Origin of the sequence: Winogradskyella arenosi (assembly GCF_003337305.1) — a bacterium.
In the GTDB taxonomy this organism is placed as follows: domain Bacteria; phylum Bacteroidota; class Bacteroidia; order Flavobacteriales; family Flavobacteriaceae; genus Winogradskyella; species Winogradskyella arenosi.
Map to the genome: position 1 here is coordinate 1 of NZ_QPJO01000005.1, position 57,671 is coordinate 57,671.

Consider the following 57,671-nt stretch of genomic DNA (forward strand, 5'->3'; position numbering starts at 1 on the left):
TGACTATTTGCTGATAGAAGTTTAGCGAAGTTTTTAAAGCCTGATATCGTGTTTTTAAACTGGTAATAATTACCTTCAGAATCGGTGACATCAAAAACCAAATGGCTAATGTCTATTTATTCATATTTTATTATTTTATTAATTAGGTATTCATGATGTGCTTCGCAGTTCAAAATATTTAATATCTTTATTCATAAGAAAATGATTTTTGAAAGGACGACTACCCAAGTTTCAATGACTTAAAATCGAGGTCTAAAAGCCTCATAGAACTGTACGAAATCTGTGTAGTAAAAGAGAGGGGATTTTCAATGTTGACGAGATCTGTAGTCTCTGCGTATATAATAACCTTATTCCTCTCTTTTGTTCTTTCTAATTTATAGATCTTAATTTAGTGTTTTTATTAAAATGCTAACTTAAGACGTGTATATTTTATTACTGCCTTCTCGTCTACTTACAAAATCACTCTCGGGTTCTCTATTTGATATGTATTTGCTAAATTAGTTGCTGAAATACGTAACAAATTATATAAGATATTCTTCTAGCACACGATAGAAAAAGAATTTACTCCTGATGGATATAATATCGGGATGAATTGTGGTAAAGTAGCAGGACAATCAGTAATGCATTTTCACTGCCATATTATTCCAAGATATCAAGGAAATATGAAAAACCCTAAAGGAGGAATAAGACATTGTGTAGAAGGAAAAGGTACTTATTAAAACCCTATTTTAAGCTTGGCACAATTAATTAGCTGTATTTTAAAATTAAAAATTATCACTATCTACAAACTGCCTACGGATTGACCGGGTTTATAAGCTTAGTACAACTACCATTTTCAGAGAGGTCTTTTTTATTCATACATAACAGGTACTATTCAATGAAGTAAAATCATTATCTAACTGATTAATAATCTTTGTAAATAAAATCTACCAAATCATCTCCATCACATAAATCTACACGCTCTAAGAAGTCACTAGAGATTATATTAAAGCCTTCTTTATTTAATATTTTAGATTTATGCTCCCAATCTTCAAAACATGACTTATCAGGAAATGCAATTACTTTTCTATTCTTTAATGGTTTGAGCATCTTTTCTTTAAATCCGGCCTTAGAACCTGTTGCCATCCATATATAATTTGGAGATAAAATATCCATTACAAGTGCTGTTTTTTCAGCCTCTACCACCGCAATGATCTTATCCTCATCTTCATGTAAAAGGTGTAAACCAAACAAACATTGCTGTAACACAAATGACGAATTTTGTATTACATTTGTATTACATTTTGAATTTGACGTTAATATTTGACTACAATCACTGTCAAAATCCTTCTTTTCTAGTATTTTGTGCATCCATGTAATATGGGAATAAGGCTTTTTTACTCTGCTTCCTGTAACACCATTATAAAGCATAATTTTTCCTGCCTTTATTCTCATAAATTCATCAATCTGCCAAAATACAGTTCCACCCTCCCAATAATTTGAAGACCCCAAACGGTATCGTTTTATCAACTTTTCTATTTGAACTTTTGAAAACCTTGTTTTTAAATATTTTACAAAATTGTTGTTTTCATAATTGTTACAATATGTTTTTATAACGCTGTCGTCATGGAAACTAGGCGTTATAATCGGTTTTGATAGCTCAGATACATCAACTAAAGTTAAGTTGCCTTTAGGACCTTTGTGGTAACCGCATTTAGACTCTCTGTCACATCTTCCAATGTGTGAATCTAAATAGTTATTAGACATATTATCTATATATTTCACAAAAGTCCTTTTAGAGCAACTAGGGCATAGAAATTTTTTACTTGAACGATCTAAAGAAAATTTAAATTTATTCATACTCTACTAATTATCGTAATTCGTAATATTCGTAATTCGTAATATTCGTAATACTTATGTTCCCTACGAGGCTACGATTATTACGAATTGGGAATCTATGATTTAGGTTAAAAAAGGTTCTGCATTAGGAACTCCAATGCATCTTTATCTGAAAACATCACATGACCTTCAGAAGATGAGTCAGGGATTTTAATTTCAAAATCTTGCTTCAACATATTATACAGTCTCGTCCTTTCCTCAACGGTAAGTGATTGACTAACGGTATATACTGTTTCAGCATTCATTAAAAATCGTTATGCTATTTTCTTTAAACGATTTCTAATGGTTCCCTCACTTACACCCAGCTCCATGGCTATTTTTGTATTTGTAAGTCCTTCATTTTTTAATTCCAAAATTTGAGAGTCTCTTTCCTTAAAAGTATTAGCCTCAAATGTTCTTAAATGCTCCTGTTCTGTAGAATAACCAAGAAACTCAAATTTTAAAAAATTATAAGGTTGAGATATTCGACACATTACTACGTTATTCTCATGATATATTTTTTCCGTATTGCGCTGTTTTATTTGCTTAACATAACGAATATCAGGCTCAGTAGCACTTTCACCAATAGCAAACGCACTATCACAAAAATTCATAAGCATTTTACTACCCGCAAGATCATTTTTTGTTATTGGGTTGATAGCATTACGCTTTGGAGTATGCGCTAGAACGATAATTGTAATACCGTAATTACGGTTTAGCTTTTTAAGATGCTTCATAATCAAAAGAGCGTCCTTAGCACGTTCATTATCACTCTTTAGGAATGTGATATTGTCTATAATCAACACTTCTGCTTGATGCTTTTCAACTACGGTAGAAAACGAATGGTTTAAATAATCTTCTATACAATCAAAATTCTTAGGTAGTTCCAAATCTGGATCAATTTCCGCTCTCAAAAAGTTATTATGAAACATATAATGATTCTGATAATTTTGTGAATAACGTTTTTCAAATTGTTTATCAGACAACTCAAAGTCTAAGTAAGCTACTTTTTTAGGAGCAGTCTCTATTTCAAATCCTTCAATAGAAATTCCTGAACTAATACTGTCAGCTATTTGAACGGCTAGAATAGATTTTCCTACATTAGTATCTGCAAAGAGTACAGATACTTCACCTTCATAAATAAACTCTGAAAACAGCATTTTAGGAATAGGTCTGGATTTTGCTTCATCCACCCAAGTATTTGCAGGTTTTACTATGAGACAGCCAGTAACTTCCTCACGTTCGACAAATTGTTTTTCGGTTGCTTTACAAGAAGTTGAAAATTCTTCTATTTTGTTATAAAAATCTCGCATTACAATAAAATAAATTTTGGAATTGATTTTTCTCTAATGTATTCTGAAATTGACAGCTCTAATTTTTGAGCAGCAGCTTCTAATTCTAAATAATCTACCTCGGAAATTCGAAGCGTAATTGTTTTACTTTTTTTATTCATATTATTAAATTTTTAAATCTTTTATAATTGATTATAAAACAAACATATAACTCTTATTTTTAACGGTTGACGGTTCTCTACGGTTCCCGACGGTTTCCGACGGTTTCCGACGAATTTAGTCGGATTTAGTCTGTTTTTTTTTTAGATAAGTGAGCCAATTTCAAAATAAAATGGATAAAAAAGAGAAAACCTTAGCTGGAAGCTAAGGTTGAATTAGGAATAGATGGTTAATAAAAAACTAGTTAATTATTAAAATATTTTGAAAAATCTTCAGGTAGTTCTGCATCAATATCTCTTAAATACTTTTCAAGAGCCTCCATGGTATTATGACCAGTAATTTGCATTAATGCACTTTTTGCTTCGTAAGGCGTTTTTTCCTCTCTTAAAGAACGATACAGTTTAGTCACAAATGTATGCCTAAAGCTATATAAACCATAATCAGACCCAAGATTGAAATGATCCTTAATTTTTTTATATCTCTTAGAAAAGTGATCCCTCTTATAGTCATCTGAAATATCCCACACTCCTCCAATGCCTTGAGGCGTAAACAAACTCAATGAAGGATCTTTAAATGATAAATCAGGGAGACTTTCTATGAGTATATTAGGAATAATTTTGATTTTAACTGGTTTATTCTTTGCCCGAATATACATTTTAGAATCCTTTACATCTATATCTCCTACTTTCAGCCTACATATCTCTATAGGGCGCAGAAAACCATAAGCAATAAAGTGGACAAAGGTGAGTAAAATTTGATCCTTTTCTTCCAAGTAATTCAATATCTTATCCAGTTCACTAGATTTATAGGTTTTATTTCGTTCTGGATTTGATTTTAAAACATTGATCTGCTTGACAAAATTGACATCAATAAGATCATTATCAAATAAAACCTGAAATAGAGATGAAATATCAGTCCTGGAATTATTTCTATTTCTCGCACTTGTTTTAATAAGAACCTCGTTTAAATATTCAACAACCACTTTTTTAGTGATCACTTTAATATCTTGAGTTTCCTTAATATTATTTGCCTTCAACCATTTTCTAAATTGATTGATACGGCTCTTATAACGTGAATACGAATTAGCCTTTAAAGTTTGTACTTTAATCGACATCGCTTTATCAAATGCCTCTTGGATAGAGTGTATAACCACATCATTAACATGAACCTCTTTCGTCACTTCTTTTACAACCCCTTGATCAACCTTAGTTTCTCTATGATTTATTTCATTGGACTTAAAAGAAAGCTTATCTCCGCGCTCTAAAAGAATTAAAAGGTCATCCTTTAGGTCTTTATTGTCTGCATACGGGTTATACCCACGATCTAAAACGAAGACTAATGCTTTTTTTATTTGTTTGAGAATTAAAAGACGTTCTTTTTTCGTAGTAAGAAGGTTGGCTCCAGCCTTAATATTAGGTTGTCTTTTTAATTTTTGAGTTTGAGGATCACGATAAGAATAATACACATACCAAGCTTTAGAAAGCGCTGCTTTTTGTTCAGACTTTTTTAGTGAAGACCATTTAGAGACGTCAACACCACCTGTGTATATTTTAGGTTCTGTGTAGGTTAATTTCATCGGGTAATCGTGTACTGTATCGTGTACTGCACGCAAAAATACGGAAAACGAAGACATAAAAAAACGGATTGTGAGACACAATCCGTTGATTTTAATGGCTTTCGCCTTGTAGCGGGAACTGGACTCGAACCAGTGACCTTCGGGTTATGAGCCCGACGAGCTACCTACTGCTCTATCCCGCGATGTTAATCAAAAAACTATATTCTTAGCTTTTAACTTTCGGTTCATAATGCCGACATATCGTTTAGCGAATGCAAAGATAACACTTATTTTCAATTACCAAAGCATAAATCAAAAAAAATGCTCAATTATTTTTATTGAGCATTTTTAAAGATAGTTATCATGGCGAATAATTAATCTTCGTCGTCTTCAGTATCTAAGGTGGCTAATGCCCCTTTACTGTTTATTTCATCTAGATCAAAGTGTACAATATTAGGAAGTTGCGACTTCAATGCGGCAAAGTTTCCTTTAAATTGATTTTGACCTAATAGCAAGGTTTTTAAGTTCGTAAGCTGTGCCAATTCATTTGGTATTTCACCATAAAAGGCATTATTAGAAAGTACTAATTCTTCTAAAGCGGCTAAACCACCTATTGATGAAGGAATAGTTCCTAGTAAGCGATTGTCAAAAACACTTAAAACCTTAAGCGATTTTAAACCCGAAAGGCTCGCTGGTAATTTTCCTTGTAATTGATTACTGCTCAATAATAAATTTTCAAGTTGAGTAAGGTTCCCTAAACTTTCAGGAATCTCCCCATTGAAATCATTATTGTACAACTCTAGAGATTTCAACTGCAATAAACGTCCTAAGTCTTCTGGAATTTCACCACTAAAACGATTCGAAAATAATTTGATTTCCTCTAACGTCGTCATACTTGATAAGGACTTTGGCAATTCGCCTTCTAATTGATTAAAGGCTAAATTTAAAATTCTTAGGCTGTTTAAATTTGAAATGGATTCTGGCAACTCTCCTTTTAAGTTATTAAAACTTAAATTAATGGCCACTACAGCATCTCGCTCTAAAGTAATGCCATGCCAAGTGCTTACCGGCTGATCTAAGTCCCACGATTGGTTCCAAGCCTCACCTTGCGTTGCTTTGTATAAATCTATCAGTGCTGATTTTTGACTTGGACTGACCTCTGCGAAGCAAAATACTGACATTAAACAGAATAACAGCGTGATCTTTAATGTTTTCATAAGTGTTGATTTTTTGCGTGGAGGGACACAAATACACAACGAATATAGACGCAAATACTTTAAACGGCAAATTTTTTCGACGAACGGTAATCTGTTTAATAATATTTTACGCGTTTGTACAAAGTCATAAGCGCATTTACTGCTCTATATTATCGGCTTGAAAACTTAAGATATTTTGATTTTCGGTATGAACCGAAATTTGAATGGGATTACAACAGATTTCACAGTCTTCAATATACTGCTGCGTTGTTTGGGACACATCAATAAGCATGGAGATGGTTTCCCAACAATACGGACATTGAAAAAAATGTTCGTGCATTGCGGTATTTTAAAATTGAATGTTTAAGAGCTCTCCACTAAGCTTGAGGACTTCTAACTCGGATAATTTGGCTTCAAATTTTGCCGCATTTCTACTCAACTCTACACTTAATAAATTAAGTTGGGCTTGTCTGAACTCAATAGAATTAACTTGCCCGATTTTAAATTTCTCTTCGGTACGTTTAAAATTATTTTCAGCCGTTATAATATTCTTCTCCTGAATATTATAAATTTCTAATTTGTTCATATAATTATCCCAAGCATTATTGAAATCGCGCTCAATACTTAAAAGAATGCTTTCCTTTTCTAATTTCTGAGTTTCTAAATTCACCTTAGCATTTCTAACCGCTATCATTGTAGAACCGCCATCAAACAAATCCCAACTTAAATTTAAACCTCCAGAAAGCCCTGTATTGGTGGACACCCCCACAAAGGACGCGGCGTTATTGTTACTCTTATTCCAGCCGTAAGTCCCCGTCAATCCAATGGTAGGCAAATAACCCGATTTGCCTGAACGAATATCTAACTCGCTAATGGCAATATTGGTTTCGGTTTGCAATAAGGCCGTATTGCGTGCCTTTGCTTTTTCAAACAAACTATCTTTTTGTAATTGTATTAAAAAGTCTACCTCGGTTTCAACGTCGTAATCCAAGGTATAGTTAGCACCTAGAACCAGTTTTAAGTCGCGCTTTGCATTTTTAATATCTTGCTTAATATTAATGATGTTAATACTATCGTTATTGATATCAACTTCAGCATTTAAAACCTCCAACTTGGTGTTTTGACCGTACTCAAACTGATATTCCGCACGTACCAACCTATCTTTAGTAATCCTTAACGTCTCCTTTAAAGTGTTTAAGTTATCTGTAAGTTGTGCCACATTATAATAAACCGAAAAGAGTTGTAATATGGTATTCTCAATAGTTTCTCGGGCTTGAAGTTCCGATAATTTATAGGCTTCCTTTAATCGCTTATAGTTATAATGTCTGCCTAAACCATCAAACAAAGTGTAGTTAACATTAATACTAGCGTTGTAATTAGAACTCTCGGCGCCATCTAAAATCGTACTGGTCCCATCGGAAAATTCGGCCTCAGTATTATTAATATTATAGGTGGCCCCTGCATTACCTGTAACGGTAGGTAAAAACCCCGTATTTAAAATACTGGTATTATTCTCAGCAACTGTTACGGCATTTTTGGCAATTTTAACCCCATAATTGTGCTCTAAAGCTAAAGCTACAGCCTCGTCTTTTGTTAAAACCTCTTGTGCATGGATACTAAAACCATAGCACAGACATAGCGTAATAAATTTAAATTTAGTGCTCATTTTCTTCTTGTTGTTCTTTTATTGCACGCTCTACCTCTTCTTTAGTCACCGAATTTCCTGTAGCTAACCATTTTACATTCTTTTTTATTGTGTTACTAAAAGAGAGAAATAATGGTAAAACTAATAGGGTTAGTATGGTGGCGTAAGCAATTCCGAAGGAAATAGAAATCGCCATCGGTTTTAAAAATTGGGCTTGTCTACTTTTTTCTAATAATAAGGGTGCTAATCCTGCTATTGTGGTTAACGATGTTAAAAAGATTGCTCTAAATCTCGATTTCCCTGCTTCAGATATAGCCAAATCAAACGCCATACCTTCTTTTAGATTACTGTTGAATTTACCAATTAAAACTAAACCGTCATTAACCATAATCCCAATTAAAGCAATTATACCTAATAGACTCAACACATTAACCTGAAAATCTAATAACCAATGTCCCCAAGCCACAGCCGTCATACTAAACGGAATAAGCAGTAATAATAAGAAGGGTTGTGAATAACTTCTAAACGTAAAGGCAATAGTAATATAAATTAAGATTAGTATAATTGGCCCGGCCACACTCAGCGAACTTGTAAGCTTAGTAGCCTCCCTATTCTGGCCTTCGTACGAAGTATTTACAGTCGGATATTTGGATTGCAATTGGGGAATAAAATCTGTTTTAATATCTTCAATGATATCTGTTGCACTAGAACTAGGATCTTTTAAATCGGCATACACCTGAATTTCACGTTTTCCTTCTAAATGATTAATAGCCACATCTCCCCTAACGATTGAATACTGGGCTATGTCGTTTAAGGTCACGCGCTCTCCTGTTGGCGTTACAATACGCATGGCATCTAAATCGTTAATAGAACTACGATTATTTTTATCGTAACGGACCCAAACTTTAATTTCGTCTTGTCCTCTTTGAAAACGTTGGGCTTGAGCTCCAAAAAATCCTGAACGTATCTGAGCCATTACGGTTTGTAAATCTAAACCTAGTAAATACGCACTTTCTTTTAGTTCTAAACGAATTTCTTTAATCCCCGCCGGATCATTATCTCCAATATCCTTTAATAAAGGATTGGTTTCCATATATTTTTTAAGCTCTAATTTTGATGCTTTTAATTCTTCAATATTATTACTCAATAAGGATACGGACACCGGACTTCCCCCAAAATTTCCTCCTGATCCATAAATAAGACGTTCTGTACCAATCACCGGCCCTACTAATTCTTCTAAACGGTCTGTAATTAAATTGGCTTTAATTTCATCTGGACGCTCTTCTCCGGGTAGTAAATTAATTCGTAATCGTGCACTAGAACTACTGTTGATCTCTACAATCGTGTTTTCAAACAATTCTTTTCCTGTGCCTTTAAGGTATTTTTCCGTAAGCTCTTTATTAACAATAAAGGACTTCTCTTCAATCATAGAAATGATAGAATCTGTAATCTGTACATTAGTCCCTGCTGGCATTACGAGTTCAATATTAGCGGCATCACTAGCAATTCTAGGAAAAATGGTAATACCAATAATTCCTCCTAATAAAGAACCAAAGGTTAAAACCAACAAGGCCACAAATACCCCTAATGAAAATATTTTAAATCTTAAAACCAGATCTAAAAGTGGCGTATACACTTTGTCTCTTAAAAAAGACATTAGCTTATCGCCTCCTTTATTAATAAACCTCATAAAGGAGAAGAATCGTTTTATTTTAGAAGGGTTTTCATCTTTCTTCTGAACGCGTAAGGCTTTAGAATGGGCTAAATGCGCTGGTAAAATAATAAGGGCTTCTATTAAGGATACGATTAAGGTTAAAATAACAATCACCGCCACTTCACTAAAGAATTCCCCGATTCTACTATCTAAAAAAAAGAATAACGAAAACGCTAAAAGGGTTGTAATAATGGCAGACACTACCGGCGGAATCACTTCAATGGTACCATCAATAGCAGCACGTATTGGACTTTTCCCTTTTTCGTAGTGTTGATAAATGTTTTCAGCAATTACAATACCGTCATCAACAAGAATTCCGATTACGATAATCATTCCAAACAGCGATAATACGTTTATCGTAACATCAAACTGCGCCGCAAACATAAACATTCCTAAAAATGAAATTGGTAAGCCAAAAGCCACCCATACCGCTAAGCGGGTGTTAAGAAAGATGGACAAAAATATTAAAACCAATAGCATTCCTACAATAGCATTCTCGGTTAATAATTGAGTCCGTTGTTTTAAGGTTACAGACAAATCACGAACCACATCTAAACGAATATTAGCGTGTTTTTCATTGTAAGAGGTTAAATAGTCATTTACCTTATCTGCTGAACTAATTAGATCTTCATTATTCGTACTTGTAATGGCTATATTAACCGCTAATTCTTGATTAAAATAAGTAGCATTTGGTGTTTCTGAAAAACGATCTCTAATGGTGGCCACATCTTTAAGCCTTACCACTTTTCCGTCTGAAGATGCTCTGACCACAATATTAGATAATTCACTACCATAATATTGTTTGTTATTGGCACGGATTAAATATTCTTCAGCCTCGGTTTTCACATTTCCACCTGTAACTAAAATATTAGCGCGGCTCACGGCAGCTGCTACCTCACTAAAGGTGATATTATAAGCCAACAAATCAATTTCATGAACAGCAATCTCTATTTCTTCATCGGGAAATCCGGATAATTCAATTTGAGAAATCCCGTCAATAGCTCTTAAATCGGTTTCAACTTGTCGTGCTAATTGTTTTAAAGTAACTAAAGGAATGTCCTTTCCACTGATGGCGAACGAAATAGTTTCTCGTACTATTTCTTCTTTAGAAACCACCAAAGGCTCCATCCCTGTTGGGAAAGTAGGCACCCGATCTACAGCATTTTTAACTTCAAGAAGCATGAAATCAATATTTTCTCCTTTTTCTATTTCTACTGTAATAGAACCGCTATTTTCTTGTGATGTGGAAGTAACACGGTCTACCCCTTTAAGACCTTTTAAATTATCTTCAATTTGAAGCACAATCCCTTCTTCTATTTCTTGTGGTGATGCCCCAGGATAAGCAATAGAAATATTAATAATTTTGGTTTCGGTTAAGGGAAAAAACGAAGACTTCAATGAAAAAAGCCCTATAAAACCAAAAATTACAAATGCAACAATAAGAACGTTTACCGCAACATGATACCTAATAAAATACTCAATTAATTTCCTCATTATTGCACGGCTTCAGGGATTTCAGAAGTATTCGCAGCTTTTACATGCATTCCGGCATAAGCTCCTGGTACGGGCTTTTTTAAAATCAAAGTACCGTTAGGGACGTCTTTTAAAACCACCTTTTCATCAGAAAAATGCACGGGCTTCACGCTAATAACATCGAGTAAGCTGTCTTTAATAACATATATTTCCTCGCTATCTAATAATAAGTTTCTATCCACTTCAATGGCATTTTCAACCTTTTCAGCATCGAGTTGAGCTTCAAGATACATACCTTCTTTAAGATCTTCATGTTCCACTTCAATATAAACCGTAATGGTCTGTGTTGTGGCATCTATACTTCCGTTAATACGGGAAACTTTCCCTTGGTAGTCTTTTAAATTATCTAAACTGGTTAAACGAACCGCTTCTCCTTCCTTTAATACATCTGCAAAAGATTTACTTATAGCCACTTCCATTTCATACACAGAAGGATTAATAAACTCGCCTAGTTTCTGACCACTTCTTACTAAAGATCCTTCGGTAACTAAAGCTTCGGTAAGAATACCGTTAAAGGGTGCAGAAATTCTATATTTCCCTAAACGTTGTTCTAAATTCTTTACGTTATAATAGGCACTAACAATACCACGACCGGTAATAAAATAGTTTTCTTTTTCTGCTGAAATTTCAGGAAGTTTCGGGGTGGTTTTATTTAAATCGAAACTATTAAGGTAGGTTTGCCATTTCTGATAGACTTCCGGAAAGTCTAAACGCAGGTCAGGCATAATAGCCGCAATGCTATTGTACAAATCACTTTTGGCAGATTGTACACTGGCATAGTATTCTGAAGCATCTAAACGAATTAAGGTTTCGCCTCTATTAAATTTTTGCCCTGGTTTAAATAATTTTGAACCCCTTTGAAAAATACCTTGAACTTCAGAGTACAACTCTACACGTTCCTTTGCTACCAAATTACCATTAGCCGCAATGACCAAAGGAACGGTGGTATTTTGCACATTTTGTACCAACACTGTTTTTACCACTTTGGGCACTACAGGCTTTGGTTTATGCTTATTAGCAATTAAATAATTAGCTACTAAAAATGCCCCTAAAATTAGGGCAACTCCTAAAACGGATAAAATTATTTTTCTCAACATAAGGCAGTTAATCGTAAGTAATTTACAAAACTAACCTTATAGCGAAGTGAATGCGTTAAAAAAATCTTAATATCAACTAAGAAAGCCGGTCTAAATCTTCTTGTACCACTTCCCAGTCGCTCATAAGCTGTTCTAATCTCTTCTTCTTCCCTTGGTACTCATCAAAAAACTTAGGGTCTGAGGCCGTCTTATCGTAGTCCGTTGCCAGCTTAACATCATCAGCTTTAAGCTCTTTTTCTAACTGATTAATTTTAGACTCTATATTACTGAGTTTATTATTTAAAGACTTTAATTTCTTTTGGTCTTCATAACTCTGCTTATTGCTCTCCTTAGGTTTATCTGCAACCACTGTACGCTTTTCTGCTTCTCTAAGATTTTCTAGATTACGCTGTTCTAAATAAAAGTCGATATCCCCTAAGTATTGTTTAATGTTCTGATCTTTAAATTCGTAAACCGTATCAGTAAGCCCTTGAAGGAAATCTCTATCATGCGAGACTAAAATTAGAGTGCCTTCAAATTTAATTAAAGCCTCTTTTAAAACGTTCTTAGATTTAATATCTAGGTGATTGGTAGGCTCATCCATTATTAGAACGTTTAAGGGCTGTAATAATAGTTTTGCCAAGGCTAAACGGTTACGCTCCCCTCCAGAAAGCACTTTAACATACTTCTCTACTTCTTCTCCTCGGAATAAAAACGACCCTAAAATATCACGTACTTTACTTCTATTGGTTTCATTGGCCGCATCAATCATCGTATCTAATACGGTTTTATTACCGTCTAAATACTCCGCCTGATTTTGTGCGAAATACCCAATTTGAACATTATGACCAAGAGTTAATTGACCTTCATGCTCTAAATCGCCTACTATAATTTTTGCCAACGTCGATTTTCCTTGACCATTCTGTCCTACAAAAGCGGTTTTTACATCGCGGGCTACAGATAGATTTACATTATGTAAAACTTGAAGATCACCATATTTTTTAGACACATTTTCCATTTCTACTACGACCTTTCCTGGTGTAATAGAAACCGGAAAATTTAAAGTCATAACACTATTATCATCTTCATCTACTTCAATACGATCAATCTTGTCTAACTTTTTAATCAGCGATTGCGCCATGGTAGCTTTAGAAGCTTTAGCTCTAAACTTTTCAATAAGCTTTTCGGTTTGCTGAATTTGCTTTTCTTGGTTTTTCTGTGCCGCCAGTTGTTGGGTTTTCATCTCCTTACGCAATACCAAAAATTGCGAATAGGGTTTATTATAGTCGTAAATACGCCCTAAGGAAATTTCAATGGTACGGTTGGTCACATTATCTAAAAACATTTTATCGTGAGATACAATAACCACAGCACCGCTATACCCTTTTAAAAAGTTTTCTAACCAAATAATAGATTCGATATCTAAGTGGTTGGTGGGCTCATCTAAAAGTAACAAATCATTATTCTGCAATAATAATTTCGCCAATTCTATACGCATACGCCATCCGCCGGAAAAGGTATCGGTTAGTTTATTAAAATCTTCGCGTCTAAACCCTAGACCTTGTAAAATCTTTTCGGTTTCACCTTGATAATTATACCCCCCTAATATTTCGTATTGATGTTGTACATCATTTAAGTCTACCATAAGTTGATGGTAGGTGTCACTTTCGTAATCGGTACGTTCTGCTAACTGAATGTTGATATCTTCTAGTTGCGCTTCACAAGCCTTAATTTCTTTAAAAGCTTCGTAAGATTCTTCTAAGACCGTTTTTCCGAAGTCAAAATCAATATCCTGCTTTAAGAATCCAATTTTTAAACTCTTATCCGCAGCAATCTGACCCGTATCGGGTTCTTGCTCTTTAGAAAGAATTCTTAACATGGTGGATTTCCCCGCGCCATTTTTACCAATTAAACCAATACGATCGCCAGGACCTAGTTTAAATGTGATTTCTTCAAAGAGGTATTCGCCTTGAAAGGATATAGAAAGATTGTGGATGTTTAACATAGATATAATAAATATGACAAAGGTCTTTAGGTGACAATTGTTACAATGGATCGGCAATAAAGTTTTATCTTTACTGCGTCTTAAAAAACGTAAAAATAAAGGTTTTAGTTATGATTAGAAAAAGAATGAAACTTTATAGTATTCTTTTTGGTGTTTGCCCAAAATGTCATCAAGAATCCATGTACGTCACCAAGAACCCTTATGTCCTTTCTGATGTGATTAAAATGAAAGAAAAATGTTCACATTGTCATACCAAATATGAGATTGAACCTTCTTTTTTCTATGGTTCAATGTACGTGAGCTATGCGGTAGCGGTTGCATTTGCGGTTGCTGCTTTCATCATTACTTTTGTGATTTTAAACTTTTCTTTGACCGTTGCTTTTGTGGCCATTGTGCTCACCTTAATCGGTTTTATGCCTATTATTATGCGTTTATCTCGTAATATTTGGATTAACTTCTTTATGAGTTACAACAAAGATTTGGTGACGAAAAGTAAAACCGAAAAAGACCTCGCTAAGAAAAGCGCTTAATATCAATTTCAGGATTTAAAGCCTCTCCAAATTCAATATATCTGAATAATTGTTGTGCCACATACGGTGCAATCATAACCCCACGGGTCCCTAAACCATTTAACACATAGAGTTGTTGTTGTGTCTCATGCTGCCCAACTAAAGGTCTACGATCTTTTACCGTAGGTCTTACACCTGCCACATGGTCTACAACCTCAAAATCACAGGTGACAAAGCTTTTTAATTTTGAAATTAATTCCGCTTTAGCCTCTTCTGTAGGGGTATTGGTTTTATCCTCGTTATTATAAGTCGCCCCCACATGATACAAGTCGTCGCCTAATGGAATGACAAACACGGACGATTTCAGTGCTTTGTCTAACTTTAATTCTGGCGCTTTTATGGTAAGAATTTCGCCTTTAGATCCGGCTAAAGGAATGGTTTTAAAATAAGGATTATGCTTCACGCCAAAGCCTTCAGCAAAAATAATCTGTTTTGTGTTTATAGCTTTATAGCCCACTGTCTCACCTTCAAATTGAATAAGATCATGCTTGAAAGTCGCTTCTATAAGCCGATCTTGCTGTTTCAATGAAGCCTTGTAATTTGATATAAGCGTTTCGGTATCAATTCGACCAGCGTGGAGTACTTCCCCAAATCCAAAAGGAGCGTCTACAGAAGGGTTGTTGTTCTTAACTAATGAAGTCGATAGATAAGGCTCTAAAAGTGGCTTATCTGAAGCCGTAAACCATTTGTTCTGTTCTTCAATAGACGTAAAGCGTCTTAAAATAGGAAGTTTATAATCGAAGTGACTTTGGGTCTCTGCTTCAATCTTCTCATAAAGCGGAGCGGCCAAAGCAAGTTGTTCCTTGGCTTTCCAAACGGCTGAAAATCGTTTTAAGATTACCGGATTATAGAGTCCGGCTGCCACCTTAGAAGACCTTTGGGATTCATCATCAAATACCACAAAACTTTTATCATTAGCCTTTAACATTTCGCAAAACGAAATGCTTGCTAAGCCACAACCTACAACAATATAATCGACGTTTTTCATGCTTACAAATGTAAATAAATGTTTGCCAAGATTCTTGTGATAGGCGCCCTAATCTTTAGAATTATAAGGACCATCTCTTTTAAAATAAGACCAAAAAAAACGCCCACTTAAAAAGTGAGCGTTTATATCATTTATGTCTTAGCTAATTAGTAGCTCCACATATCTTGTTCAAAGTTTCTAATTTTGTCTTTGATTTGTTCTGACTCTAATAATTGCATTAGAGAGTTTTCAGCAACGTAATCTTTAACTTCTCTATCACCGTAAACGTTAGCTTCTTTATAAATAACAGAGCTAAAACGTCTGCTGTTTAACAAGTGATCAAAAGATAATGGCACTGCGCTATTCTTATTATTAAACGCCTTAGCATCATGAAGAATATCTCTTATTTCTGGAAAAAAGATCCAGAATAATCCGATAGGTTCTTTATTAGCTTCGTCTTCAGAATCAATAAAGTTCACATCTGGAGCTGCAGGTGCAATTCCTAAAATACGATACTTTAATTCCCCTTGACGCTTATCAAAATACCAAAGTCCTTTAACTAAATAAGAGTTGATATCAGCTGGTCCAATTTCTCTACGGATTACGTACTCTTCAGGAATTAAAGACGTGTCAGAAACCCCTTCGGCGTTCATCCAGTCAATCCCTTCATCCATAATTTCCTCTTTTCTTAACGTCGGTAATAAGTCCTCCATAGTACGCTCTTCTGTAAAATAAGAATCTGCATATACTTTTGGAATATTTCCGTTATTAACGTTTTCCATAATAACCATATATAAAGACTTTCTGTCTTCACCTAAGTTATCTTCGATAGGGAAATATAATGGGAAGTTTGCACGCTCATCTAAAACAATCTTTTCCCAAGTCATTTTAGAAAATAAGATATCTCTATCACCAACATATCCATATTCTAAAGGCTTGTCGTTATCTAGAAGTAACTGTGCTTCAGTTTTCATACCAATTTCTTCTGGTATTTTGGCATTAAGGATATTAGCTTGAGCAAACATAGTGTTTGCGGCCAATACACCTATTCCTACACATAAAAAGCTTTTTAAATTCATCTTATCTTTTATTATAATTTGGGATTTTGTTTTAAGGACAATAGCTAATTTAATTCTTAGTTTGTTACCTCAACCGTTACAGGGTTCACACCTTTTAAACGGTAAGAGCTATTGCCTTGAATTTTCGCTTGAATATCAAAGATTGTTATAACATCACCAGAACGTGCTCTGCCGATTGCTGATTTTGCTTGACTATTCATTTTAGTTCCAGCTACAACTACTGTAGGCTGCCCAGGTACTTTTACTTTAAATGACGTTACGTTGATTGGTAAATCAAAAACAAAGTCATCTAACTTAGCACCAACAGTACCAATTGATAAGTTACGTTTAGGTAATTTTACTAAACCATCTTTACCTGCAATTGTTCCTGTAGGCTTTGGAATATCTTTAATTCTAAAAGTTTGCTTATCGCCAACTTTTGAACCGTCATCTAATGTTGCAGTAACACTAATAGTTACTTCTCTACCAGAACCAGGATTCATTGTGTATTTACCAATACCTGAAGCTTTAGATAAACCAGCTCCTGAAGCATTTACTTTATTATCTGGAACACCAGCAAAAGAAATAGTCATTGGGTTAGCAACACCACGATAAACAACATTCATCTTGTCTGCAGAAATGGTTGCAGATTTTGGTCTTGGTACAACAACGTATTGTCCATTAAAATCGATTGGCAAATCTTGACCCTTCTCAGAGAACGTAAATTGACCATTAATATCATGCTCACCAACATTACCAACTTTAAATTCAATACGAGCAGCACCTGTAGAATCAATTGCTCCTTCTCTATTTAAATCTAATTCATTATCGCCTACTTTTAATTTTGTAGGGGTAACGTTAGCATACTTACCAAGTACAACTCTACCTGTAAACGTTTCTCCTGCGAAAAATGCATTTTTGTCTGGAATAACGATCGCAGTATAGTTTTTCAATGAAGTTACTTCATCAACTGTATTCCCTAAAAACACATTGTAAAGGTTGGCCTCAGTAGCTTTAATATCATTTTGCATAGCCGTAAGCTTAGTATATGATGCTACAGCTGGAAAACCTTTAAAGTTATATTCTAACCAGCTCTGACTTTTACCTTCTTTGTTTTTCATTTCAGCCGTTGTAAAACGGTTCTCCAAAGTTTCTTTAGCTGGGTTAAAAGCAACATCTTCACCTAATACGTCTCTAATATCAGACTTGTATTTTTCAATTCTTGCTACAAATGCTTCTCCTGTTTTTGTTAAACGATCACCTGTAAACCAAGCTTCGTCTAATACAGTACCTTTATCCATCTTTTCAGCTGGTAAAAGTCCATTTTCTTTGTACTCTTCTGCGTATCCTCCTTTATCAAGGATCATTTTCTTTTGAGTCTCTAAAAATGCATAGAACTCATCTGATAATGAACTGATTTTTTTAGCATTGCTATAAGTTGTACCAAATTCATTTGGTTTCTCTTCTGCTTGCTTTTCTAATCCTTTTAATAAAGTTGTATTTGAATTTACCGCTAATTCATTTGCATTTTCAAATTTCTTATCAAATAGACTAAACGCTGATAATATTTCTTTACTTGCTGTCATTGCAATCATAGCAATGAATACCAAATACATCAGGTTAATCATTTTTTGCCTTGCGGACTGTTTTCCTCCTGCCATTCTAATTCGTTTTTATTTATTAATTAATAGTGATTATAAAAAAAACTAATTAGTTCTTGTTCATTGCAGATAACATACCTCCGTAAACACCGTTTAAAGATGATAAGTTAGATGCTAATGATTGCATTTGTTCTTTTAACTTAGTTGCGTTTTCAACAGCTTCTTCGTTGATTGCTGCTTGACGGTTAGCAGACTCTACTTGGATTTTGTAAAGGCTATTTAAAGACTCCATTTGTGCTGCTGCTAAAGACATTTCTTCGCTATATTTCTTTTGAGATGCCATAGAATCTACAGTTGGAGAAATTCCTTTTGCTGCTCCTTCAAAGTTTTTGATGCTATCACCTAAGCTTGCCATAAGTGCACCATCAATTTTAGCTTCTTTTAATAAGTTGTCTAATTTCTTAGATAACATACCTTCAGCATCTTTAGGCTCTTCAATAGCTTTTGCTGATTTTTTAGTTCCTACAGATTGTCCTCCTGCTAATTCTGGGTAGACTAAAGACCAATCTAAGTCATCACCTTGCTTTTCAAAAGCAGAGATTGTAAATACGAGTGCTTCAACAACCATTCCTAAAGTAAGGATAGCAGATCCATAAGGCCAGTGTTGGATCTTGAATAATGCTCCAACAATTACAATTGCAGCTCCTAGTCCATAGACCATATTCATTGTTGATAATTTCTTTTTTGCCATGATTTTAAGTTTTTTAGTTTAAATGAGCTTGGTTAGTTAACACTCATTTTAGGATTAATATTTAAGTTTAAGTTAATTAATTTAATTTGTAGCAGCATTTTTAGTTACCTCAGTACCCATATAATCTTGTACTGTTCTGAACCCAATGTAACTTCTTGCTGAATCTGCATATTCGTAATCTCTAGAACTTACTTGTAAATAATAAGCAACATCTTTCCAAGACCCACCTCTAACGACTTTACGTGCGTTATCTGGATCATTTACGTTAGGATTAATTGACGAAGCGTACTCATATGAAGCTGGGTCATAAGAACCGTTTACCCATTCTGAAACGTTACCAGCCATATTGTATAAGTTAAAATCGTTAGGATCGTAAGAATCTGCTTCTACTGTATATAAAGCTTGATCGGCAGCATAATCACCTCTTAAAGGCTTAAAGTTTGCCATAAAACATCCTCTATCATTTTTCGTGTAAGGTCCACCCCAAGGGTATGTTGCCCCTTGTAAACCACCTCTTGCAGCATATTCCCATTCTGCTTCAGAAGGTAATCTGTAAGAGTTAACAGGTTGTCTTCCTCTTTTCTTTCTATCTGAATTGTGGTATAAAGTTCTCCACTGACAGAACGCTTGTGCTTGTTTCCAAGACACACCAACTACTGGGTAATCACCGTAAGCATCATGCCAAAAATAATCGTTGTGCATTGGTTCGTTATAAGAGTATGCGAAATCTCTAATCCAAGCTGTTGTATCTGGATAAATCTCAACTTCTTGTTGCACTACAACTTCAGAACGCTTTAACCCTCTATTTTTTGCCGCTTTTTGAATATCCATATAGGTATATTGAAATTTAAATTGCTTTACATCCCAAGTACGTTGCCCGTTGTAAGATTCCTCTAAAGGCAAGTACATACCATCCATAACCTCAGCATAAAGCTCGTCTGGATATTCGCTAGTATCGAAAATTAATTCAACATCACGGTTAATTTTTCTTTGCTCGTTACCATAAGTATTTAACATGTAGCTTTCGTAAGCATTAAGATTCTCAGGATCAGAATCTACATAAGCGAACTCTCCGATATCTCCATTTCCAGGAGTTTTACCTTCTAAGTCTGCCATCTCAGCTAATTTTAATCTAAGCGTAGAATCTCTTACCCATTCTACAAACTGACGGTACTCACTGTTGGTGATTTCTGTCTCATCCATGTAAAATGCACGAACGGTTGCGGTTTTGGTTGGGGCATCTTGTACGCCTGCTAAATCATCATCTGATTTACCCATAATAAATGCTCCTCCTGGCACCAATGTCATTCCATAGGGCTTCTCCGGGTGCCACTGCTTACCTTGTACACCTACCAGTTGTCCTCGGTCTCCAGAATTACAACTGGCTACCATTGCTAGTACTGCGGTTAGTAAAATAAACTTCTTAATATTCATAGTAACTCTAGGTTAAATTAGTCCTTATTATTTTTGAGGTCGTAAACATATTTATATATTTCCGAATAAACAACTTTTTTTAATTTTTTTTTACACTTCACCCTAAAAATTAGCATTTCATCGATTAAAAAAGTGTTAAAATCGGATAAACGGCTAAATTTAAAAGCTATTCTTCCTGTAAGCTTTATACCAACGTTCTGGGATTTCTCCGCGAGTGGCGTCAATATAATCGGAATGCATGCATGGTAATAACGTATGCTTTTTTAATTTATTATTAACATTTGGTAAAAATGGAATCTCTATCCACCAACGCCCTGTTTTTAGGCTTTTGAAAAATATCAATTCATCTTCTTCCACTAAAACGTTAAATTTTTGGTAATGGTTTTCGTTATGAAAATCGTCATCCTTAACACGGCAATTAACACCTTCTATAAAATACCACACCATTTGTGCAATTAACATGGAGGTTGCGCTATCATTTGTAGAGGCATTGTATTCGTAGATCCCAAATGAAGAGACCTTATTACTAATCCCCGCATAACGACTAATAGCACAGATTTCTTTTCCTGAAAATCCATTTGGCGAATATTTCTGACTTTCGCTCACTTCGGAAGCGCGTACGGATTTTAAATCTATAGAAACAATATGGGCATCGCGCATTAAAGGTTCTACTCTACTGACGTTTCCTGAAATCTCTCCTAAACGATACGCTTCAAAATACAGTTTTTCTAAAAGGTCTATTTCTTCTTGAGAATTGAAGTAAGTCTGATAACCAATGGTGGTGTAGTTAAAAAGATTGTAAGGCTCTTCAACAATAACCTTCCCTACATAACTATTGTTTCTTATCGGTAAGTTAGCGTCGCCTAAATCAAAATTAGTATCCACACTCACAACATTTACCATAGGCAGTAGCCCATCGTAAGCGCGATAATTAGCATAGGTTAAATCTTGGCTTCCGCCTAAGATAATTGGAATGATTTGTTTTTCTACAAGTCCGGTAATTGCGGTACGGATTGCAAAATAGGTATCATCAACCGTTTCCCCGGGTTGTATATCCCCTAAATCGGCCACAGTAGTGTGCCAATTTCCAGGAAATAGGGTATAAATGGTTTTTCTAACCGCATCAAAATTTACAGGAGCGCCCACATAGTTGACGTCGTTTCTGTTTTCGAGCACCCCTATGATTGCCATTTGCACGCCTTCTAAGTCAGGCATCCCATCTTGGCGAGAATGGATCTTTATTTTTTTTCCTAGCGCTTGTTGTGCGGTTAAAGCATTATGAGCGATAACGGCGTCTGATACTGGCGTAAGAAAAGTAAAATTCATATTCAATTACTTCTTTTTTGTCGTTGTTTTCTTTTTAGCCGCGGTCTTCTTCGTCGTAGTCTTCTTAGTAGCGGTCTTTTTAACGGCCTTCTTTTTGGTCGTTTTCTTTTTAGGCGCATTCTTTTCAAGTAATTCCATGGCCTTCTTCAATGTCATCTTACTTACATCGACCGTCTTGGCTAACTCTACTTTTTGTTTGCCTTTGATAATATTATGCCTACCCCAACGTGCTTTTTCTACACGAACACCTTCTTCTTCCCAGTTATGGATAACCTTATCAATTTCTTTTTGAATCTTATCTTCAATAAGGGTTACAATATCTTCATCAGATAAATTGTCCCAATCGTATTTTTTATTTACATTAATAAACATGTTGTTCCACTTAATAAAGGGTCCGAAACGGCCTTTCCCTTTAATAACATCCATGCCTTTGTATTCGTAAATAGGAGCGTCTGCTAATTCTTTTTCCTTAATATACACTAAGGCTTCATCCATCTCTACACTTAAAGGATCCACACCTTTTGGAAGCGACACAAATTTATCCCCAAATCTTACATATGGTCCAAAACGTCCATTATTAACCTCTACATCTTCATCCTTATAAGTTCCTAAAGCTTTAGGCAGCTTAAACAGATCCATAGCTTCTTCAAATGTAATAGAATTTAATTGTTGGTCTGGCGATAAACTTGCAAACTTAGGTTTATCCTCATCATCCATTGTTCCTATTTGCACCATAGGCCCAAACTTCCCTAAACGTACACTAACCTGACGTCCGGTTTTAGGATCTGTCCCTAAAACACGCTCTCCAGATTCGCGATCTGCATTTTCTTGCACGTCTTTAACATGCGGATGAAACCCGGTATAGAAATCTTTCATCATTGCTCTCCAGTCTTCTTTACCTTCTGCAATATCATCAAATCGATCTTCTACCTTAGCTGTAAAATTGTAGTCTAAAATGCTTTCAAAATGATTGACCAAGAAATCAGTAACAATCATCCCAATATCTGTAGGAACTAGTTTCCCTTTATTAGAACCGGTTTGTTCGGTGAGGCTATTTTCTTTGATTTTCTGTCCTTCAAAAACCAATTGCTTATAGCTTCTTTCATCCCCTTCATGCGTTCCTTTTTCTACATAATTTCTATTCTGAATGGTAGATATTGTTGGCGCATAAGTAGACGGACGTCCAATTCCAAGTTCTTCTAATTGCTTCACTAAAGAAGCTTCCGTAAATCTTGCTGGCGGACGTGTAAAACGTTCCGTTGCAGTGATGTATTTATTCTGAAGGGCTTCACCAACTTTTAAATCTGGTAAAATACCTTCTTGCTCTGCATCTTCGTCATCCGTTCCTTCTAAATAAACTTTTAAAAAGCCTTCAAACGTGATGATTTCTCCATTAGCTGTAAATTGATCGCTAATTTGATGTTCAGAATTAATTTGAATCTTAAGATTGGTACGCTCTAATTTGGCATCACTCATTTGAGACGCAATAGCACGTTTCCAAATTAAATCATATAATCGGGCCTGATCGCGTTCTGCATTTACCGTATGGTTTGCAAAGTCTGTTGGTCGTATTGCTTCGTGAGCTTCTTGTGCCCCTTTTGTTTTTCCTTTGTAATTTTTAGGATTGCTAAATTCGGCCCCATAAGCTGAAACAATTTCTTTCTCAGCACCTTTTTTTGCTTCGTCAGATAAGTTAACACTATCTGTTCTCATATAGGTAATAAGACCGGCTTCATACAAACGTTGTGCATTGGTCATAGTTCTACTCACGGAGTAGCCTAACTTACGTGAAGCTTCTTGTTGTAATGTTGACGTGGTAAACGGTGCCGCTGGTGATTTTTTAGCAGGTTTCTTTTGTAAATCTGCTACCTCATAAGAGGCTCCTATATTATGTTCTAAAAAGGCTAAAGCTTCTTTTTCAGAATTAAAATTCTTAGGAAGTTTGGCTTTAAATGAATTGCCATTCTCGTTTGTAAATTCTGCATCAATACGGTAAGATGCCTTCGCTTTAAACGCTTGTACATCGCGCTCACGTTCTACAATTAAACGTACCGATACCGATTGTACACGACCTGCAGATAACCCGCCTTTTACTTTTCGCCATAATACCGGAGAAAGTTCATAACCAACAATACGGTCTAAGACACGTCTTGCTTGTTGCGCATCGACTAAGTTATAATCAATACTGCGTGGGTTTTCAATAGCCTTGTTAATAGCGGTCTTAGTAATCTCGTGGAAAACAATACGTTTCGTCTTTTCTTTATCGAGCTTTAACGTTTCCGCTAAATGCCATGCTATCGCCTCTCCCTCGCGATCCTCATCACTAGCGAGCCATACAACATCTGCTTTCTTTGCTAAATCCTTTAGCTTTTTAACGACATCCTTTTTATCTTTAGACACTTGATATTTCGGCATAAAATCGCCTTCTACATCAACGCCTAATTCTTTGGAAGGCAGATCTGCAATGTGTCCAAAACTGGACTCCACCTTATAATCTTTTCCTAAAAATTTCTCAATGGTTTTTGCCTTTGCAGGGGACTCAACGATAACAAGATTCTTCGACATTCTTAACATTTTACGTTTACAAATGTATATGAATTTTAAGATACAATCCTAATTTGATAATAAATAGAATGCATTTTATCGATAATAAATAAACGATGCAAGAGCATTTAAGCTATACCAAGAGCCGACTTATTAGGTTAATAAAAATTAATAAGTTTGAAGATTTTGTCTAAAAACTACCCCTTCCTTTATAATAAGACCAACATAAACGCATGCCTTTCGCGTCTACTACTCCAACTTCGTTTTATGAACAAGGACAGGACAAGGCTATGCGTGTTAAAAAATTAAATCTGTCCTTATTATATAGACCTTTTAAAACTTAAGACCGCCCTAAACCTATTCCCTATAAAAGCAAGTCCAAGCCTTAAACCCTACGGACTATAAAACGACCTTCATAAATTATAACTGCCACTTTGTCACAATCTATAAAATAGTATTATCTTTGTAACCTTAAATACGAATTAAAAAAGGAGCTATTCCGGTTTTACGGAACACTAAAGATGGAGAAAATTATAGACGAAAATAAGCAAGGTGAATCCTTAATATTAGACAATAAAGAAGGAAATCAACGTAAATTATTTATTGAAAGCTACGGCTGTGCAATGAATTTTAGCGATAGTGAAATTGTGGCTTCAATCTTATCTGAGCAAGGTTTTAACACCACACAAACCTTAGAAGAAGCTGATCTTGTTTTAGTAAATACCTGCTCTATTAGAGATAAAGCAGAACAAACCGTTAGAAAACGTTTACAAGAATACAATGCTGTTAAACGTATTAACCCAAAAATGAAAGTGGGGGTTTTAGGCTGTATGGCAGAACGTTTAAAGACAAAGTTTTTAGACGAAGAAAAGATTGTTGATTTAGTGGTTGGGCCTGATGCTTATAAAGACTTACCAAATCTTCTTTCTGAAGTAGATGAAGGACGAGACGCCATAAACGTTATCTTATCTAAAGAAGAAACTTACGGCGATGTTTCTCCTGTAAGATTAAATAGTAATGGTATTACCGCTTTTGTTTCTATTACCCGTGGTTGTGATAATATGTGTACCTTCTGTGTGGTTCCTTTTACAAGAGGAAGAGAGCGTAGTAGAGATCCGCAAAGTATTATTGAAGAAGTAAACGACCTATGGAACAAAGGGTTTAGAGAAATTACACTCTTAGGACAGAATGTAGATAGTTATTTATGGTATGGTGGCGGCCTGAAAAAAGATTTTGCAAATGCCTCTGACCTACAAAAAGCGACCGCTGTTAATTTTGCCAAACTCTTAGAACTTTGTGCAAAAGCACAACCGAAGATGCGTATTCGTTTTTCAACGTCTAATCCGCAAGATTTCACTTTAGACGTGATTGAAACCATGGCAAAATACGATAACATCTGTAAGCATATTCACCTTCCAGTACAAAGTGGAAGTAACCGAATATTAAAAGAGATGAATCGACTACATACCCGCGAAGAGTATTTTGAGCTTATTGATAATATTAAACGTATTATCCCTGATTGCTCTATTAGTGTCGATTTAATCGCTGGATTCCCAACAGAAACCGAAGAAGACCATCAAGACACCTTATCGTTAATGCAGTATGTAAAATATAATTTTGGTTATATGTTTACCTATTCAGAACGCCCAGGAACACTTGCTGGTCGTAAAATGGAAGATGATGTTCCTGAAAAAGTTAAGAAACGACGCCTTAGTGAAATTATTAAATTAGAGCGTGAACATAGTGCCATGAATACCCGTGCGCACCTTAATAAAACGGTTGAAATTTTAATTGAAAAGGCTTCGAAAAAATCAGATGAACAATGGTCAGGGAGAACCTCTGATAATACCGTAGCCGTGTTCCCAAAAGAACATTATAAAGTGGGCGATTTAGTAGATGTCCTCATTACCGACTGCACCAGCGCTACGCTGATAGGAAAAGCCGTTGGATATTCAAAAAACAATTAATCAACAATATATATGAAAAAATTAGTTTTAATCGCATTTGCACTTAGTCTAGTCACAGCTTGTAACACAGAACCTTTAGATCCAGAATTAACCTCTGGAGGCGGAGATACTGGTGGTGGTAGCGGAAGTGAAAGTGCCGACTTAATGCTTTCTTCTTACGAATTGGATACCGATTTATTTGTGAGCTTTTTAGGCCTCCCTATAGAGACCACGACCAACTCGCTATTTAACATCAGTAATAATATCGTTGTTGGAGGCACCAATCAAATCTCGGCAAACCAAGGCCCTTTTGAAACGGAAAACCAAAGCATTACCCGAAACAGTTCAGGGCAAATAATAAGCTTCAGCTCTGTAAACGCACAAGGAACGACCACAAATGAAACGTTGGTCACTTATACCAATGGTGTAATTTCTCAGATTTCTTATGATTATTACGAAAACGACGAGGACGATTATGTTTACAACTTCACCTACGACGGAAATACGATCACCAGAACAGAAGAAAACACGACCATCTCTACTGTTTTTACCGTAGATAGTGCAGACCGTATCATTAAAAAGGAGTCTTTTGATGGGGATTTTGTATTACAAACAGAAACCATTGCCTATACCGCCAATGGTAACATTAGCAGTAGTACAACTACAGGCGAGATTGAAAGCAATACTACTTATCAGTTTGATGATCAAGAAAATCCGTTGAAAGTCGTTTTTGAAGACAATTACTTATTACAATTTTTAGAAGACGATTACAGCGAAGAGTTAGGGCCACAAATCGCACAATTTTTATCCACTAACAATTGGAATGCCGCTAATTTTAACGGTAGTACTTTTACCTTCGATTTAGATTATAATACCGCTGGCCGTATTTCAAGCCGTGTTATTGCCTATGATTTTGGGCCAGAATTTGCCTTTGAATTTAATGAAAGATTTAATTACGTTAACTAAGCAATGGAATCTATTCAAGCCATAAAACAACGTTTCGGGATTATAGGAAACGACCCTAAACTTAATCGCTCCATAGAAAAAGCGATTCAGGTTTCCCCTACGGATATTTCTGTATTGGTCACTGGAGAAAGTGGTGTGGGGAAAGAAAGTATTCCTAAAATTATACACCAATTATCACACAGAAAGCACGGAAAGTATATTGCCGTAAACTGTGGTGCTATCCCAGAAGGAACTATTGACAGTGAATTATTTGGACACGAAAAAGGAGCTTTTACAGGCGCTACCTCCACCCGATCGGGGTATTTTGAAGTCGCTAATGAAGGCACCATTTTTTTAGATGAAGTTGGGGAATTACCTTTAACAACCCAAGTGCGTTTACTTCGTGTTTTAGAAAATGGCGAATTTATAAAAGTAGGATCTAGCAAGGTTCAAAAAACCAATGTTAGAATTGTAGCCGCTACAAACGTCAATATGTTTGAGGCCATAAAAAAGGAAAAATTCAGAGAAGATCTTTACTACAGATTAAGTACGGTAGAAATTAATTTACCACCACTTAGAGATCGTAAAGAAGACATCCACCTATTATTTAGAAAATTTGCGAGTGACTTTGCGTTAAAATATAAAATGCCCACGGTAAAACTTACCGATGAAGCTGTCGTATTATTATTAAAATACCGTTGGAATGGTAACATCCGTCAGTTGCGTAACGTTGCAGAACAAGTCTCCGTTTTAGAACAGAACCGTACTATAAATGCAAATACACTTCAGAATTATTTGCCTAATACAGGCAGCAACTTACCTGCAGTTGTTAATAACTCTAAGTCTGAAGGTGATTTTAGCAGCGAACGTGAAATTTTGTATAAAGTTCTATTTGATATGAAGAGTGATCTTAATGATCTAAAAAAGCTCACCATGGAACTGATGAAAAAAGATAGCGATACTGATATACAAAAAGACAACGCGCATTTAATTCAAAAAATTTATGGCGACGAGAAAGACGAAGCCTTTGAAGCCGCTGTTGAAGATTTAGAGGTGCTTTCTATACCAGAACACACCAAAGAAACTTCCGAAGAAACCTTATCGCATCTTACCGACAAGTATGATTTTGCTGAAGAAATTGAGGAAGAAGAAACCTTATCGCTCCACGATAAAGAACTTGAATTAATTAAGAAATCTTTAGAACGTCATGGTGGAAAACGTAAATTAGCCGCTGCAGAATTGGGAATTAGCGAACGTACACTGTACCGTAAAATAAAACAATTCGATCTTTAATATCTTGTTTTAAATTTTGCACCCTCTAAAGAATGTGTATTATTGTAACGCCCTATAACCACTAATTAATGTGTTAATGAAAACATTTAAATATACCTTAATCCTGGCCATTTGTTTTGTTTGTTATGGCTGTAAAGTCAATTATTCCTTTACCGGAATTACAGATATGCCAGAATCGTTTCAGGTTAATTTCTTTCAAAATACAGCCGATATTATTGAGCCTGGTTTAGACCAACTCTTTACCAACACGCTTCAAGATCTTATCGTTAATCAAACCAGTGCAGAGTTAGTAACCTCAGGTGCCGAAGTTATTTACGAAGGCGAAATTGTAGAATATCGTATTTCTCCAATGACCGCAACTTCAGAAAATACCGCAGCACAAAACAGACTGACTATCAGTGTGAATGTTCGTTATATCAACACCAAAGATTCTGAAAAAGATTTTGAACGTCGTTTTTCATTTTACTATGATTATCCTGCGGAAGATCAACTTACAGGGAGCATTAAAGCTACGGCCTTTGACGAAATTTTAGAACGTCTTACCCAAGATATTCTTAATGCATCTTTAGCGGATTGGTAGCCTTATGCAACTTCAAGAATTAACATATTTATTAAAAGAACCTCAGGCGGTTAGTACTTTTGAAGTGGATACCCTTGCTGCGGCCATTAAGCAGTATCCGTACTTTCAACCCTTAAGAGCGCTCTATTTAAAAGTCTTGAAGCAAAAGGAAAGCTACAAATACAACAACACCTTAAAGACCACTGCGGCCTATACTACAGATCGTAGTGTTTTGTTTGACTTTATCACCTCTGATGTTTTTAATCAGAACGCGATTTCAGAACATATTAAACAAAATTTGGAAGCGATAAATGCTATTGAAGTCAATGCCATTGATGACATTACGGTTCAGAAAAGTGTGACTCTAGATGATGCCCTAAAAACACAAATTAAAGCCACCGAAGGCGTCTTAGACCCTGATCTTTTTGAAGCTAAAGCTTTAGAACCGCAAACTCCAAAAGTAGAACATAAGGCTCCGAAAACAACAGAAGGCCCAATCATTGCTATAGATGTAGACCAGATTACACCTGAAAAACAGCTTAAAATAGGAAGCCCTTTAACCTTTGATAAGTCCGAAAATCATTCGTTTACACAGTGGTTAAAAATTACCAGTTTTAAACCTATTGAGCGCGAAGAAGCAACAGAGGCTCCAGAAGAAATAGCTAAATCCGAAGCTAAAAAAGCAGAAATTAAGACACCATTACAAAGTAAATTAGCCATTATTGATAAGTTTATTAGCGATAATCCTAAGATTAAACCCGTGTCTAAAACAGCCCCAAAACCGAAGCTTGTAGATAATGATAGTGACATTTCGGACCGCTTAATGACGGAAACTTTAGCACGAATTTATCTCGAGCAAAAAAACTATGATAAAGCAATTCAATCTTACAAAATTTTAAGTTTGAAATATCCAGAAAAAAGTAGTTTCTTTGCACACCAAATAAAATTGGTAAAAGAATTAAAAGATAATAATACAATATAACAATGAGTGCATTTACAATATTTTTAGTCCTGATCGTAATCGTTGCTTTTTTACTTGTCGTAGTAATTATGGTACAAAACCCTAAAGGCGGAGGATTATCGTCGTCATTTGGTGGCGGAGGTACCCAACAATTAGGAGGCGTTAAAAAAACAGGAGACTTTTTAGACAAGAGTACTTGGTTCCTAGCAACTGCATTAATTGTTTTAATCTTAGCATCAAACTTAACCATTGGTTCTGGTGGTGGTTCTGAATCTAAAGCTTTAGATACTAATGAAACTACAGAGATGCCTGCAACACCTGCAGCTCCTACTACAGATACCAATACTGCAGACTAATAAAGATTACACATTATCATAACAAAAAGCCAACTTTTAAGAGTTGGCTTTTTTTATACCCATAAACCAGATTTAAAATCTGAAACTTTGTCAGCTATTCTCTATTGGCATAATTTTCGAACATACCCGATTATCAAACTAATAATTAACAAAAAACATATAAGTAATGAGTTTAAACATTAAACCTTTAGCAGACCGCGTTCTTGTAGAACCTATGCAAGCTGAAACTAAGACAGCTTCAGGAATTATTATTCCTGATAACGCCAAAGAAAAGCCACAAAAGGGAACTGTTGTTGCCGTTGGAAATGGAACTAAAGATGAGCCTTTAACTGTAAAAGTTGGTGATACTGTACTTTACGGAAAATATGGTGGAACGGATCTTAAATTAGAAGGCAAAGACTACTTAATGATGCGTGAGAGCGATATTTTAGCGATCATATAATTGTTTTTAATGTAATTTCTGTCATTCCGCCCTTTTATGTGGAATCGAAAATGTAAAATAAACTAATTAGACGCCTGCTGTAGCAGGACAAACAAAAACATAACAAAATGGCAAAAGATATTAAATTTGATATAGAAGCACGCGACGGTTTAAAACGCGGTGTAGATGCTTTAGCTAATGCAGTAAAAGTAACTTTAGGACCAAAAGGTCGTAACGTGATCATCGGAAAATCATTTGGTGCTCCACAAGTCACTAAAGATGGAGTTTCTGTAGCAAAAGAGATTGAATTAGAAGATGAGCTTGAAAACATGGGAGCTCAAATGGTTAAAGAAGTTGCTTCTAAAACCAACGATTTAGCAGGTGATGGTACGACAACAGCGACCGTTTTAGCACAAGCTATCGTAAAAGAAGGTCTTAAAAATGTTGCCGCTGGTGCAAACCCAATGGATTTAAAGCGTGGTATTGACAAGGCTGTAGAAGAAATTATTAAAGACTTAGAACAACAAACTGAAAAAGTAGGAAGCGACTCTGACAAAATTAAGCAGGTTGCCGCTATTTCTGCAAATAACGATGACACTATTGGTGAATTAATCGCTAAAGCTTTCGGTAAAGTTGGAAAAGAAGGTGTAATCACTGTTGAGGAAGCTAAAGGAATGGAAACTTATGTTGACGTTGTTGAAGGAATGCAGTTTGACAGAGGTTATTTATCACCTTATTTTGTAACAGACTCTGATAAAATGATTGCTGATTTAGAAAATCCATACATTTTATTATTTGACAAGAAGATCTCTAACTTACAAGAAATTCTTCCAATTTTAGAGCCTGTAGCACAGTCTGGACGTCCATTATTAATTATTGCTGAAGATGTAGAAGGACAAGCTCTTGCAACATTAGTGGTAAACAAATTACGTGGTGGATTAAAAATTGCAGCCGTTAAAGCACCAGGATTTGGTGACAGACGTAAAGCAATGTTAGAAGATATTGCAATCTTAACAGGAGGTGTTGTAATCTCAGAAGAAAGAGGATTCTCTTTAGAGAACGCTGACCTTTCTATGTTAGGAACTGCAGAAACTGTAACAATTGACAAAGACAATACAACCATTGTAAATGGTGAAGGTAATGCTGAAGATATCAAAGCTAGAGTAAACCAAATTAAAGCTCAGATTGAAACTACAACTTCTGATTACGACAAAGAAAAACTTCAAGAACGTCTAGCGAAATTAGCTGGTGGAGTTGCGGTACTTTATGTGGGTGCTGCTTCTGAAGTAGAAATGAAAGAAAAGAAAGATCGTGTTGACGATGCTTTACATGCCACACGTGCTGCGGTTGAAGAAGGTATTGTTGCCGGTGGTGGTGTTGCTTTAGTGCGCGCTAAAAAAGTCTTAGAAAAAATTACAACAGAGAACTTAGACGAAACAACAGGAGTACAAATTGTAAATAGAGCGATTGAAGCTCCTTTACGTACTATTGTTGAAAATGCTGGTGGAGAAGGTTCTGTCGTAATCAACAAAGTTTTAGAAGGTAAGAAAGACTTCGGATACGATGCCAAGTCAGAAACTTACGTAGATATGCTAAAAGTTGGTATTATTGATCCTAAGAAAGTAACACGTATTGCATTAGAAAATGCGGCTTCAGTTGCTGGAATGATCTTAACCACAGAATGTGCATTAGTAGATATTAAAGAGGATGCTCCTGCAATGCCTATGGGCGGCGGAGGCGGAATGCCTGGCATGATGTAAGCATCACTTACAGAATAACATGCTTTTGTATAATAAAGCAAACCTTAAAAGCCTTTGATGCAAATCAAAGGCTTTTATTATATTTGCACCTATTAAACCCCTAGCCTTTATGATGACAGCAGCAATGAAAAAAATTACAATTCTCTGTTTACTTTCATTAGTCTCAGTGTCTCTTTTTTCTCAAACCGACTCTACAACCATTTCTAAACCGAGTAAGATTTGGGATAATTTTAAATATGATACTAGAGTAACCTTACGCAGTGTAGGGAATTCTTTCACCCAACCTTTACGTTGGAAAGGTGATGATTTTGCAACCGCCGGAGGTATCTTAGCCGGAACCACCTTATTATACCTCAGCGATAATGAGGCTAACCGTATCTTTGCTAAACAAGCCGTTGGCGCCCCACAAATTCTAAAAGATTTTGGTTGGTATTTTGGAAGTCCACAAAACTTCTTTATGGTCTCTACAGGTATCTATGGTTTTGGATTATTAACCGATAATGAAAAAGTACGACATACCGGAATCTTAATTTTTTCTTCAGCCATTACCACAGGACTCATTCAATCCATTTCAAAAACCGTAGTCGGAAGGGCGAGACCTAATAGCGGAGACTATAACGAATTTGAACCGTTTAGCAACAAACCAGGCTTCCACTCTTTTCCTTCAGGGCACAGTGTTTTATCCTTTACCATGGCACATGCTATTGCCAAACAATTTACGAGTTTCTGGGCTAAAGCAGGAATTTACGCCGTGGGTTCCATTGCCCCTATTTCACGTTTATGGGAAGAGGCTCACTGGTTAAGTGATGTTGGTTTAGGTATGGCCTTAAGCGTCGTGGTGGTAGATGGCATTGAAAACTTTATGAATAAGAACAAATTCTACGCAGACGCTAAACCCAAAACTATCAGTTGGCGTGTAAGTGCTGGTGTAGGAACCGTAGGTGTAGTAGGGACGTTTTAGACCTTCTATGAAAACACTTAGAATATAATAAGCTTACCCTCTATACTACCTCCTTATTTAATTGAGGATGTAAACCAAGGAAAAAATAGAAATAAAAATCCAAAGTACTGAGGCGAGCACCAAAGGTCGAATCCCAAAAGATTTTAATTCTTTTACCGAAATCGTAGACCCTACTAAAAATAGGGTAACAATTAATAAACGTTTTGACAAGGAGACGATACCACTTGTTAAAACTTCAGGAAGCACCTGAGTACTATTTAAAACAATAGCCCCGATAAATAATAAGATAAAATAAGGAATCTTAAGTTTTTCGCCTTTAGTTTTAAATAAAAACATTGAGAAAATTGACAATGGAATAATCCATAAGGTCCGCGATAATTTTACCGTAGTTGCAATTCGCAAGGCTTCATCACCATAACCAATACTCGCCCCTACCACAGAACTGGTGTCATGTATAGCGACCGCACACCATAAACCAAATTCTTCTTGACTTAAATGAAGCCCATGCCCTATGACAGGGAAAACAAATAAGGCTATAGAATTAAGAAGAAAAACAATCCCTAACGCCATACTTATAACCCCACTTTTAGCTTTAATAACTGGTGCTATAGCCGCAATGGCACTTCCTCCACAAATTGCTGTTCCGGAGGCTATGAGGTAGCCTAATTTTAAATCTAATTTTAATAGGCGCACCAATAATAAACCTAAGCCTAGCGTTAAACCAATAGTAAACGCCGTTAGGCCTAAGCCTTCTTGACTGGTTTGAAGGGTTTCTTCTACTAACATTCCAAAACCCAAGCCTACCACAGAAATTTTTAAAAAATAAGGAATAGCCTTGTGGCTATACCCCATAAAAGGAGGATTAAAAATCAGCGTACAAATAAATCCCAATACTAAGGCGGTTGGACTATTTATAAACCCCAAAAGCGCTAAAACAATACAGAGCGAATAACTTATTAACGCTAAAATAACTTTCATGTCCTTTATATTTTACACAAAAGTAAACCTCAAGCATAACTTAACAGCAAATCATTTTATTATCTATAATAACTAAAAGTTATAATTAGTTCTAATGAAGTTTTCAAAAAATTCAAGATTCTGAGACTGAAACCCTGTACGTTTCACAAAATAAAACCAGCGTTCTATACTTAAATCGGTGATATCAATAATCTTTAATTTATTCGTCAATAAATCGTTATGAATTGCATGTACAGACAGTAAAGCATAATGATCAGAATGGTATAAATAATTTTTTATCGCTTCGGTACTACTTAAAGAGACCACTGTATGGAGTGCTTTAATACCGTTTTCTTTTAAAAATTGATCAATAATAGCTTTGGTCCCTGAGCCCTTTTCACGCTCAATCATAGGAATAGTTTTTAAGGTCTGTAGATCGATACTTCCCTTTTTAAAGCTGTTATTATTAACGTTGGTCACCAAGACAATTTCATCTTTAATAAACTTTTCAAAATGTAATTTCGAATTGTTAATACGGCCTTCAGTAATCCCGAAATCAATCTCTTCATTCAGAATTAAATCCTCTATACTTGAAGAATTATCACTAATAATTTCAAATTTAGTTTGCGGAAATTGAGCTCTAAATTTAGCAATACTCTTAGGTATAATATAATTGGATAATGTGGTACTAACCCCAAACCGAATCAACTCTGGAAACCTTTCTTTTTTATGTAGAAATTGTTCTTCCATTTCCGTATAAATGGCCAAAATTCTATTGACATAGAGCAAAAAGGACTTCCCGTCTTCAGTGAGTTCTATAGAATTTCGTTTTCTTACAAAAAGCGTGGTTTTATAGTCTTCTTCTAAAGTTTTAATAGATTTAGAAACGGCAGGTTGAGAGATAAACAACTGTTCCGCCGCCTTCGTAAAACTAAGATGTTTGGCAACAATTTTAAAGATATGTAACTTGGTTTTCATGAGCTCAATATACTAAGCAACAAAGCTATTACTTTTCATTTCATCCTATAAAAAAACCCGCATTAAGATGCGGGCTTTTATTTACTAACGGTTGTCTTGACCTTTATTTTCTACCTCATGATCTTTCTGTACCGCTTCATCACGATACCTACAACAAGGATGCACACTATTATACTGGGCTTCCGTAGCTTTAATCCCTTTGGTATCATGTCCTACGGCAGCAACTTTTTTAGAAATTGCTGAGACATCTGTTTTACGCGCGTCGTAGATCAGTTTTAACTCATGTGTATCTACCGCCCAAACTGCAGATTTTACACCTTTAGTTCTAATGGCTGCTTTTTCAATACGTTCTTTACACATTACACATACGCCATCAACTTCAATACTCGCTTTAGCGTTTTTATCTTGTGCCCATGTAAGACTTGTTATTAATACGGTTACTAAAAAAATAATTTGTTTCATATCTATTTCATGTTTTATGCTGCTCTATGGCCAGCGTTAGTTGTATTTATTCTATTTCATTCGGAAACGCAATCCGGCGTAATATAAACTGCCATAAATAGGTCCGTACACAAAGTTACTATCAAAATTTGAACCAAAGGGATTATCCGCACTAATTACAGGACGGTCTTGCCGTACATTGGTAACGTTTTCTCCTCCTAAATATAATTCAAATTGTGGAGAAAACACCTTCGTCATTTGTAAGTTTAAAGTACCTACAGTCGGCGATCTATCGGACAACTGATATTCTGCCGCACTTAAATCCGTGCTAGGAAGACGTTGAGAACTTAACCAGTTATAAGTGGCATCAAACTTCCATTGCGCACCGTTGTCTTTCACTGCGGTTTCATAAGACGCATTAGCAAATAAACGGTGTTTAGGCACTAATGGTTTTTCTAAGCTGCCAGAATTATAATCGGTTTTAATATCGTAGTACTTATAAGCCAAACGCATATCAAAATGTTCAAAGGCATTGTAATTAAATTCAAACTGGAAACTATTGGCATAGCTATCTCCTTCTAGATTATAAAAATTAACTTCAAAAGGATTCTCCCAATCTACAACCACTTGATTTTGAAAATCGGTTCTATAAAAATCGAACGTTACATCAGCTTTTCTTGCAAAGAGATTAAAACCTTGTAAATAACTCACCCCATAATTCCATGCTATTTCAGGATCTAAACCGTAAACTTTTCCACCGGAATTAAGGATATTAATTTGCCGCGCACTAGAAAACATGTTTTGATTTTCTGCAAAAATATTAGCGCTACGTTTCCCTCTACCAATTGAGGCGCGTAAAGCAGATTTCTCCCAAGGTGTGTAACGCACATGAAAACGTGGTGTTACAAAAAAGCCTAATCGGTTGTGTTGGTCTACTCTTAAACCAGCCGTCATGGTAAGCTTATCTAAATTATCATAAGCATACTCAAAGAAACCACCCACAGAATTTTCTGTACGCTCGTAAGTCGTATTATTCACCAATTCGTCGTAATGATCATAGGTAAAACTTAAACCTGTTTTTACTTTATGTCTAGAATCTGAAATGATGGTATTATACACCAGATTAGAATAAAAACTACTATGCTTTATATCGTATAAATTTAAGCCGAAATAGGAATCTTGTTCATGATGACTAAAAGCGGTTTGAAATCCTAGACTCTGGTAAGGAATTTCAGGGTTAACATAACCTAATTTTGTGGTAACTTCAAAACGTTCTGTCTCAATATCACTTCCCCAATAATTGGTTGTTCCTTGATCCCGCTCCGGATCAAAATTAACCTGCCCCCCTTGCTTTTCATCATTTAAATATTTTAAATTAATGAAGCTAACCACGCCTTTCTCGGGATTGGTATATTGCCAACGGTTCATAAGGTTTATTTGATTATAAAGTGGCATATCTAAAAAGCCATCATCATTGGTATCGTGCTTCTCTTGGTGTGTATTACCGTGAATATATACGCCAGTGCTCCATTTGTCAGATACCGCAGTATTAAAGTGGGTATTTAACTCTAAACGCTCATTAGATGCGCCATAAAGATTGACAAACAACTTATCATCAGTGGTCGGTTTTACCAACTCGGTATTAATTTGCCCTGCAATACTTTCAAACCCGTTAACCACACTTCCAGTACCTTTAGTAATTTGAATACTTTCTACCCAAGTTCCTGGAATAAAACTTAACCCATAGGCTTGCGAAGCACCACGTATGGCTGGAATGTTTTCTGTAGCAATTAAGATATATGGCGATGTGAGCCCCAACATTTTAATCTGTCGTGTCCCTGAAACCGCATCTGCAAAATTGACATCGATAGAAGGATTGGTTTCAAAGCTTTCGGCCAGATTACAACACGCCGCTTTTAACAACTCATCACTCGTTACTGTAAACGTATTAGAGGCTTTAAGATAAGATTTTTGTGTGGCTTGTTTACGGGTAGAAATCTCTACCGCATCTAACTCTTCACTTGCTTGAAGAATATGCCTTATGGGTTTATTTTCATTTACGGTTAAAGTATCTGTTTTAAAACCCACATAACTAATAACCAATTGATTGTAAGAAAACTTATAAGGTATACTAAATGTCCCATCTGCAGAGGTAATGGCCCCAATGGAGGACCCTAACCAATACACATTGGCTCCGGGTAAAGGTAATTCTTTGGTACTACTAGTCTCTAGTATGGTACCGGTTAATTCTTCTTGCGCTACCACCACATAAGATAGTAGGGCAAAACTTATTAAAAAATATATTTGCTTCATTGTATTTGATTTGAATGTATAACGTTAAGCAACAAAAGCGTGCTTTTTATAAACGAGGCGTTATAATTCTATCAAATAAGGTAAGATTCATGCAAAACATGAATATCTTGGGTAATGAGAGGTGGAGAATAATTTCGGTGTGGAACTACAGCTTGCGAGAGTTCGTTAAAAAGCTGTTGATAAGTATAGCTGTAGGTCAATAACACCAACTGCTGCAAGTCGTCTAAATCATCAAACGAATTGGTGACCAATTGATCAATACCACTAACGACTTCTTTCTCGTTTTTACAACAAGAGTTTTTAATACGATTACCATGGTCTTCGTCTGGGCTTTGAGAACCACACATATCAGCCTTGGTAAATACAGCAACATCTATTAAAGTGTCCCCACAAAAATGCTTTTCTATAGTTAATGATAAGGTTGAAAACAATACCAAAAACGATAGTAAAAAAGAAAATGTTTTATGTGTCCAATTTAATTTCACGATGCAAAGTTACAAAATAAAAAAAAACAAGGGTCTAAATAGTGCTTTTTAACGGTTTAGCTTATAATAATAAAATGCCGGCAACAACAGTAAGATTCCTATAGGCTGAATAAGAAAACGACGAACATTAAAAAACAAATAATAATCTTCTTGTCGTGGATTAATTACAAAATATAAAAACGGAATAAGCAGTAAGACATAAGCAATACCATATATAAGGCTAGAAAACTTAATAACACTTTTATCTTTAAAGACTACATATAAAATACCTAATGAAATGGCCGTATTTAGAACATACCTTAAAGAGGTATAGAAAACTAGTTTAGCAATTTCACGTCTAGGACTGTCTACATATAGATAGTCATTTTCAAAAAACGTTAAATACGGATCGTAAAATAAGACGTCTTCAAACGCTCGTATTAATACGAGTAAGAGGACCAACGCCGAAAACAAAAGGAACTTAATAACCTTACGCATTTCTATTTTTTAAGTTTTGCAAACTGATTAACCCAAACCATCCAAAGTATAAAAACAGTCCCATAAATAAGTAATGGGAAAATAATTTCATGTAAAAATTCTTGTCGCCATGGATAATGATAAAGCGCCAGATCTAAAATTACAATGCGTATTAAATTAAACGCATAAATGATTACACTACCGGCCAAACTATACCATAATGTCGTTTTTAAGGGGCCGGAAAAAGCAGCGATAAAAGATAAAAACAAAATAATAATACTTAGACTATTACAACCTTCAATAATACGGGCCACATACTTTCCGTTGATAATCACTTTTACAGACGCCTCATTAGGATGTGGTATAGCCTGTGCATTATAACCTAAACTGTTAACCATAGCATCTGTCTGATGGGCCACCAAGTGGGTAAAGTAATCGGGGTAATATTGCGTACCATCAGAAAATTTGAGATACAAACTGTATGCAAAAATTAAAACGCCATATACCGATAGAAAGGTAATGATAAAGCGAATGACAGATTTATATTTTTTAAACAATGCTTTCAAAATTACCGCGTTATTAGTTTGGTGTTAAAATTATAAAAACAGACATTTAAAATAGTGTATTTTAAATACTTTTACAAAAAGTTTTTAAGACGATGAATTTAGAAGAATTAAAACCTGAAATAAAAGCAATAATTGCTCAAACGGAACAAAGTGTAGATGACCGTTTATTAAAAATTTGCGAAATCCTAGAAGAAAACATCAGCTACTACAATTGGGTTGGGTTTTACTTTAAGAATGGTGATAAGAACGAATTAAAGTTAGGACCTTACGTTGGCGAACCTACTGACCATGTAATAATTCCTTTTGGAAAGGGCATTTGTGGGCAGGTAGCCGTAAGCAATGAAAACTTTGTGGTACCTGATGTTGCAGCTCAAGACAATTATATTGCTTGTAGCATTTCTGTAAAAGCAGAAATTGTGATTCCTATTTTTGTAAACGGAGAGAACGTTGGTCAAATTGATATTGACTCAGGAACTCCAGATCCTTTTACGGAAGCAGATGAACGTTTCTTAGAATTTATATGTAAAGAGGTTGCTGGTATAATGGCCTAAGCCAATCTATAAAGTTATCTTACATTCCTGTTCTAATAGCTTCCACAGGATCTAATCGTGAAGCTCTTAGTGCAGGAATTACCCCTGAAATCAATCCGATTATAGAGGAAATAAAGAATCCTAAAAACATATTTTGAGGCGACAATACAAACTCAAAATCTTCGGTAAGATTACTTCCTATTAAAGTACCAATCCAGACGAGAAATAAGCCCACAAGGCCACCAACTACGGCAAGAATTACGGCTTCAAACAAAAACTGAAAGAGAATAAATTTATTCTTAGCCCCTAAAGATTTCTGAATTCCTATAAGGTTAGTACGTTCCTTAACACTCACAAACATAATATTAGCAATTCCGAAGCCGCCAACTAAGAGTGAAAACCCACTGATTACCCAACCGATTAAATTTAAACTTCCAATAATCGTATCAATAACATCTTGAAATCCAGAAATCGTACTGATAAAAAAAGTATCTATTTCATCGGGCTTTAACCCTCTTTTAGTTCGCATAAATTGTGTGAGTTCTGCTTTCAATCCTTCGATATCGGCATCTTGCTTTGGTCTTAAGACCACGATATATTTCATATACGGGTTATTATCCCCATAACGGTTTCTAACATAATTGGCAGGAATAAAAATAGAGACATCGTTACTGTCTCCAAACAATCCAGAGCCTTCCTTTTTAACCACACCGATAACGGTAAATTTCTGTCCATAAAGGCGTACTTTTTTACCAATAGGATCAAGCTCACCAAATAAGGATTCGGCAATTTCAGAACCAATCACCACAACGGGACGTCCAGAATTAGATTCCGATTCGTTATAGAAACGTCCTTTTTCAAACTCCATCACCTGGATATCAATAAACTCGTGCGATACCACAACGGTATTCACGCTACTCACCAATTCCGACTCGTACCGAATATTTTCACGTTTTACAAACAATTGTAAAGCGGCATATTCGACATCATTTATGGCCGATTTAATACTTTTAAATTCATTATAAGAAATCTCATCAAAGGTTTCGCGCTGCCAACGTGGCACTTCCGTAGGACCAAAAGAAAAATTGGCCAAATACATGGTATTACTATCTAATGAGCTTAGTTGTGACTTAATAGTACGGTCTAAAGAATCTACAGCGGCCAAAACAGCAATAATAGAAAAGATCCCCACGGTTACGCCTAAAAGCGATAGAAAGGTCCTCAGTTTATTAGTTCGCAACGCATTTAAAGCAAATGAAAAACTCTCTTTTAGTAATCGTAAATAGACCAGCATGCAGGGTTGATTTTAGAATATATTCAATATAAATTCATCTATTTCTTACAAAATAATTGAACTTCATTATTGATCATTTTAAATATAGGACGTTTTCAACAATTTATTGTTACAAAAATCTAAAAGAAACTCTATTTTGGGCAAAACTATAACTCTGAATATACGTATTTTTGCGCCATTAAATTTACAACACAACATACAACACAAAATTATGAGTAACAAAACCATTTCATCGGCACTTATTTCAGTATTTAGTAAAGATGGATTAGCACCTATCGTTAAAAAATTAAATGACCTTAACGTCACTATTTATTCTACAGGTGGAACCGAAAAATTTATCAAAGATTTAGGCATTGATGTCGTTCCCGTTGAGGATGTAACCTCTTACCCTTCAATTCTTGGTGGACGCGTTAAAACACTTCACCCTAAAGTTTTCGGTGGAATTTTAAACCGTCAGGATCATGAAGGAGATGTTGCCGAATTAAAAGAATTTGACATTCCTCAAATCGATGTGGTCATTGTAGATTTATATCCTTTTGAAAAAACGGTCGCTTCAGGAGCAAGCAACCAAGATATTATAGAGAAGATTGATATTGGAGGGATTTCTTTAATTAGAGCCGCAGCTAAAAATTACGCTGATGTTACCTGTGTATCTTCAGTTGATGATTATGCGGAATTCTTAGAGTTATTAGAAACAAAAAACGGAGAGACTTCAGAAGAAGATAGAAAGCAGTTTGCTGCTAAAGCCTTTAACGTTTCTTCGCATTACGATTCTGCGATCTTTAATTACTTCAACAAAAACCAAGAAATTCCATCACTAAAAATTTCAGAAAACAATGGTAAAGTCTTAAGATATGGTGAAAACCCACATCAAAAAGGATTTTTCTTCGGTGATTTTGATGAAATCTTTACAAAATTACATGGTAAAGAATTAAGCTATAACAATCTTTTAGATGTTGATGCGGCTGTAAACTTAATGTTAGAGTTTAAAAATGACGCGCCTACATTTGCCGTTTTAAAACATAACAATGCCTGTGGTTTAGCACAACGCGATACTTTACACCAAGCTTATGTAGATGCTTTAGCTGGAGATCCTGTATCAGCCTTTGGAGGTGTTTTAATTAGCAACTCTGAAATTGATTTGGCAACTGCTGAAGAAATTCACAAATTATTCTGCGAAGTTGTTATTGCCCCTTCTTTTTCTGAAGACGCTTTAGCCATTTTAAAAGGAAAGAAAAATAGAATTCTTTTAATTTTGAATGATATTGAAATGCCACAAACCAACGTGAGAAGTTGTTTAAATGGAGTTTTAGTTCAAGATAGAAATAATGTTACTGATACGCTTGAAGGTTTAAAAGCCGTTACCAATACTACGGCTAGTACTGCAGAATTAGACGATTTAATTTTTGCTTCAAAAATTTGTAAGCACACCAAATCAAACACTATTGTTTTAGCTAAAAACAAACAATTATGTGCTAGTGGAACAGGACAAACAAGTCGTGTAGATGCCTTAAACCAAGCCATTCATAAAGCAAAAAGTTTTAACTTTGATTTAAATGGAGCAGTGATGGCAAGTGATGCCTTTTTCCCGTTCCCTGACTGTGTAGAAATTGCTGATAAGGCAGGAATCACAGCTGTCATTCAACCTGGAGGTTCTATCAAAGACCAATTGAGTATTGACTATTGTAACGACAACAAATTGGCTATGGTATTTACAGGTACCCGTCACTTTAAGCATTAATATTTTACCTTGTAATTACAAGACAATGAGAACCTAGAGTTAAGCAGATTTACTCTAGGTTCTTTTTAGATTAAACTGTTCAATCTAGCCTACAGGACGTGCTTTTTATTTTTTATTCTCATAAAAGCAAAAAAAGCACAGCATTAAACGTCTATTATCATATAAATATCGTATAATTTATTACATTTACAGATAGTCTCATTATTAAGACACAAACAACCCAAATAATTTAGAATAGCACATGGGATTTTTTGATTTCCTTACGGAAGAAATAGCCATAGATTTAGGAACCGCAAATACATTAATCATTCACAACGATAAAGTTGTTGTTGATAATCCATCAATAGTCGCAAGAGACCGCATTAGTGGTAAAATTATTGCTGTTGGTAAGGAAGCCAACATGATGCAAGGAAAGACACACGAAAACATTAAAACCATTCGTCCTTTAAAAGATGGAGTTATTGCTGATTTTGATGCTTCTGAGCAAATGATTAGTATGTTTATAAAAAACATCCCGGCTTTGAAAAAGAAATTTTTCAATCCTGCGCTACGTATGGTCGTATGTATTCCTTCTGGGATTACTGAAGTAGAAATGCGTGCGGTAAAAGAATCTTGTGAACGTGTTAATGGGAAAGAAGTTTACTTAATCCATGAGCCGATGGCCGCTGCTATTGGTATTGGTGTAGATATTATGCAGCCTAAAGGAAATATGATTGTAGATATCGGAGGGGGAACCACTGAAATTGCAGTTATTGCCCTTGGCGGTATTGTTTGTGACAAATCTGTAAAAGTAGCCGGTGATGTTTTTACCAATGATATTATCTATTACATGAGAACACAGCATAACTTATATGTTGGAGATAGAACGGCTGAAAAAATTAAAATTCAGATTGGTGCTGCCACTGAAGACTTAGAATTACCACCTGAAGACATGAGCGTTCAAGGACGTGATTTATTAACAGGAAAACCAAAACAAGTTCAAATTTCATTCCGCGAAATTGCTAAAGCTTTAGATAAATCTATTTTACGAATTGAAGATTCTGTAATGGAAACCTTATCGCAAACGCCGCCAGAATTAGCGGCTGACATCTATAATACAGGAATTTATTTAGCCGGTGGAGGATCAATGTTACGAGGCTTAGACAAGCGTCTTTCTCAAAAAACAGATTTACCAGTTTATATTGCTGAAGATCCTTTAAGAGCTGTGGTTAGAGGAACAGGAATTGTTCTTAAAAGCTTACCTAAATACAAAAGTATATTGATAAAATAAGAAGTAAATAATGCAACAAATTTTCAATTTTGTTATTAGAAACAAAACTTTTCTGTTGTTTTTATTGCTTTTCAGTACGGGGTTAGCGCTTACGATTCAATCGCATTCTTACCACAAGAGTAAATTTATTAACTCTGCTAATGTCTTAACAGGGGGTGTTTACGGTACCATGAATTCTGTAGACCAGTATTTTCATCTTAATACAGAAAATGACATTCTTGCTGAAGAAAACAGGCGGTTAAGAGAGCAACTACTCAATCTATCTACAAATAAGGACACCACCTTTATAGACAGTTCTTATGCCAAATCTAAATACCGAGTTACGACTGCTGAAGTCTATAAAAATAGTTATGCCTCGGTTAATAATTACCTGACTTTAAATAAAGGAACTAACGACGGAATCGCTCAAGATTTTGGGGTTATTACCTCTAATGGTATTGTAGGGATTATAGATAATACCTCTAAAAACTACGCCACTACGCTATCGATTTTAAATAAAAAAAGTCGTATTAACGCTAAACTTAAAGCTTCTAACCATATAGGCTCATTAACTTGGGATGGCGTATCTCCAGAATTTGTACAATTAGATGATGTCTCACAATTTGCAAATATAAAAGTTGGTGATACCATTCTTACCGGTGGTGAATCTTCAATTTTCCCAAAAGGCATTGGTATTGGTACCATTGCTAGTTTTGATACCGATATAAGTGGAGATACCTACACCATTCAAGTCAAATTGTTTAATGACATGACCAGTATTGGTAAGGTTTATATTTTAGAAAATTTAGACAGAGAAGAAATTCGTTCCTTAGAAAATAAAATAAATGACTAATGTTACTGGTTTAAATATTGTTCGGTTTGTGCTCCTCCTATTAATTCAGGTGGTGATCTGCAATCATATTAATTTTTTAGGCTACATTAATCCGTACATTTATATCATCTTTATCTTTCTTTTTCCTATTAGAGAAGAACGCCTCTTATTGCTTTTTGTAAGTTTCCTCTTGGGGCTTATGGTCGATTTATTTTCAGACTCTGGCGGCGTCCATGCTGCGGCTGCCGTCTTCTTAGCTTATGCAAGACCTATACTGCTTAAAAACTCCTTCGGAATGCTTTATGAACACCAATCCATAAAGTTTAATTCTACCGAATTAGGAAGTCTAATCAGCTATGTCACACTGGGGACAATCTTACATCATTTTGTTCTTTTTTCATTAGAAATATTTAACATTTCTAATATAATTTTAATCTTGAAGAAGACGTTATTCTCTAGTATTTTCACTATTATCCTTAGTGTATTACTTATAATTTTATTTAGTCGAAACCGAAAATGAGAAAACTGTTATTATTAACAACTGTTGTTCTTGTTGGCCTTGTTTTTATTGCGCGATTATTTTATCTCCAGGTTTATGATAATTCTGCCTATAATATTTTTGAAGATATTGCCATCAAAAAAGAATATAACTACCCTAAACGTGGCTATGTTTATGACCGAAACGGAGAACTGCTTGTGGCCAACCAACCATCTTATGACGTTATGGTTATCCCTAGGGAAGTTGCCCCGTTAGACTCTTTAGAAATCGATGAATTTTGTAGGCTTTTAAAAATCACAAGAGAAGATTACGATAAAAAATTAAAACGAGCAACCTCCTATTCCCCGAGACTTCCTTCTCCTTTTGTGCCGCAACTCTCAAAGCGAGATTATGCTGTACTTCAGGAAAAAATGAGAAAATATGAAGGGTTCTATATTCAAAAACGATCCCTTCGCTCCTATCAAACAACCATTGGGGCTAATGTTTTAGGTGATATTGGAGAAGCCAATAGAGCAACCATTGCCAAGAAACCTTACTATAGATTGGGAGATTTAATAGGAAACCAAGGGGTTGAAAAAACTTATGAAGAAGTTTTAAGAGGCGTTAAAGGGATTAAATTTATCCAGAAAGATCGTTTTAATAAAAACATAGGTCCTTATAAAGATGGTATTTACGACACCTTACCGGTTCCTGGAAAAGATATTACGATCACTATAGATTCTGAACTGCAAGCTTATGGCGAGTTATTAATGAAGCACAAACGTGGCGGAATTGTTGCCTTAGATCCAAGCAGTGGTGAAATACTTGCTATGGTCACAGGTCCAAGTTACAACCCTAATGATTTAGTGGGTAGAAATCGTTCTAAAAATTATACAAAACTTCATTACGATACCATTGCAAAACCGTTATTTGACCGTGGTTTATTAGCGCAATACCCGCCGGGATCTCCGTTTAAAGTTATGAATGCGCTTATAGGTTTACAAGAAAATGTTATTGACGTCAATGACACTTACACCTGTCGATTGGGGTACTATTATGGTAGTAGAAAATTAACAGGCTGTCACCACCATAGCAATCCGACTGATATGAATCACGGGATTTCACAATCATGTAATGGTTATTTTGTTCATGTGTATCGTAAAATTATTGATAAATATAGTGATGCTGGGGAAGGCATGAACGTCTGGGCCAAACATGCTAGAAGTTTCGGCTTAGGCGACTTTTTACACAATGATTTATCTGTAGGCCGAAAAGGTCGCATACCAGATGGCGATTATTATGATAGAGCCTATGGCGATAATCGTTGGGGCTCTACCTATATTGTGTCTAACGCTATTGGCCAAGGTGAGGTAGAGACCACTCCTATTCAGTTGGCAAATATGACGGCTGCCATTGCTAATCGAGGGTTTTATTACACACCGCATATTATAAAAAAGATTCAGGACGACACAATACCTAAAGCTTATACAACACCAAAATACACCACCATAGATAAGCAACATTTTGAACCGGTGATTCAAGGTATGTTTGATGTTTATAATAAAGGAACCGCGCAATCTTTAAAAGTCCCTGGAATAGACATCTGTGGAAAAACAGGAACAGCAGAAAATTTTATTAAGATAGACAGTGTAAAAACACAGCTTACCGACCATTCTATTTTTGTGGCTTTTGCCCCTAAAGACAACCCTAAAATTGCACTTGCTATATTTGTTGAAAACGGATATTGGGGAAGTCGTTTTGCAGGAAAAATGGCCAGTTTAATGATTGAAAAATACATTAAAGGAACCATTACCAGAACAGATTTAGAAGATTGGATTCTTACGCATAGTCTTGAGGACGAATACAAAAAACCGTATTCTGGCGAGCCTTTTGAAATAAATAGAGGCGCCAAACTTCAAGTCATTGATAATTACGCAACAGAATTACCTGATACCTCAGGCGGATTAAAACTATAACTTTTCATGCTAAGAGAAAACCAAAGACACTTTAAGTTCGATTGGATTACTATAATATTATTCTTATTATTAGTGGGCTTTGGGTACCTCAACATTTTATCGGCCTCACATATTGGAGAGATTACGAGTTATTTTGACACGAGCCAATTGTATGGAAAGCATATGATGTTTATAGGCTTAACCCTTATTCTTATCATACTTATCCTCTCTCTAGAAGCCAAGTTTTATGAAAAGTTTGCCAGTATCATTTATTTGGTGGCTATGCTCGCCTTAGTAGGTCTCTTCATATTTGGAAAAGAAGTGAATGGGGCACGTTCCTGGTACGGAATTGGCAGCATGACGATACAGCCTAGTGAGTTTGCTAAATTTGCAACCGCCTTAGCCGTAGCGCGTTTTATGAGCGACTTACAAACCAATATGCAAACCTTAAAAGACCAAATTAGAGTGGCTGCCATTATATTTATTCCAGCCCTCTTAATCTTATTGCAAAACGATGCCGGAAGTACCATTGTATATCTAGCTTTCTTTTTTGTGTTTTATCGCGAAGGCTTACAGCAAATTTATTTAGCCATTGCCTTAAGCTTAATTGCACTCGCTGTTATAGGTTTAAAATTTGGCGTTTTAATTACGGCAGCGATTGCAGCTATTATTATCTTTAGCGTTTATTTTCTTAGAAGGAAGAAACGAGGCTCTATTCTTCAATATATAACCGTCCTTGCCTTATGCGTTAGCTTCTCTTATGGGGTACGATTATTTTATAATCACGTGCTAAAACCGCATCAACAAAATAGAATTAGTCTGTGGTTACGACTAGAAAACGACCCTGTAAAACTACAGCGTATGAAGAAGGAAGAGGCCTATAACCTTATTCAATCGGAACATGCCATTAGTTCTGGAGGACTTTCGGGTAAAGGTTTTTTACAAGGTACACGCACCACTGGTAAATTTGTACCAGAACAACATACCGATTATATCTTTAGTACCGTTGGTGAAGAATGGGGCTTTTTAGGCTCTAGCGGGGTAGTCCTTTTATTTGTATTGCTAATTATTCGGATTTTATATTTAGCCGAATCTCAAAAATCTCAATTTAGTCGGGTTTACGGATATAGTGTCGCCTCCATATTATTTATCCACTTTACCATAAATATCGGTATGGTTATGGGGCTTATCCCAACCGTTGGTATTCCTCTTCCCTTTTTTAGTTATGGGGGGTCTGGACTTTGGGGCTTTACTATTCTACTTTTTATTTTTGTAAAATTAGACAGTAACAAGATTAATGAATGGTAGGCAGTACAGCTTTTATAGCCTTACCAAATTTAAAACGTTTGTCTGTTAGAATCCCTTAGGGCTTTTAAGAAATAATTCTTCGCTTTTAAGGCTATAATTGTTAAACGCAAAAGAGACAGCCTCTCAGATTAGAGGTCTTCCCCCCTTGTTTAAAAGTTTAATAAGAAGCCTTATAGAGAGTCGTTTTTTCCTTCACATCAAGGCATAAAAAAACCTGCAACGTAAATACACTGCAGGTTATTATTTTATTATTTTAAACTTGATAAGCTCGCCGTAATGGTTTCAATCTTAGCTAAAGCATCAGCTTCTTTTTTCTTTTCTGCTGCAACAACTTGCTCCGGAGCTCCGGCTACAAAGCGCTCGTTAGATAACTTCTTTTGAACCGATTTAAGAAAACCTTCAGTGTAGTTTAACTCTTCTGTCAGCTTCTTAATTTCTGCCTCCACATCAATACTTCCTTCCATGGGAATAAAGTATTCATTAGACTTTACTCTAAAGGTTAAAGCACCTTCAACAGGCTCATTTACGTATTCAAATTGCTCTAAATTTCCTAATTTTGAAATGACAGCATCAAAAGTCCTGGATGATTTTTCATTGTTCACCACAGAAAACTTAATCGCATCTTTAAAGGCAATATTCTTTTGTTTTCTAATGTTTCTAATTCCAGAAATCACTTCAGAAGCAAAATCAAATTCAGAAATTAAAGTTGTATTAATAGGTTTCGCTTCAGGCCATTTTGCAATGATTAAAGCCTCTTCTGGAGAGCGCTCTTTAATATATTGCCAAATATCTTCCGTTAAGAAAGGCATAAAAGGGTGAACAATTTTTAAGTTATCCTCAAAAATAGACATCACTTTATCATACGTTACTCTATCTATAGGTTGCTGATAAGCGGGTTTAACCATCTCTAGCATCCAGCCACAGAAATCATCATAAATTAACTTGTAAATTGCCATTAAAGCATCACTTAAACGGTACTTGCTAAAATGATCTTCAATTTCTAATAAAACAGATTGAAACTTCGACTCATACCATTGTAAAGCAATTTTACTAGATTCGGGTTGAGCAATATCTGCAACCTCCCAAAGATTGGTTAATTGAAAGGCATTCCAAATCTTATTTCCAAATCCTTTTCCTTGTTGGCATAAGGCTTCATCAAACATAAGGTCATTTCCTGCTGCAGAACTTAATAATAAGCCTACTCTAACACCATCTGCAGTATATTCTTCAATAAGTTTTAAAGCATCTGGCGAGTTCCCAAGAGATTTAGACATTTTACGTCGTTGCTTGTCACGCACTAAACCTGTAAGGTAAACATTCTTAAATGGCTTTTCATCTTTATACTCGTAACCCGAAATGATCATTCTAGCAACCCAAAAGAATAAAATATCTGGCCCTGTTACTAAATCATTAGTTGGGTAATAGTATTTTATTTCTTCGTTTTCAGGATTACGGATACCATCAAAAACACTCATTGGCCATAACCAAGAGCTAAACCATGTATCTAAAGCATCTGTTTCTTGTCTTAGATCTTCAGCTTTTAAGTTGGCATCATTGGTTTTCTCTTGTGCTAATTTTAAAGCATCATCAAGGGTTTCTGCAACAACGAAATCTTCTTTTCCGTCGCCATAATAAAAGGCAGGAATTTGCTGTCCCCAAAGTAATTGACGTGAGATATTCCAATCACGGATATTCTCCATCCAATGTCTATAGGTGTTTTCAAATTTCTTCGGAAATAGTTTAATATCGCCATTTTTTAAAACGGCATCAATAGCAGGCTGTGCTAAATCTTCCATTTTTAAGAACCACTGATCACTTAATCGAGGCTCAATAACAGCCTTTGTTCGCTCTGAAGTCCCTACTTTATTAATATGGTTTTCGGTCTTAACCAAAATACCAGCATCTTCTAATTCCTTAGAAATAGCTTTTCTTACTACAAAACGATCTTGACCTTCGTAATGCATTCCAAAGCTATTTAAACTCGCATCATCATTAAAAATATCTACTACCTCTAGTTGATGTTTATCACCTAAAACTTTATCGTTTTCATCATGAGCAGGCGTCACTTTTAAACAACCCGTACCAAACTCTACATCCACGTAGTCATCTTCAATGATAGGAATAACGCGACCACAGATAGGCACAATAGCTTTCTTTCCTTTAAGATGTGTAAAACGCTCATCGTTAGGGTTAATACAAATGGCCGTATCTCCAAAAATAGTTTCTGGTCTAGTTGTCGCAATGGTTAATTTTTCATCGCTTCCCTCTACTTGATACTCTAAATAGTACAGTAAACCTTGTTTTTCAACATGATTAACTTCCTCGTCAGACAGGGTCGTTTTTGCTTCCGGATCCCAGTTTACCATTCGGTAACCTCTATAAATAAGGCCTTTATTGTATAAATCTACAAAGACTTTAATCACGGCTTCAGACATATCATCATCCATGGTGAACTTTGTACGATCCCAATCACAAGAACAGCCTAATTTTTTAAGTTGCTCTAAGATAACACCGCCATATTCTTCCGTCCATTCCCAAGCGTGTTTTAAAAACTCTTCGCGAGACAAATCGTTCTTATCAATACCTTGTTCTTTTAGTTTGGCTACTACCTTAGCTTCTGTAGCAATAGAAGCGTGATCCGTACCTGGAACCCAACATGCATTTTTCCCCATTAAACGTGCACGACGAATTAAGACATCTTGAATGGTATTATTCAACATATGCCCCATGTGTAAAACTCCGGTAACATTAGGCGGTGGAATTACAATGGTATACGGCTCTCTATCGTCTGGTACAGAGTGAAAGTATTTGTTTTGCATCCAGTAGTCGTACCACTTATTTTCTACGGACAATGCATTATATTTTGATGGGATTTCCATGTTTTGGTATTGTTTTTGTAATATAGCTGTCAAAAATACTTATAATTCCTATTTCGAAAAATTATTACGTTAATAATATATCGCTTCAAAGCATAAAATCTGTTAAATGAAGGGTATTACAACTAATTAATTTTGATTGAAAGGAAAAAGTAACTAGTTTTGAATAATCAATTTTAAAATTAAAATGATGAAAAATTTATTAGCAATTTTGTTTGTAGGACTGATCAGTTTTGGTTCTTTCGCTCAAGAAAAAGTAGCAAAAATCGAATTTAAAACCGACGTGATTGACTATGGTACCATAGAAAAAGGTTCGGATGGTGTTAGAGTCTTTGAGTTTACAAATACAGGAAACGCGCCTTTAGTGATTTCTAATGTAAAATCAACTTGTGGTTGTACCGTTCCTAAAAAACCGAAAGATCCTATTATGCCAGGAGAAACCGGAGAGATTGAAGTAAAATACGACACAAAGCGTGTTAACCCAATACGAAAAACCATTACCGTTTATTCTAATGCTGAAACCCCAACGGTAGCCTTAAAAATTAAAGGTTTAGTTGTAGATTCTGCAAAAACGAGCGTTTTAGAGAAAAAAAGTAAAAGCATGCTAGAGCAATAATCTAGACTTCATTTTATACCATAACAATGAGTTCTCAAATTGAGAACTCATTTTTTTTATCCATTTTTCCCTGATAAGCTATAATAAATTTCAGAACTTAGCACTTTAAAATAAAACCACTATTATATGCCCGTTATATCTCAAAAAGGCATCAACATGCCAGAATCACCAATTAGAAAATTGGTACCATATGCTGAAGCCGCTAATAAACAAGGTAAAAATGTTTATTACCTTAATATAGGTCAACCCGATATAAAGACCCCACAAGTAGCTTTAGATGCTATAAAAAATCAAAATATAGAAACCATAGCTTATAGCCGATCTGAAGGTGCTGAAAGCTATAGAATGAAAATAGCCGAATACTACAAGCGTAATGACATTAACGTTTCGCATAATGATATTATAGTGACCACAGGTGGTAGTGAAGCCTTGCTTTTTGCTTTTGGTAGTATTATGGATAAAGGTGATGAAATTATTATTCCAGAGCCTTTCTATGCCAATTACAACGGTTTCTCTATTGCATCTGGCGTTAATGTTGTGCCTGTTATTTCTAAAATTGAAGATAATTTTGCTCTCCCTCCTATTGAGGAATTTGAGAAACTAATTACTCCAAAAACGAAAGCGATTTTAATTTGTAATCCTGGAAACCCAACAGGGTATTTATACTCAAAAGAAGAAATTAAACAACTTGCAGCCATTGTTAAAAAACACGATTTGTTTTTAATTGCTGATGAAGTTTATAGAGAGTTTGTTTATGATGGTATAGAACACTATTCTATTTTACAAGAGCCAGGCTTAGAAGACCATGCTATTGTTATCGATTCTGTATCTAAACGTTACAGCATGTGTGGCGCGCGTATTGGTTATTTAGTGTCTAAAAACACTGAATTTATTACGACCGGCTTAAAGTTTGCTCAAGCCCGACTAAGTCCGCCAACCTTAGCTCAAATTGCAAGTGAAGCGGCACTAGATACGCCTCAAAGTTATTTCGATGATGTAAAAGAAGAATACGTAAAGCGTAGAAACATCTTAATTAATGCTTTAGAGAAAATTGAAGGTGTTAAGGTTGCTAAGCCTAACGGTGCGTTTTATTGTATTGCAGAACTTCCTGTTAAAAACGCAGATCACTTTGCAAAATGGTTATTAGAGTCGTTTGACTATAACAACGATACTGTAATGGTCGCCCCAGCAGCAGGTTTTTACTCGACTTCTGGTGTAGGCTTAAACCAAATTAGAATTGCTTACGTCTTAAATGAAGACAGCCTTATTAAGGCCGTAAAAATATTAGAGGAAGCTCTAAAAGTTTATAAAGACTAATGACTATAATTAAGAACGCTTCCTTACAACCTTATAATACGTTTGGTATTGAGGCTACGGCACAAGAGTATTGTAACATTCGCACTATAGAAGACTTAAAAACGATTCTAAAAGCGCAGCACAGTAAGTCTCTCTTTATTTTGGGAGGAGGAAGCAATATGCTCTTAACTAAAGATATTGAAGCCTTAGTTTTGCACATGAACTTAAAAGGTATTGAAGTTGTAGAAGAAACTGAAGATACTGTTATTGTAAAAGCTATGGCAGGTGAAAACTGGCATAACTTTGTGCTTTGGTGTTTGCAACACAATTATGGCGGCATAGAAAATCTTTCTTTAATCCCCGGCAACATTGGTACAGCTCCAATCCAAAACATTGGAGCTTACGGGGTAGAGCTAAAAGATGTATTTGTAAGTTGCGAGGCTTTAGAAATAGCGAGCCAATCACTGACCACTTTTTCTAAAACAGCATGTCAATTTGGATATAGAGAATCTGTTTTTAAGCAAGACTTAAAAGGGCAATACATTATAACTAGTGTAAATATTAAATTGACAAAGCGTGCGCATACATTGCATATTGGTTATGGCGCTATAACTAAAGAATTAGAACACTTACAAATAACCCAGCCCACGATTCAAGATATTTCTAAAGCGGTTATTGCCATTAGAGAAAGTAAATTACCAGATCCTAAAGAGATTGGTAACAGCGGAAGTTTCTTTAAAAACCCCATTGTAGCCACGGCAGATTTTAAAGCCTTACAAGCTAATTTTCCTGAAATGCCATTTTATGAGATTTCAGATCATGAAGTCAAAATTCCAGCTGGCTGGCTCATTGAAAAAGCAGGTTTTAAAGGCAAACGTTTTAAGAATTATGGCGTGCACGACAAGCAAGCTTTAGTCTTAGTGAATTACGGAGGTGCCAAAGGGAAAGATATTTTTGAATTGGCACAGTTAATACAAAAAACAATCAAACGTTTATTTAATATCAGCATTGAAACTGAAGTCAATATCATATAAATATAAAAGTCACAATAAAAATTGTGACTTTTAATTACAGAATGATTTCATTTTGAAAACGCTATTAATCAATTTCTTAACAAGAAAAAACCATTCTATTGCACTGGATTAATCACCTTTATTAAGGTGTATTTAAGTATATTTACGGTTACAAATTCAATTTGGACGTTTTAAAAGACACAAAAACAAGATATTAGCATTTTGAGTATTACTCCAACAGAACAGAAAATCATAGCTTACCTTCAAAAAAAAGATAAGCGGGCTTTGAATTTACTCTATGAAAACTATTCCAACAGTTTATATGGTGTAATCTTAAAAATCACCGTTAATGAAGAAGTTGCACAAGACGCTTTACAAGAAACGTTTATTAAAGTATGGAAAAATGCTTCTAAATACGATCCTAAAAAAGCAAAACTCTTTACTTGGCTCTTCAGAATTGCGAGAAATACAGCCATTGATAAACTAAGAAGTTTTAATAATCGTTATCACAAGGAAGTCCAAATTGAAACTTCTAACGTATATATTCTACCAACAACAAATTTTAATGAAGACGTCATGGACATTAAAAGACACGTTGGTACACTAGAAAAAAAATATCAAATTGTGTTAGATGCTTTGTTTTTTCAAGGTATGACACAACAAGAAGCGAGTGAAGAATTAAACATCCCACTCGGCACTATTAAATCTAGATTAAAAATAGGATTAAGAGAACTGAAAAAAGTTTATAATCCATAAATTATTTGATCATGGAAAAGCAAGTACAAACCTTTTTAAACTCTGATCTCTTACAGAAGTATGTTATTGGAGAAACCACTTCAGAGGAAACTCGAGAAGCGGAACATTTTATTTCTAATTATCCTGAAGTAGCGCAAGCTTACGAAACGTTACAAGATAATTTAGAAATCATTACCAAAGCAGGCGCTACAGATATACCAAAAGATATTCTTGGAGATGTTTTGGAGGTATTAGAAGAGCAAGAGGCTCCTAAGGTGATTCATTTAACCCAAGACCGTAAAACACCTTGGTACAGTTTTGCCGCAAGTGCAGCTGCAGTCATCTTTGCCGTAACCTCTTTTATGTTCTATCAGAAAAATCAAGATCTGAAAAACGAAAACAATGTGGTCGTTGATGAACTTTTTGATTTACGTAGCGATATTGAAAGTAACAATTACAAGTTAGACGAATTATCTAGAGAATTATTAAAACTTAATAATCCTGATTCTAAGAAATACGTTATTAATGGTAATGACCGCGCTAAGAATTTAAAAACTGTCGCGTATATTAACCCAGTGGAAAAAACCTCTATGATCGATGTCATTACACTGCCACAATTACCTGAAGAACAACAATACCAAATTTGGGCTGAGCTACAGGATCGCATGGTTAACTTAGGAATTTTAGACGAGTCTGACCGTAAGTTAAAACAGATTCCTTATATGGAAGACGCCTTAGCTTTAAGTATTAAAATAGGGACCAAAGGTGTTAATGCCAACGAGAATGACACTGAAGTTGCAGAAATTTCATTAAAGGATAAATAATTCCCTTCATTACTATACTAAAAAAGGAGCCCGAAAACGGCTCCTTTTTTTACGGAATCGTATTAAATGTCTTAAAAACCTATAATTACAACATAAATAAAGCTTTCAATAACGCTATAGAAAAACAGCTTATAAATGGGCTTTAGAATAAATGTAAAAGCCTTATCTTTGCATCAAATTACACAAATTCTTATTATGAAATTACTATTCATTACTTTAGGATTATTAGCCCTTGCCGTTGGCGGTATCGCTATAAAGATTTGGGCTAAAAAAGATGGAAAATTTGCAGGTACCTGTGCCAGCCAAAATCCTATGCTTAATAAAGAAGGAGAAGCTTGTGGTTTTTGTGGAAAAACGCCAGACGAATATAAAGACTGTAGCGAACCACAACACTCTTAAGTTTCAATGACGCTTACTTTAGTTTTATTTTATGCATTTATTGCAGTAGTTAGTGTTCAAATTATTTATTATTTAAGTTTTCTTTTTTCCTTCGGATTAAAATCTCCCGAAACTCGGTTAAAAAAACAGATTCCGATATCTATAATTGTCTGCGCCAAAAATGAAGCAGAGAATTTAAAAAAAAATATCCCTTCCCTATTAAATCAAGACTATTCTAATTTCGAAATTGTCCTTGTTAACGATAGCTCGTTTGATGACACTTTAGAAATCATGGAAGACTTTGCTGCTAACAACAGTCAGGTAAAAGTTGTAGATGTTAAAGTGAGTGAAGCGTTTTGGGGTAATAAAAAGTACGCCCTTACTTTAGGTATTAAAGCTTCTTCTTACGACACCTTAGTGTTTACCGATGCCGATTGTACTCCGGCTTCAAACCAATGGTTGGCGCATATAAGTAGTCAATTTTCAAATGAAAAATCAGTAGTCTTGGGCTATGGAGGTTATGCTAAAAAGAAATTCTCCCTACTCAATAAACTGATCCGTTTTGAAACCGTAATGACGGCACTTCAGTATTTCTCTTATGCTAAAATGGAAATCCCGTATATGGGTGTAGGGCGAAACTTAGCCTATAAGAAAGAGGTGTTCTTTAACAACTGTGGTTTTAACAGCCATATGGCTTTAAAATCTGGCGATGATGATTTATTTATCAACGAAGTAGCCAATGCCACAAATACAGCATTGTGTTTTTCAAAAGAAAGTTTTACCATTTCAGAGCCTAAGCACTCGTTTAAATCTTGGATTCTTCAAAAACGAAGACATGTGAGTACAGCGAAATATTACAAAGCAAA

51 protein-coding genes, 1 tRNA gene and 1 pseudogene (1 of these 53 running past the window's edge) are annotated in these 57,671 nt (G+C 35.4%); 25 read left to right on the forward strand and 28 right to left on the reverse strand.

Annotation, left to right across the window (positions count from 1 at the left end; translation table 11 throughout):
• Window positions 1–116 (reverse strand): annotated as a pseudogene (locus tag DFQ08_RS16430) (IS110 family transposase); the annotation flags it as partial.
• 432 nt (window positions 117–548) lie between these two features.
• On the opposite strand from DFQ08_RS16430, the gene DFQ08_RS13245 reads away from it, so the two are divergent.
• Window positions 549–719: an HIT family protein gene (locus DFQ08_RS13245; RefSeq protein ID WP_262508906.1), complete on the forward strand. Its 171-nt coding sequence runs from the start codon at window positions 549–551 to the stop codon at window positions 717–719.
• 184 nt (window positions 720–903) lie between these two features.
• Here DFQ08_RS13245 and DFQ08_RS13250 read toward each other — a convergent pair whose 3' ends face one another.
• The 11 genes from DFQ08_RS13250 to DFQ08_RS13295 form a co-directional block, all read right to left on the reverse strand.
• Window positions 904–1,839: a DUF6371 domain-containing protein gene (locus tag DFQ08_RS13250; protein ID WP_114310523.1), complete on the reverse strand. Its 936-nt coding sequence runs from the start codon at window positions 1,837–1,839 to the stop codon at window positions 904–906.
• A 293-nt stretch (window positions 1,840–2,132) separates the two neighbouring features.
• A complete protein-coding gene (locus tag DFQ08_RS13255; RefSeq protein ID WP_114310524.1) occupies window positions 2,133–3,170 on the reverse strand; it encodes an AAA family ATPase in 1,038 nt (345 codons plus the stop codon).
• Window positions 3,170–3,310: a plasmid mobilization protein gene (locus DFQ08_RS16220; RefSeq protein ID WP_181858413.1), complete on the reverse strand. Its 141-nt coding sequence runs from the start codon at window positions 3,308–3,310 to the stop codon at window positions 3,170–3,172. Before DFQ08_RS16220 ends, DFQ08_RS13255 begins: the two co-directional genes overlap by 1 nt.
• A 242-nt stretch (window positions 3,311–3,552) precedes the next feature.
• Complete coding sequence (locus tag DFQ08_RS13260) at window positions 3,553–4,884, reverse strand: tyrosine-type recombinase/integrase (RefSeq protein ID WP_245935439.1); 1,332 nt, start codon at window positions 4,882–4,884, stop codon at window positions 3,553–3,555.
• Window positions 4,885–4,993: 109 nt separating this feature from the next.
• Window positions 4,994–5,066 (reverse strand) — tRNA-Met (locus DFQ08_RS13265).
• 171 nt (window positions 5,067–5,237) lie between these two features.
• Complete coding sequence (locus DFQ08_RS13270) at window positions 5,238–6,080, reverse strand: leucine-rich repeat domain-containing protein (RefSeq protein WP_114310526.1); 843 nt, start codon at window positions 6,078–6,080, stop codon at window positions 5,238–5,240.
• Between the two features lie 136 nt (window positions 6,081–6,216).
• Complete coding sequence (locus tag DFQ08_RS13275) at window positions 6,217–6,399, reverse strand: CPXCG motif-containing cysteine-rich protein (RefSeq protein ID WP_114310527.1); 183 nt, start codon at window positions 6,397–6,399, stop codon at window positions 6,217–6,219.
• 9 nt (window positions 6,400–6,408) lie between these two features.
• Window positions 6,409–7,725, reverse strand: a complete 1,317-nt coding sequence (locus DFQ08_RS13280) for a TolC family protein (RefSeq protein WP_114310528.1) — start codon at window positions 7,723–7,725, stop codon at window positions 6,409–6,411.
• The gene (locus DFQ08_RS13285) at window positions 7,715–10,912 is read right to left on the reverse strand and encodes an efflux RND transporter permease subunit (protein WP_114310529.1); all 3,198 of its coding nucleotides are present in this window, start codon (window positions 10,910–10,912) and stop codon (window positions 7,715–7,717) included. Before DFQ08_RS13285 ends, DFQ08_RS13280 begins: the two co-directional genes overlap by 11 nt.
• Window positions 10,912–12,045 carry an efflux RND transporter periplasmic adaptor subunit gene (locus tag DFQ08_RS13290; protein ID WP_114310790.1) on the reverse strand — a complete coding sequence of 378 codons (1,134 nt, stop codon included), beginning with the start codon at window positions 12,043–12,045 and terminating at the stop codon, window positions 10,912–10,914. The genes DFQ08_RS13285 and DFQ08_RS13290 overlap by 1 nt, the downstream gene beginning before the upstream one ends.
• A gap of 79 nt (window positions 12,046–12,124) precedes the next feature.
• Entirely contained in the window at window positions 12,125–14,032 is a 1,908-nt protein-coding gene (locus tag DFQ08_RS13295; RefSeq protein ID WP_114310530.1) for an ABC-F family ATP-binding cassette domain-containing protein, read from the reverse strand.
• 110 nt (window positions 14,033–14,142) lie between these two features.
• Here DFQ08_RS13295 and DFQ08_RS13300 point away from each other — a divergent pair, with 110 nt between their 5' ends.
• Window positions 14,143–14,562, forward strand: a complete 420-nt coding sequence (locus DFQ08_RS13300) for a DUF983 domain-containing protein (RefSeq protein ID WP_114310531.1) — start codon at window positions 14,143–14,145, stop codon at window positions 14,560–14,562.
• Here DFQ08_RS13300 and DFQ08_RS13305 read toward each other — a convergent pair.
• The 7 genes from DFQ08_RS13305 to topA form a co-directional block, all read right to left on the reverse strand.
• A complete protein-coding gene (locus DFQ08_RS13305; protein ID WP_114310532.1) occupies window positions 14,546–15,589 on the reverse strand; it encodes an NAD(P)/FAD-dependent oxidoreductase in 1,044 nt (347 codons plus the stop codon). The genes DFQ08_RS13300 and DFQ08_RS13305 overlap by 17 nt on opposite strands.
• A 146-nt stretch (window positions 15,590–15,735) precedes the next feature.
• Window positions 15,736–16,647: a type IX secretion system ring subunit PorN/GldN gene (porN, locus tag DFQ08_RS13310; protein ID WP_114310533.1), complete on the reverse strand. Its 912-nt coding sequence runs from the start codon at window positions 16,645–16,647 to the stop codon at window positions 15,736–15,738.
• A 56-nt stretch (window positions 16,648–16,703) separates the two neighbouring features.
• Entirely contained in the window at window positions 16,704–18,287 is a 1,584-nt protein-coding gene (gene porM, locus DFQ08_RS13315; protein WP_114310534.1) for a type IX secretion system motor protein PorM/GldM, read from the reverse strand.
• Window positions 18,288–18,336: 49 nt separating this feature from the next.
• Entirely contained in the window at window positions 18,337–18,978 is a 642-nt protein-coding gene (gene porL / locus DFQ08_RS13320; RefSeq protein ID WP_114310535.1) for a type IX secretion system motor protein PorL/GldL, read from the reverse strand.
• 81 nt (window positions 18,979–19,059) lie between these two features.
• On the reverse strand, window positions 19,060–20,406 hold the full coding sequence (gene porK, locus DFQ08_RS13325; RefSeq protein WP_449441479.1) for a type IX secretion system lipoprotein PorK/GldK: 1,347 nt from the start codon (window positions 20,404–20,406) through the stop codon (window positions 19,060–19,062).
• Between the two features lie 165 nt (window positions 20,407–20,571).
• Window positions 20,572–21,738 (reverse strand): formimidoylglutamase, encoded by a 1,167-nt coding sequence (locus DFQ08_RS13330; protein WP_114310537.1) that lies wholly within the window; start codon window positions 21,736–21,738, stop codon window positions 20,572–20,574.
• A gap of 6 nt (window positions 21,739–21,744) precedes the next feature.
• Window positions 21,745–24,303, reverse strand: a complete 2,559-nt coding sequence (gene topA / locus DFQ08_RS13335) for a type I DNA topoisomerase (RefSeq protein WP_114310538.1) — start codon at window positions 24,301–24,303, stop codon at window positions 21,745–21,747.
• A gap of 500 nt (window positions 24,304–24,803) precedes the next feature.
• On the opposite strand from topA, the gene miaB reads away from it, so the two are divergent.
• The 9 genes from miaB to DFQ08_RS13380 all read left to right on the forward strand — a co-directional run bounded on the left by miaB (window position 24,804) and on the right by DFQ08_RS13380 (window position 33,484).
• Window positions 24,804–26,249, forward strand: coding sequence for a tRNA (N6-isopentenyl adenosine(37)-C2)-methylthiotransferase MiaB (miaB, locus tag DFQ08_RS13340; protein WP_114310539.1), 1,446 nt, complete (start codon window positions 24,804–24,806; stop codon window positions 26,247–26,249).
• 12 nt (window positions 26,250–26,261) lie between these two features.
• Window positions 26,262–27,194 carry a hypothetical protein gene (locus DFQ08_RS13345; protein WP_114310540.1) on the forward strand — a complete coding sequence of 311 codons (933 nt, stop codon included), beginning with the start codon at window positions 26,262–26,264 and terminating at the stop codon, window positions 27,192–27,194.
• A 3-nt stretch (window positions 27,195–27,197) separates the two neighbouring features.
• Window positions 27,198–28,466: a sigma-54 interaction domain-containing protein gene (locus tag DFQ08_RS13350; protein ID WP_114310541.1), complete on the forward strand. Its 1,269-nt coding sequence runs from the start codon at window positions 27,198–27,200 to the stop codon at window positions 28,464–28,466.
• A 76-nt stretch (window positions 28,467–28,542) separates the two neighbouring features.
• On the forward strand, window positions 28,543–29,046 hold the full coding sequence (locus DFQ08_RS13355) for an LptE family protein (protein WP_114310542.1): 504 nt from the start codon (window positions 28,543–28,545) through the stop codon (window positions 29,044–29,046).
• A 4-nt stretch (window positions 29,047–29,050) separates the two neighbouring features.
• Window positions 29,051–30,007: a hypothetical protein gene (locus tag DFQ08_RS13360; protein WP_114310543.1), complete on the forward strand. Its 957-nt coding sequence runs from the start codon at window positions 29,051–29,053 to the stop codon at window positions 30,005–30,007.
• A 2-nt stretch (window positions 30,008–30,009) separates the two neighbouring features.
• Window positions 30,010–30,342: a preprotein translocase subunit SecG gene (gene secG, locus DFQ08_RS13365; protein WP_114310544.1), complete on the forward strand. Its 333-nt coding sequence runs from the start codon at window positions 30,010–30,012 to the stop codon at window positions 30,340–30,342.
• 166 nt (window positions 30,343–30,508) lie between these two features.
• Complete coding sequence (locus DFQ08_RS13370; protein WP_114310545.1) at window positions 30,509–30,784, forward strand: co-chaperone GroES; 276 nt, start codon at window positions 30,509–30,511, stop codon at window positions 30,782–30,784.
• 107 nt (window positions 30,785–30,891) lie between these two features.
• Complete coding sequence (groL, locus tag DFQ08_RS13375) at window positions 30,892–32,523, forward strand: chaperonin GroEL (protein ID WP_114310546.1); 1,632 nt, start codon at window positions 30,892–30,894, stop codon at window positions 32,521–32,523.
• Window positions 32,524–32,632: 109 nt separating this feature from the next.
• The gene (locus tag DFQ08_RS13380; RefSeq protein WP_114310547.1) at window positions 32,633–33,484 is read left to right on the forward strand and encodes a phosphatase PAP2 family protein; all 852 of its coding nucleotides are present in this window, start codon (window positions 32,633–32,635) and stop codon (window positions 33,482–33,484) included.
• A gap of 57 nt (window positions 33,485–33,541) precedes the next feature.
• Here the strand turns inward: DFQ08_RS13380 and DFQ08_RS13385 are convergent, their stop codons facing one another.
• The 7 genes from DFQ08_RS13385 to xrtF form a co-directional block, all read right to left on the reverse strand.
• Entirely contained in the window at window positions 33,542–34,462 is a 921-nt protein-coding gene (locus DFQ08_RS13385; RefSeq protein ID WP_114310548.1) for a YeiH family protein, read from the reverse strand.
• A 72-nt stretch (window positions 34,463–34,534) separates the two neighbouring features.
• Window positions 34,535–35,419 (reverse strand): LysR family transcriptional regulator, encoded by an 885-nt coding sequence (locus DFQ08_RS13390; RefSeq protein ID WP_114310549.1) that lies wholly within the window; start codon window positions 35,417–35,419, stop codon window positions 34,535–34,537.
• Between the two features lie 84 nt (window positions 35,420–35,503).
• Window positions 35,504–35,881, reverse strand: coding sequence for a heavy-metal-associated domain-containing protein (locus tag DFQ08_RS13395; RefSeq protein WP_114310550.1), 378 nt, complete (start codon window positions 35,879–35,881; stop codon window positions 35,504–35,506).
• A gap of 51 nt (window positions 35,882–35,932) precedes the next feature.
• Complete coding sequence (locus DFQ08_RS13400) at window positions 35,933–38,173, reverse strand: TonB-dependent receptor (protein ID WP_114310551.1); 2,241 nt, start codon at window positions 38,171–38,173, stop codon at window positions 35,933–35,935.
• Window positions 38,174–38,244: 71 nt separating this feature from the next.
• Complete coding sequence (locus DFQ08_RS13405; protein ID WP_114310552.1) at window positions 38,245–38,658, reverse strand: HYC_CC_PP family protein; 414 nt, start codon at window positions 38,656–38,658, stop codon at window positions 38,245–38,247.
• Window positions 38,659–38,706: 48 nt separating this feature from the next.
• The gene (locus DFQ08_RS13410) at window positions 38,707–39,135 is read right to left on the reverse strand and encodes an exosortase F system-associated membrane protein (RefSeq protein WP_114310553.1); all 429 of its coding nucleotides are present in this window, start codon (window positions 39,133–39,135) and stop codon (window positions 38,707–38,709) included.
• 2 nt (window positions 39,136–39,137) lie between these two features.
• Window positions 39,138–39,680 carry an exosortase family protein XrtF gene (xrtF, locus tag DFQ08_RS13415; RefSeq protein WP_114310554.1) on the reverse strand — a complete coding sequence of 181 codons (543 nt, stop codon included), beginning with the start codon at window positions 39,678–39,680 and terminating at the stop codon, window positions 39,138–39,140.
• 92 nt (window positions 39,681–39,772) lie between these two features.
• Here xrtF and DFQ08_RS13420 point away from each other — a divergent pair, with 92 nt between their 5' ends.
• Entirely contained in the window at window positions 39,773–40,231 is a 459-nt protein-coding gene (locus DFQ08_RS13420; RefSeq protein WP_114310555.1) for a GAF domain-containing protein, read from the forward strand.
• A gap of 19 nt (window positions 40,232–40,250) precedes the next feature.
• Here DFQ08_RS13420 and DFQ08_RS13425 read toward each other — a convergent pair whose 3' ends face one another.
• Complete coding sequence (locus DFQ08_RS13425) at window positions 40,251–41,504, reverse strand: ABC transporter permease (protein ID WP_114310556.1); 1,254 nt, start codon at window positions 41,502–41,504, stop codon at window positions 40,251–40,253.
• 211 nt (window positions 41,505–41,715) lie between these two features.
• On the opposite strand from DFQ08_RS13425, the gene purH reads away from it, so the two are divergent.
• From purH to rodA, 6 genes are all read left to right on the forward strand, one after another.
• The gene (gene purH, locus DFQ08_RS13430; RefSeq protein ID WP_114310557.1) at window positions 41,716–43,245 is read left to right on the forward strand and encodes a bifunctional phosphoribosylaminoimidazolecarboxamide formyltransferase/IMP cyclohydrolase; all 1,530 of its coding nucleotides are present in this window, start codon (window positions 41,716–41,718) and stop codon (window positions 43,243–43,245) included.
• A gap of 241 nt (window positions 43,246–43,486) precedes the next feature.
• Window positions 43,487–44,515, forward strand: a complete 1,029-nt coding sequence (locus DFQ08_RS13435; protein ID WP_114310558.1) for a rod shape-determining protein — start codon at window positions 43,487–43,489, stop codon at window positions 44,513–44,515.
• Between the two features lie 10 nt (window positions 44,516–44,525).
• On the forward strand, window positions 44,526–45,347 hold the full coding sequence (gene mreC / locus DFQ08_RS13440; protein ID WP_114310559.1) for a rod shape-determining protein MreC: 822 nt from the start codon (window positions 44,526–44,528) through the stop codon (window positions 45,345–45,347).
• Complete coding sequence (locus DFQ08_RS13445; RefSeq protein ID WP_114310560.1) at window positions 45,340–45,846, forward strand: rod shape-determining protein MreD; 507 nt, start codon at window positions 45,340–45,342, stop codon at window positions 45,844–45,846. The genes mreC and DFQ08_RS13445 overlap by 8 nt, the downstream gene beginning before the upstream one ends.
• Window positions 45,843–47,780 carry a peptidoglycan D,D-transpeptidase FtsI family protein gene (locus DFQ08_RS13450; RefSeq protein WP_114310561.1) on the forward strand — a complete coding sequence of 646 codons (1,938 nt, stop codon included), beginning with the start codon at window positions 45,843–45,845 and terminating at the stop codon, window positions 47,778–47,780. The genes DFQ08_RS13445 and DFQ08_RS13450 overlap by 4 nt, the downstream gene beginning before the upstream one ends.
• 6 nt (window positions 47,781–47,786) lie before the next feature.
• Complete coding sequence (gene rodA, locus DFQ08_RS13455) at window positions 47,787–49,067, forward strand: rod shape-determining protein RodA (protein ID WP_114310562.1); 1,281 nt, start codon at window positions 47,787–47,789, stop codon at window positions 49,065–49,067.
• 248 nt (window positions 49,068–49,315) lie between these two features.
• Here the strand turns inward: rodA and DFQ08_RS13460 are convergent, their stop codons facing one another.
• On the reverse strand, window positions 49,316–51,946 hold the full coding sequence (locus DFQ08_RS13460; protein WP_114310563.1) for a valine--tRNA ligase: 2,631 nt from the start codon (window positions 51,944–51,946) through the stop codon (window positions 49,316–49,318).
• 187 nt (window positions 51,947–52,133) lie between these two features.
• Here DFQ08_RS13460 and DFQ08_RS13465 point away from each other — a divergent pair, with 187 nt between their 5' ends.
• From DFQ08_RS13465 to DFQ08_RS13495, 7 genes are all read left to right on the forward strand, one after another.
• The gene (locus tag DFQ08_RS13465) at window positions 52,134–52,559 is read left to right on the forward strand and encodes a DUF1573 domain-containing protein (RefSeq protein WP_114310564.1); all 426 of its coding nucleotides are present in this window, start codon (window positions 52,134–52,136) and stop codon (window positions 52,557–52,559) included.
• A gap of 126 nt (window positions 52,560–52,685) precedes the next feature.
• Window positions 52,686–53,876: a pyridoxal phosphate-dependent aminotransferase gene (locus tag DFQ08_RS13470; RefSeq protein ID WP_114310565.1), complete on the forward strand. Its 1,191-nt coding sequence runs from the start codon at window positions 52,686–52,688 to the stop codon at window positions 53,874–53,876.
• The gene (murB, locus tag DFQ08_RS13475) at window positions 53,876–54,889 is read left to right on the forward strand and encodes a UDP-N-acetylmuramate dehydrogenase (protein WP_114310566.1); all 1,014 of its coding nucleotides are present in this window, start codon (window positions 53,876–53,878) and stop codon (window positions 54,887–54,889) included. Before DFQ08_RS13470 ends, murB begins: the two co-directional genes overlap by 1 nt.
• 201 nt (window positions 54,890–55,090) lie before the next feature.
• Complete coding sequence (locus DFQ08_RS13480; protein ID WP_114310567.1) at window positions 55,091–55,624, forward strand: RNA polymerase sigma factor; 534 nt, start codon at window positions 55,091–55,093, stop codon at window positions 55,622–55,624.
• 11 nt (window positions 55,625–55,635) lie between these two features.
• Window positions 55,636–56,427 carry an anti-sigma factor domain-containing protein gene (locus DFQ08_RS13485; protein WP_114310568.1) on the forward strand — a complete coding sequence of 264 codons (792 nt, stop codon included), beginning with the start codon at window positions 55,636–55,638 and terminating at the stop codon, window positions 56,425–56,427.
• 195 nt (window positions 56,428–56,622) lie between these two features.
• The gene (locus tag DFQ08_RS13490; RefSeq protein ID WP_114310791.1) at window positions 56,623–56,826 is read left to right on the forward strand and encodes a membrane or secreted protein; all 204 of its coding nucleotides are present in this window, start codon (window positions 56,623–56,625) and stop codon (window positions 56,824–56,826) included.
• A 6-nt stretch (window positions 56,827–56,832) separates the two neighbouring features.
• Window positions 56,833–57,671: the 5' portion of a glycosyltransferase gene (locus DFQ08_RS13495; RefSeq protein WP_114310569.1), read on the forward strand. It continues 274 nt past the right edge of the window; only the first 839 of its 1,113 coding nucleotides appear in the window; the start codon lies at window positions 56,833–56,835; the stop codon falls past the right edge of the window.

What these genes read in the sequence shown, in the direction of transcription:
- DFQ08_RS13370 (WP_114310545.1), top strand. Translation starts at nt 30,509, where the DNA reads ATGAGTTTAAACATTAAACCTTTAGCAGACCGCGTTCTTGTAGAACCT.
- DFQ08_RS13390 (WP_114310549.1), bottom strand. Translation starts at nt 35,419, where the DNA reads ATGAAAACCAAGTTACATATCTTTAAAATTGTTGCCAAACATCTTAGT.
- DFQ08_RS13300 (WP_114310531.1), top strand. Translation starts at nt 14,143, where the DNA reads ATGATTAGAAAAAGAATGAAACTTTATAGTATTCTTTTTGGTGTTTGC.
- murB (WP_114310566.1), top strand. Translation starts at nt 53,876, where the DNA reads ATGACTATAATTAAGAACGCTTCCTTACAACCTTATAATACGTTTGGT.
- DFQ08_RS13425 (WP_114310556.1), bottom strand. Translation starts at nt 41,504, where the DNA reads ATGCTGGTCTATTTACGATTACTAAAAGAGAGTTTTTCATTTGCTTTA.
- DFQ08_RS13250 (WP_114310523.1), bottom strand. Translation starts at nt 1,839, where the DNA reads ATGAATAAATTTAAATTTTCTTTAGATCGTTCAAGTAAAAAATTTCTA.
- DFQ08_RS13360 (WP_114310543.1), top strand. Translation starts at nt 29,051, where the DNA reads ATGCAACTTCAAGAATTAACATATTTATTAAAAGAACCTCAGGCGGTT.
- DFQ08_RS13465 (WP_114310564.1), top strand. Translation starts at nt 52,134, where the DNA reads ATGAAAAATTTATTAGCAATTTTGTTTGTAGGACTGATCAGTTTTGGT.
- DFQ08_RS13490 (WP_114310791.1), top strand. Translation starts at nt 56,623, where the DNA reads ATGAAATTACTATTCATTACTTTAGGATTATTAGCCCTTGCCGTTGGC.
- DFQ08_RS13275 (WP_114310527.1), bottom strand. Translation starts at nt 6,399, where the DNA reads ATGCACGAACATTTTTTTCAATGTCCGTATTGTTGGGAAACCATCTCC.
- porM (WP_114310534.1), bottom strand. Translation starts at nt 18,287, where the DNA reads ATGGCAGGAGGAAAACAGTCCGCAAGGCAAAAAATGATTAACCTGATG.
- DFQ08_RS13420 (WP_114310555.1), top strand. Translation starts at nt 39,773, where the DNA reads ATGAATTTAGAAGAATTAAAACCTGAAATAAAAGCAATAATTGCTCAA.
- mreC (WP_114310559.1), top strand. Translation starts at nt 44,526, where the DNA reads ATGCAACAAATTTTCAATTTTGTTATTAGAAACAAAACTTTTCTGTTG.
- DFQ08_RS13380 (WP_114310547.1), top strand. Translation starts at nt 32,633, where the DNA reads ATGATGACAGCAGCAATGAAAAAAATTACAATTCTCTGTTTACTTTCA.
- DFQ08_RS13395 (WP_114310550.1), bottom strand. Translation starts at nt 35,881, where the DNA reads ATGAAACAAATTATTTTTTTAGTAACCGTATTAATAACAAGTCTTACA.
- DFQ08_RS13305 (WP_114310532.1), bottom strand. Translation starts at nt 15,589, where the DNA reads ATGAAAAACGTCGATTATATTGTTGTAGGTTGTGGCTTAGCAAGCATT.
- topA (WP_114310538.1), bottom strand. Translation starts at nt 24,303, where the DNA reads ATGTCGAAGAATCTTGTTATCGTTGAGTCCCCTGCAAAGGCAAAAACC.
- DFQ08_RS13450 (WP_114310561.1), top strand. Translation starts at nt 45,843, where the DNA reads ATGAGAAAACTGTTATTATTAACAACTGTTGTTCTTGTTGGCCTTGTT.
- DFQ08_RS13355 (WP_114310542.1), top strand. Translation starts at nt 28,543, where the DNA reads ATGAAAACATTTAAATATACCTTAATCCTGGCCATTTGTTTTGTTTGT.
- DFQ08_RS13410 (WP_114310553.1), bottom strand. Translation starts at nt 39,135, where the DNA reads ATGCGTAAGGTTATTAAGTTCCTTTTGTTTTCGGCGTTGGTCCTCTTA.
- groL (WP_114310546.1), top strand. Translation starts at nt 30,892, where the DNA reads ATGGCAAAAGATATTAAATTTGATATAGAAGCACGCGACGGTTTAAAA.
- rodA (WP_114310562.1), top strand. Translation starts at nt 47,787, where the DNA reads ATGCTAAGAGAAAACCAAAGACACTTTAAGTTCGATTGGATTACTATA.
- DFQ08_RS13260 (WP_245935439.1), bottom strand. Translation starts at nt 4,884, where the DNA reads ATGAAATTAACCTACACAGAACCTAAAATATACACAGGTGGTGTTGAC.
- DFQ08_RS13400 (WP_114310551.1), bottom strand. Translation starts at nt 38,173, where the DNA reads ATGAAGCAAATATATTTTTTAATAAGTTTTGCCCTACTATCTTATGTG.
- DFQ08_RS16220 (WP_181858413.1), bottom strand. Translation starts at nt 3,310, where the DNA reads ATGAATAAAAAAAGTAAAACAATTACGCTTCGAATTTCCGAGGTAGAT.
- porN (WP_114310533.1), bottom strand. Translation starts at nt 16,647, where the DNA reads ATGAATTTAAAAAGCTTTTTATGTGTAGGAATAGGTGTATTGGCCGCA.
- purH (WP_114310557.1), top strand. Translation starts at nt 41,716, where the DNA reads ATGAGTAACAAAACCATTTCATCGGCACTTATTTCAGTATTTAGTAAA.
- DFQ08_RS13485 (WP_114310568.1), top strand. Translation starts at nt 55,636, where the DNA reads ATGGAAAAGCAAGTACAAACCTTTTTAAACTCTGATCTCTTACAGAAG.
- secG (WP_114310544.1), top strand. Translation starts at nt 30,010, where the DNA reads ATGAGTGCATTTACAATATTTTTAGTCCTGATCGTAATCGTTGCTTTT.
- DFQ08_RS13385 (WP_114310548.1), bottom strand. Translation starts at nt 34,462, where the DNA reads ATGAAAGTTATTTTAGCGTTAATAAGTTATTCGCTCTGTATTGTTTTA.
- DFQ08_RS13460 (WP_114310563.1), bottom strand. Translation starts at nt 51,946, where the DNA reads ATGGAAATCCCATCAAAATATAATGCATTGTCCGTAGAAAATAAGTGG.
- DFQ08_RS13295 (WP_114310530.1), bottom strand. Translation starts at nt 14,032, where the DNA reads ATGTTAAACATCCACAATCTTTCTATATCCTTTCAAGGCGAATACCTC.
- DFQ08_RS13270 (WP_114310526.1), bottom strand. Translation starts at nt 6,080, where the DNA reads ATGAAAACATTAAAGATCACGCTGTTATTCTGTTTAATGTCAGTATTT.
- DFQ08_RS13285 (WP_114310529.1), bottom strand. Translation starts at nt 10,912, where the DNA reads ATGAGGAAATTAATTGAGTATTTTATTAGGTATCATGTTGCGGTAAAC.
- DFQ08_RS13280 (WP_114310528.1), bottom strand. Translation starts at nt 7,725, where the DNA reads ATGAGCACTAAATTTAAATTTATTACGCTATGTCTGTGCTATGGTTTT.
- DFQ08_RS13255 (WP_114310524.1), bottom strand. Translation starts at nt 3,170, where the DNA reads ATGCGAGATTTTTATAACAAAATAGAAGAATTTTCAACTTCTTGTAAA.
- miaB (WP_114310539.1), top strand. Translation starts at nt 24,804, where the DNA reads ATGGAGAAAATTATAGACGAAAATAAGCAAGGTGAATCCTTAATATTA.
- DFQ08_RS13435 (WP_114310558.1), top strand. Translation starts at nt 43,487, where the DNA reads ATGGGATTTTTTGATTTCCTTACGGAAGAAATAGCCATAGATTTAGGA.
- DFQ08_RS13345 (WP_114310540.1), top strand. Translation starts at nt 26,262, where the DNA reads ATGAAAAAATTAGTTTTAATCGCATTTGCACTTAGTCTAGTCACAGCT.
- DFQ08_RS13330 (WP_114310537.1), bottom strand. Translation starts at nt 21,738, where the DNA reads ATGAATTTTACTTTTCTTACGCCAGTATCAGACGCCGTTATCGCTCAT.
- DFQ08_RS13445 (WP_114310560.1), top strand. Translation starts at nt 45,340, where the DNA reads ATGACTAATGTTACTGGTTTAAATATTGTTCGGTTTGTGCTCCTCCTA.
- porL (WP_114310535.1), bottom strand. Translation starts at nt 18,978, where the DNA reads ATGGCAAAAAAGAAATTATCAACAATGAATATGGTCTATGGACTAGGA.
- DFQ08_RS13470 (WP_114310565.1), top strand. Translation starts at nt 52,686, where the DNA reads ATGCCCGTTATATCTCAAAAAGGCATCAACATGCCAGAATCACCAATT.
- DFQ08_RS13350 (WP_114310541.1), top strand. Translation starts at nt 27,198, where the DNA reads ATGGAATCTATTCAAGCCATAAAACAACGTTTCGGGATTATAGGAAAC.